Origin of the sequence: Liquorilactobacillus vini DSM 20605 (genome assembly GCF_000255495.1) — a bacterium.
GTDB classification, from domain to species: Bacteria; Bacillota; Bacilli; order Lactobacillales; family Lactobacillaceae; genus Liquorilactobacillus; species Liquorilactobacillus vini.
Map to the genome: position 1 here is coordinate 1 of NZ_AHYZ01000142.1, position 43013 is coordinate 43013.

The 43013-nt window shown below is 38.6% G+C and carries 39 protein-coding genes, 2 pseudogenes and 2 other annotated features; of the genes and pseudogenes, 8 read left to right on the forward strand and 33 right to left on the reverse strand.

The window, feature by feature from the left end; genetic code table 11:
• Window positions 1-1448, forward strand: a 1448-nt coding sequence (locus ON15_RS07930; protein WP_026049542.1) for a peptide ABC transporter substrate-binding protein, incomplete at its 5' end; no start/stop codon positions are given.
• A gap of 125 nt (window positions 1449-1573) precedes the next feature.
• Here the strand turns inward: ON15_RS07930 and ON15_RS12215 are convergent.
• The 28 genes and pseudogenes from ON15_RS12215 to ON15_RS08060 form a co-directional block, all read right to left on the reverse strand.
• Window positions 1574-3681 (reverse strand): annotated as a pseudogene (locus ON15_RS12215) (heavy metal translocating P-type ATPase).
• Between the two features lie 175 nt (window positions 3682-3856).
• The gene (locus ON15_RS11800; RefSeq protein WP_169313785.1) at window positions 3857-4003 is read right to left on the reverse strand and encodes a hypothetical protein; all 147 of its coding nucleotides are present in this window, start codon (window positions 4001-4003) and stop codon (window positions 3857-3859) included.
• Between the two features lie 278 nt (window positions 4004-4281).
• Window positions 4282-5094: a tryptophan synthase subunit alpha gene (trpA, locus tag ON15_RS07940; RefSeq protein WP_010580965.1), complete on the reverse strand. Its 813-nt coding sequence runs from the start codon at window positions 5092-5094 to the stop codon at window positions 4282-4284.
• Window positions 5087-6298, reverse strand: coding sequence for a tryptophan synthase subunit beta (gene trpB / locus ON15_RS07945; protein ID WP_010580966.1), 1212 nt, complete (start codon window positions 6296-6298; stop codon window positions 5087-5089). The genes trpA and trpB overlap by 8 nt, the downstream gene beginning before the upstream one ends.
• Window positions 6279-6869, reverse strand: coding sequence for a phosphoribosylanthranilate isomerase (locus ON15_RS07950; protein ID WP_010580967.1), 591 nt, complete (start codon window positions 6867-6869; stop codon window positions 6279-6281). Before ON15_RS07950 ends, trpB begins: the two co-directional genes overlap by 20 nt.
• Entirely contained in the window at window positions 6862-7656 is a 795-nt protein-coding gene (gene trpC / locus ON15_RS07955) for an indole-3-glycerol phosphate synthase TrpC (protein ID WP_010580968.1), read from the reverse strand. The genes ON15_RS07950 and trpC overlap by 8 nt, the downstream gene beginning before the upstream one ends.
• Entirely contained in the window at window positions 7653-8678 is a 1026-nt protein-coding gene (trpD, locus tag ON15_RS07960) for an anthranilate phosphoribosyltransferase (RefSeq protein ID WP_010580969.1), read from the reverse strand. The genes trpC and trpD overlap by 4 nt, the downstream gene beginning before the upstream one ends.
• Before the next feature lie 478 nt (window positions 8679-9156).
• Window positions 9157-9576 (reverse strand): PLP-dependent transferase, encoded by a 420-nt coding sequence (locus ON15_RS07965; RefSeq protein ID WP_010580970.1) that lies wholly within the window; start codon window positions 9574-9576, stop codon window positions 9157-9159.
• A gap of 39 nt (window positions 9577-9615) precedes the next feature.
• The gene (locus ON15_RS07970) at window positions 9616-10767 is read right to left on the reverse strand and encodes a trans-sulfuration enzyme family protein (protein ID WP_010580971.1); all 1152 of its coding nucleotides are present in this window, start codon (window positions 10765-10767) and stop codon (window positions 9616-9618) included.
• A 309-nt stretch (window positions 10768-11076) separates the two neighbouring features.
• Window positions 11077-11955, reverse strand: a complete 879-nt coding sequence (locus ON15_RS07975; RefSeq protein WP_010580972.1) for a polyphosphate kinase 2 family protein — start codon at window positions 11953-11955, stop codon at window positions 11077-11079.
• Window positions 11956-12087: 132 nt separating this feature from the next.
• Window positions 12088-13236, reverse strand: coding sequence for an ArgE/DapE family deacylase (locus ON15_RS07980; RefSeq protein WP_010580973.1), 1149 nt, complete (start codon window positions 13234-13236; stop codon window positions 12088-12090).
• Between the two features lie 21 nt (window positions 13237-13257).
• Complete coding sequence (locus ON15_RS07985) at window positions 13258-13962, reverse strand: methionine ABC transporter permease (RefSeq protein WP_010580974.1); 705 nt, start codon at window positions 13960-13962, stop codon at window positions 13258-13260.
• Window positions 13955-15046, reverse strand: coding sequence for a methionine ABC transporter ATP-binding protein (locus ON15_RS07990; protein WP_010580975.1), 1092 nt, complete (start codon window positions 15044-15046; stop codon window positions 13955-13957). The genes ON15_RS07985 and ON15_RS07990 overlap by 8 nt, the downstream gene beginning before the upstream one ends.
• A 36-nt stretch (window positions 15047-15082) precedes the next feature.
• On the reverse strand, window positions 15083-15928 hold the full coding sequence (locus tag ON15_RS07995; RefSeq protein ID WP_010580976.1) for a MetQ/NlpA family ABC transporter substrate-binding protein: 846 nt from the start codon (window positions 15926-15928) through the stop codon (window positions 15083-15085).
• A gap of 130 nt (window positions 15929-16058) precedes the next feature.
• Window positions 16059-16294 (reverse strand) — a binding site (T-box leader).
• Window positions 16295-16415: 121 nt separating this feature from the next.
• A complete protein-coding gene (locus ON15_RS08000) occupies window positions 16416-16931 on the reverse strand; it encodes a histidine phosphatase family protein (RefSeq protein WP_010580977.1) in 516 nt (171 codons plus the stop codon).
• 16 nt (window positions 16932-16947) lie between these two features.
• Entirely contained in the window at window positions 16948-19677 is a 2730-nt protein-coding gene (locus ON15_RS08005) for an HAD-IC family P-type ATPase (RefSeq protein WP_010580978.1), read from the reverse strand.
• Between the two features lie 105 nt (window positions 19678-19782).
• Entirely contained in the window at window positions 19783-20442 is a 660-nt protein-coding gene (locus ON15_RS08010; RefSeq protein ID WP_010580979.1) for an ABC transporter permease, read from the reverse strand.
• Window positions 20442-21377 carry an osmoprotectant ABC transporter substrate-binding protein gene (locus ON15_RS08015; RefSeq protein WP_010580980.1) on the reverse strand — a complete coding sequence of 312 codons (936 nt, stop codon included), beginning with the start codon at window positions 21375-21377 and terminating at the stop codon, window positions 20442-20444. The genes ON15_RS08010 and ON15_RS08015 overlap by 1 nt, the downstream gene beginning before the upstream one ends.
• Window positions 21374-22018 (reverse strand): annotated as a pseudogene (locus ON15_RS08020) (ABC transporter permease). Before ON15_RS08020 ends, ON15_RS08015 begins: the two are co-directional and overlap by 4 nt.
• A complete protein-coding gene (locus tag ON15_RS08025; protein WP_010580983.1) occupies window positions 22018-23193 on the reverse strand; it encodes a betaine/proline/choline family ABC transporter ATP-binding protein in 1176 nt (391 codons plus the stop codon). Before ON15_RS08025 ends, ON15_RS08020 begins: the two are co-directional and overlap by 1 nt.
• 231 nt (window positions 23194-23424) lie before the next feature.
• Window positions 23425-24366, reverse strand: coding sequence for a hypothetical protein (locus tag ON15_RS08030; protein WP_010580984.1), 942 nt, complete (start codon window positions 24364-24366; stop codon window positions 23425-23427).
• 184 nt (window positions 24367-24550) lie between these two features.
• Window positions 24551-24706 (reverse strand): hypothetical protein, encoded by a 156-nt coding sequence (locus ON15_RS11805; protein WP_156397563.1) that lies wholly within the window; start codon window positions 24704-24706, stop codon window positions 24551-24553.
• A gap of 142 nt (window positions 24707-24848) precedes the next feature.
• Window positions 24849-25976 (reverse strand): vitamin B12 independent methionine synthase, encoded by a 1128-nt coding sequence (locus tag ON15_RS08035; RefSeq protein ID WP_010580985.1) that lies wholly within the window; start codon window positions 25974-25976, stop codon window positions 24849-24851.
• A gap of 48 nt (window positions 25977-26024) precedes the next feature.
• Window positions 26025-26263 (reverse strand) — a binding site (T-box leader).
• An 81-nt stretch (window positions 26264-26344) separates the two neighbouring features.
• Window positions 26345-26971: a response regulator transcription factor gene (locus ON15_RS08040; RefSeq protein WP_010580986.1), complete on the reverse strand. Its 627-nt coding sequence runs from the start codon at window positions 26969-26971 to the stop codon at window positions 26345-26347.
• Window positions 26958-28151: a sensor histidine kinase gene (locus ON15_RS08045; RefSeq protein ID WP_026049545.1), complete on the reverse strand. Its 1194-nt coding sequence runs from the start codon at window positions 28149-28151 to the stop codon at window positions 26958-26960. The genes ON15_RS08040 and ON15_RS08045 overlap by 14 nt, the downstream gene beginning before the upstream one ends.
• Window positions 28152-28211: 60 nt before the next feature.
• Entirely contained in the window at window positions 28212-30278 is a 2067-nt protein-coding gene (locus ON15_RS08050) for an MMPL family transporter (RefSeq protein WP_010580988.1), read from the reverse strand.
• Between the two features lie 266 nt (window positions 30279-30544).
• Complete coding sequence (locus tag ON15_RS08055) at window positions 30545-31756, reverse strand: NAD(P)/FAD-dependent oxidoreductase (protein WP_010580989.1); 1212 nt, start codon at window positions 31754-31756, stop codon at window positions 30545-30547.
• A 92-nt stretch (window positions 31757-31848) separates the two neighbouring features.
• Entirely contained in the window at window positions 31849-33036 is a 1188-nt protein-coding gene (locus ON15_RS08060; protein WP_010580990.1) for an MFS transporter, read from the reverse strand.
• A gap of 208 nt (window positions 33037-33244) precedes the next feature.
• Between ON15_RS08060 and ON15_RS08065 the strand changes: the two genes are divergently transcribed.
• Window positions 33245-34090, forward strand: a complete 846-nt coding sequence (locus ON15_RS08065) for a DUF72 domain-containing protein (protein WP_010580991.1) — start codon at window positions 33245-33247, stop codon at window positions 34088-34090.
• Between the two features lie 304 nt (window positions 34091-34394).
• On the opposite strand, the gene ON15_RS08070 is transcribed toward ON15_RS08065, so the two are convergent.
• Together ON15_RS08070 and ON15_RS08075 are read right to left on the reverse strand one after the other, a co-directional pair.
• Entirely contained in the window at window positions 34395-35045 is a 651-nt protein-coding gene (locus tag ON15_RS08070; RefSeq protein WP_010580992.1) for an HAD family hydrolase, read from the reverse strand.
• A 1109-nt stretch (window positions 35046-36154) separates the two neighbouring features.
• Complete coding sequence (locus ON15_RS08075) at window positions 36155-37249, reverse strand: DUF1002 domain-containing protein (protein ID WP_010580993.1); 1095 nt, start codon at window positions 37247-37249, stop codon at window positions 36155-36157.
• A gap of 214 nt (window positions 37250-37463) precedes the next feature.
• On the opposite strand from ON15_RS08075, the gene ON15_RS08080 reads away from it, so the two are divergent.
• Together ON15_RS08080 and ON15_RS08085 are read left to right on the forward strand one after the other, a co-directional pair.
• Window positions 37464-38150 (forward strand): TVP38/TMEM64 family protein, encoded by a 687-nt coding sequence (locus ON15_RS08080; RefSeq protein ID WP_010580994.1) that lies wholly within the window; start codon window positions 37464-37466, stop codon window positions 38148-38150.
• 18 nt (window positions 38151-38168) lie between these two features.
• Window positions 38169-38378, forward strand: coding sequence for a hypothetical protein (locus ON15_RS08085; protein ID WP_026049546.1), 210 nt, complete (start codon window positions 38169-38171; stop codon window positions 38376-38378).
• A 26-nt stretch (window positions 38379-38404) separates the two neighbouring features.
• Here the strand turns inward: ON15_RS08085 and ON15_RS08090 are convergent, their stop codons facing one another.
• Complete coding sequence (locus ON15_RS08090; RefSeq protein ID WP_010580996.1) at window positions 38405-38683, reverse strand: hypothetical protein; 279 nt, start codon at window positions 38681-38683, stop codon at window positions 38405-38407.
• A 241-nt stretch (window positions 38684-38924) separates the two neighbouring features.
• On the opposite strand from ON15_RS08090, the gene ON15_RS08095 reads away from it, so the two are divergent.
• Genes ON15_RS08095 through ON15_RS08105 form a run of 3 tightly spaced genes read left to right on the forward strand, consistent with a single transcriptional unit; the run spans window position 38925 to window position 40013 of the window.
• On the forward strand, window positions 38925-39131 hold the full coding sequence (locus ON15_RS08095; RefSeq protein ID WP_010580997.1) for a hypothetical protein: 207 nt from the start codon (window positions 38925-38927) through the stop codon (window positions 39129-39131).
• 19 nt (window positions 39132-39150) lie between these two features.
• A complete protein-coding gene (locus ON15_RS11645) occupies window positions 39151-39681 on the forward strand; it encodes a hypothetical protein (protein WP_141567409.1) in 531 nt (176 codons plus the stop codon).
• Window positions 39657-40013: a helix-turn-helix domain-containing protein gene (locus tag ON15_RS08105; RefSeq protein WP_081580185.1), complete on the forward strand. Its 357-nt coding sequence runs from the start codon at window positions 39657-39659 to the stop codon at window positions 40011-40013. Before ON15_RS11645 ends, ON15_RS08105 begins: the two co-directional genes overlap by 25 nt.
• Window positions 40014-40070: 57 nt before the next feature.
• Here ON15_RS08105 and ON15_RS08110 read toward each other — a convergent pair whose 3' ends face one another.
• Both ON15_RS08110 and ON15_RS08115 read right to left on the reverse strand, forming a co-directional pair.
• Window positions 40071-40253, reverse strand: coding sequence for a PspC domain-containing protein (locus ON15_RS08110; RefSeq protein ID WP_010581000.1), 183 nt, complete (start codon window positions 40251-40253; stop codon window positions 40071-40073).
• A 558-nt stretch (window positions 40254-40811) separates the two neighbouring features.
• On the reverse strand, window positions 40812-41672 hold the full coding sequence (locus ON15_RS08115) for a helix-turn-helix domain-containing protein (protein WP_010581001.1): 861 nt from the start codon (window positions 41670-41672) through the stop codon (window positions 40812-40814).
• A 113-nt stretch (window positions 41673-41785) separates the two neighbouring features.
• Here ON15_RS08115 and gap point away from each other — a divergent pair, with 113 nt between their 5' ends.
• Window positions 41786-42787, forward strand: coding sequence for a type I glyceraldehyde-3-phosphate dehydrogenase (gap, locus tag ON15_RS08120; RefSeq protein WP_010581002.1), 1002 nt, complete (start codon window positions 41786-41788; stop codon window positions 42785-42787).
• Window positions 42788-43013: the final 226 nt, after the last annotated feature.

The following is a 43013-nucleotide window of genomic DNA, read 5'->3' on the forward strand; positions in this document are numbered from 1 at the left end:
CCATTAGCAACAGTACTGAAGGTTTATATCGGCTTGGCAAAGACAGCCAAGTTCAGCCAGGTTTAGCGACTAAAACTCAGGTCAGTGACCATGGACTAAAATATACTTTTACGCTACGCAAAAACAGTAAATGGTCTAATGGTGATCCGGTAACGGCGAAAGATTTTGTTTACTCTTGGCAACGGACAGTTAATCCGAAAACCGCTTCTGAATATGCCTATTTATTCGATGGAATTAAGAATGCCACTGCTATTACCGCTGGCAAAAAACCCGTTTCAGCACTGGGAATCAAAGCAAATGGCAAATATAAGTTAACGGTTACTCTAGATAAAAACATCCCATATTTTAAATTGTTGATGGGCTTCACTGTCTTTTTCCCACAAGATCAAAAAGCCGTTAAACAATTTGGTTCAAAATATGGTACAGCCGCTAAATATATGGTTTATAACGGGCCTTACAAAGTTGTCGGTTGGAATGGTTCAAATTTGAACTGGAAATTAGTTAAAAATAATAGTTACTGGGATCATAAAGCTGTCAAATTAAGCAAAATAACCTTCCAAGTTACTAAGAGCAATTCAACAGCTTATAATCTTTATCAAAATAAAAAGTTGGATGAAGTTTATTTAGATGCTGAACAAGCTAAGCAACTGAAAAATAATCAAGATTACGTTTCTTTGAAACAATCGCGAACTAATTATCTTGAATTTAATCAAACTCAAAAATTATTTAAAAACAAAAAGATTCGCCAAGCGCTTTCATATGCTGTTAATCGTCAACAACTAGTTACTAAAGTTTTAGGCAATGGATCAGTTCCTTCTAAGAGCATTGTTTCAACTGGTTTAGCTAAGTATCAAGGAAAGGATTTTGCTACAGCGGCTGCAACCACTGCTGGTGTCAGTTATAATCAACAAAAGGCTAAACAGCTCTGGCAGGCTGGTCTCAAAGAATTAGGCCTCAAGAAAGTCAGTTTTACTTTAATGGGTGACGATGATGATGTCAGTAAAGCTGTTACCACTTATCTGCAAAGTCAGTTTGAAACACATTTACCAGGATTAAAAGTCAATGTTGAAAATCTGCCGAAGAAAACTCGTATTACCCGAGCAAGCAATGGCCAGTTTGACGTCGTTTTATCGGGCTGGGCAGCTGACTTTTCTGATCCAATCAGTTTTTTAGATTTATTCACCAAAAATAATCCTTACAACGATGGCAAATGGAATAATTCAACTTACAACAAATTGATCGCCGCTTCTAAGACAACTGATGTTAATAATCAAAGCAAACGCTGGAATGATCTAGTACAAGCTTCAAAAATTTTAAGTGAAGATCAAGGCGTTGCTCCACTGTATCAATTATCGCAAGCTCAATTATTGCGCAGTGATGTCAAAGGGATTATTTACAATACCGCTGGTGTTCAGTTCAACTTTAAGAATGCTTATATTGCTAAATAATAAAAATTTTTTAATAACAAAAAAGGAGTTTAATCTTTGATGCGTCCACTAAGGATTGCTTTAAAAGCTAATCTTTAGTACTTGATTCATCGAAAGAATCAGCTCCTTTTTTCATGCTCAAAAACTTAATTGTTTACTACCGCATAGTCAGTTATCATCATTCTAGCGGCATTTGCGACCGCTAAGAAGGTAACACCCACATCTGCAAAAACTGCTTGCCACATGGTTGCCAAGCCCAATGCTCCGAGTAATAAGAAAATCGCCTTGACTCCTAAAGCTAACGCAATATTCTGCATAGCAATTTGGCGAGTTTTTTTAGCAATTTTAATTGCTGAAGTCACTTTAGTTGGCTCATCTGTCATAATGACAAGATCTGCCGCTTCGATGGCCGCATCCGTTGCTTTGGCACCCATAGCAATCCCCAAATCAGCCTGCGCTAAAACTGGTGCATCATTGATCCCATCACCGACAAAAGCCAAATTCTTTTTAGACGACTTTTGTTGATTAAATTCTTGCATTTTAGCAACTTTTTGTGCTGGCAGCAGCTCAGCGAAAACCTGCTCAATTCCTAAAAACTTTCCAACTTGGTCAGCAACTTGGTGCTTATCACCTGTCAGCAAAGCTGTCTTCAAGCCGAACCTTTTGAGTGATTTGATTGCCTGCTGACTATCAGGTTTAATTTCGTCAGCAATCAAAATCGAGCCAGCAAAACTACGATCAATCGCCACATAAATTATGGTACCAACACCGGATTGCTGGGAGAACTTAATCCCTTGACTTACTAGCAATTTTTCATTACCAACTAATACTTGATGGTCATTTAGCTGAGCCCTAATTCCTTGACCAGAAATTTCCTGATAGTCAACTACTTTAATCGGCCAATCAGGTTGACCATTAGCTACCCGTAATGAAACTGCAGCTGGATGATTTGAAAAGCTCTCAGCTGTGGCCGCCAATTTTAATACTTCTGAGGCAGTAAAACCATTGCTAGTTTTTATTTCCGTTACTTTAAAGTTTCCTTTTGTCAAAGTTCCGGTTTTATCAAAAACGACCATTTGTAAGTCATTTAATGCCTCCAAATAATTACTGCCCTTAATGAGAATGCCAGCTTGGGCAGCCGCTTTGATTCCGCCAAAAAAAGTTAGTGGAATTGAAACAACTAACGCACATGGACAAGCAATTACCAAAAAAACAGGCCACGATTGATCCATTCTGCCCACGATGCGTCTGATCCAATTAATGGCGGGATAAACGCTAAAGCTACCGCTGTTAAAACAACGATTGGCGTATAAACTTTGGCAAACTTCGTAATAAATTTTTCAGTTGGGGCTTTTTGACGACTGGCATTTTGAACCAAGTCTAAAATCCTAGTCATGGTTCCCTCAGCAAATTTTTTGGTAACTTTAACTGTCAACAAACCATTTTTATTGATTGAACCCGACAAAATTTGATCACCTTTACTGACTTTCTGTGGTAAAGCTTCACCTGTCAAGGCAGTGGTATCTAATAAAGACTCCCCACTAATAACTTTTCCATCCAGCGGAACTCTTTCTCCCGGCTTTACCATAATCAAGTCGCCAATTTGAACTTCTTCAGGTTTGACCTGTTTGATACTGGTTGATTTTTTCAAATTAGCATAATCTGGCCGGATCGCCATTAATGCTGATATTGAAGCTTGCGATTTTTTAACCGCTGTTTCCTGTAAGAATTCACCTAACTGATAAAAGACAATGACTGCTACTGCTTCTGGATATTCACCCAACATCCAAGCACCAATTGTTGCCAAGGTCATTAAAAAATTTTCGTCAAAAAATTCCCCCCGCAAAATATTTTTCCCCGTCGCTAACCAGATTTGCCAGCCTGTCAGCAAATAAGCTGTTAAAAATACCACCAATTTAATCTCGGCTGAAAAATTCGAGTTAATACCAATTAAAAAAATAATTGTTCCCAAAAATAAGGTAGCTTGGGAAAACTTTTCAATTGAGAGATGCTGGAATCGAAATTTTGGCGACAAAGCAAGTTTTGAATTGTATTTTTGCACAATTTTGCTGACTCGAGTAATTATTTTCCCCGGCTTGCTTGAACTTTTAATCAGCAGTAATTTATTAGCAAAGTCAATTTTCACCAAATCAAGTTCGTTTAACTGTTTAAGTTCCGTCTCAATTGCTTGAGCACAAGTAACACAGCATAATTTTTTAAATTTAAATTGATTTTGTTTGCTTGCTGTAGTCATTGTTAATTGCCTCCCATCAAGGTAGCTGCTCAGATTTAAAATTAATATTTGCTCATATGTTCATTTATATTATAAAGTTTGTTGAATTAATGGTCAATCTAATTATTGTTCCACTAAAAAAACTGAGACAAAATTCAACTTTGTCCCAGCTTCAAAAATATCACCTTTAGACCGGTTAATTTTTATGATGCAAAACTGATTGTAGCTTATCACCCCAATGGTCGATCTGTTTGGATGCAAAAATTGTTGTCCCAATTAAAATTCCGCCAACGATCAAGCCACCAGCCAGTAAAATTTTTAAAATTTGTTTAATTGCCTCCACTTGCAGCATTCCTTTCTATTCAGTTATCCTTTACTCTGCCGTTTCTTTTGCCATTCACGATAAAGAGCAAAGATAAACTGGCTAAGAGTCAGTAGCAACGATAATTTTGACCAAAAACTAAATTTGTTGATTTTTTTCAACTAATTCACCACCTAATTCCGGTTAAACCTGCTCTAAGTTCCCACTATATGTTTATTATATAGGAAACCAGCAATCAGATGCTACTGACAAGGCTTAGCCGTAAAAAAAAGCCTGGTCAATCTTTCAACCAGACTTAACTATTTTGATTTGTTTAATCTCGAGCTGAGGGCCTTTTTCATAGCAGTTGCATATTTCTTTAGTTCAGTTAATGTTTGCTGCTTATTTTGAGCAATAATTTTAACAATTGCTGAGCCCACAATTACACCATCAGCCACTTGGGCTACTCGCGCCGCTTGTTGAGGTGTGTGAATACCAAAGCCAATAGCCACCGGAACATCAGTTGCTTGGTGAATCTCAGCAACCATTTTTGCCAAATCAGTGTTGATCTGATCGCGCACTCCAGTTACCCCCATCGATGATACTGCATAAACAAAACCAGTTGCATCTTTGACAACCGATGGGATCCGCTGACCAGAAGTCGGTGCCACCAAAGGAATCAATGCAACACCATATTTTTGGGCAAAGGGCAAAACCTCAGCCCGCTCTTCAAAAGGCAAGTCGGGAATAATCAAGCCGCCAACTTGTAATTTGGCACAACGTTTAAAGAATTTTTCATAACCGTACTTAAATACATTATTTAAATAAACCAAAAAAGCTAAGGGAACTTGACTTTTTTGCCGCACAGCTGCTACCAATTCGAAAACTTTATCCGTAGTTATTTCAGCAGCAAATGCCCGCAAATCGGCAGCCTGAATTACTGGGCCATCAGCTACCGGATCACTAAATGGAATACCAATTTCGATAATATCTGTTCCTGCTTCTGCTAAGGCCAAGATTTGCTTAACTGATTTTTCAAAGGTCGGATCGCCAGCTGTTAAAAAACCAATGAACGTTTTTGACGATTTTTTAAAAGCATTGGTTAAAGTTGTTGCTGGTTTGTTATTAGTCATAGATTTCTTTCCCCCTATAACGTGCAATTGCTGCTACATCTTTATCACCACGACCAGATAAATTGCAAACAATGATTTGATCAGGGTTCAACTTGGGAGCTAATTTTCTAACATAAGCTACGGCATGGCAGCTTTCAATGGCTGCTACGATTCCTTCTGTCCGAGCTAAATATTCAAAAGCTGCCACCGCTTCATCATCAGTAATTCCAACATACTCTGCTCGTTTAGTTTCAGCCAAAGCTGCATGTTGTGGACCAATCCCCGGATAATCAAGTCCAGCAGAGATCGAATAAACCGGTGTGATCTGCCCATCATCATCTTGCAGAAAGATTGATTTCATTCCATGAAAAACTCCAGTACTGCCGCGCTCAATCGTTGCAGCATGTTGATTTGTATTAATACCTTTGCCGGCTGCCTCACAACCGATCAGCTTGACAGTCGGTTCATCAATAAAATGGTAAAAGGCCCCAATTGCATTGCTGCCACCGCCAACACAAGCGACAACTGCATCTGGGAGTTTCCCAGTTTCAGCTAAAAGCTGCTGCTTGATTTCTTGGCTAATCACTGACTGAAAATCAGCAACCATCTCTGGAAAAGGATGCGGTCCCATGACTGAACCGATTACGTAATGAGTATCTTCTGTTCGCCGACTCCATTCACGCATTGCTGCATTAACTGCGTCTTTGAGGGTCCCTGTCCCAGTTTTAATTGAATTGACTTTTGCACCTAGCAATTCCATGCGGTAGACATTTAAAGCTTGGCGTTTAGTATCCAGCTCTCCCATAAAGATTTCACATTCCATCCCCATCAAAGCCGCCACCGTTGCCGTAGCAACTCCATGCTGACCAGCACCAGTTTCAGCTATCACCCGTGTTTTGCCCATTTTTTTGGCTAACAGAATCTGGCCTAAGACATTATTGATTTTATGTGAACCAGTTTGATTTAGGTCTTCACGTTTTAGGTAAATCTGAGCACCCTTTAAATCAGCGGTCATCTTTTTGGCATGGTAGAGCAATGACGGCCGATTAGCGTATTTCTGCAGTAAAGTCCGCAGTTCAGTTTGAAACTCGGGGTCATTTTTATAGTGCTCATATGCAGTCGTTAGATTTTTGACTTCATGCATCAAAGTCTCAGGAATATACTGTCCGCCGAACTCACCATAACGACCTGCCTGCTGAGTTATTCTAGTTTGTTTTGTTGGCATTTCTGACTCTCCTTATAAATTCGCTTATTTTTTGTACATCCTTTTTTCCATCAGTTTCAACCCCAGAACTAACATCAACCATGTCAGGGTTGACCGTGGCTATCGCTGCCACTATGTTTTTAGGATTCAACCCGCCAGCCAAAATCAAGGGATGTCCTTGATTATTAATTTGCTGCCAGTCAGCTAAACGGCCTGACCCTGGCTGCGGTGCATCAAACAGCCAGTATTCGGCCGCAAAATGTCGTGGCCATTGCGGTTGAATAACTTGAAAAACTTTCAATCCCAGCCGATGCAGCCAAGTTAGCTGATCTTTCGTCAAAGCTAAATGCAATTGAACCGCCTGAATAATTTGTGATTCAGCTAAGCTGCGAATTAATGCTGGCTCGAAAGTTGTTAAAACAGCAACTGTTTGAATCTTTGTATTCAATAAATGTCTTAAACGAACTGCTTGTGAAAAATTGACTTGACGTGAACTCTTGGCCAAGACTAAGCCAACATATTCAGGCTGTAAAGCATTCAAAACGGCAGTCGTAGCAGGATCTTTAATCCCACAAATTTTTATTTTAGTCATTGCTAGCAGTTCTCAACTCCTTAATCACGGTTGGCTTATCCGATGCCCGCATCAAATACTCGCCAACCAAGATACCGTTAATTCGTGCTCGGGCTTTTAGGTCAGCGACATCAGCGGCTGAATGGATCCCACTTTCAGAAATTACTAAACGGTCCTGAGGAATCAATGAACTTAGCCTGATCGTTGTTTTTAAATCAACTTTAAAATTAGTCAAATCACGATTATTGATACCAATAATTTTGGCAGGAGTTGCTAAAGCCCGTGTTAATTCAGTTCGATTATGAACCTCAACAATCGCCGCTAACTGCAGCTTCTTTGCCAAAGCCAAATAATCTGCGAGCTGCTGATCCGATAAGAGTGCTGTAATCAACAAAATAATTGCTGCACCAGCTGCTTTAGCTTCATAAATCATATATCGATCAATCGTGAAATCTTTTCGCAACAGCGGGACTTGGCTGTGAGCGGCAACTGCAGTCAAGTATTCCAAGTTCCCCTTAAAATGTTTCTCCTCAGTTAAAATTGAAATTGCACTGACCTTTGCCCGCTCATAAGCTTGCGCGATCTGCATATAAGGCAGCTGGTTAACGATCAAGCCTTTCGAGGGCGAAGCTTGCTTAATTTCTGCAATGATACTTAGTGCTGGTTGACGTAAGTCTGTTTCAAATTGCTGTTGACCGTTAGTTAGCGGTAGTTGGGCACAAATTTGCTGCAATTTTTGCAGTGGAAGCTTTTTTTCCCGTTCATGAAGCTTTTGCGTAGTAGACGCCGCTAATTCAGTTAAAATCATGCAACGTTCACATCACTATTCGTTAATTTGACAAATTCAGTTAACTTAGCAAGTGCTTGTCCACTATCCAAGATTCTTTGTGCCTTTTCAAAGGCTGGCATTAAAGCTAGCTCGGGTTGGGCAACGTGAATTGCAGCAGCTGAATTCAACAAAACCACGTCACGTTTAGGTCCAAGTTTACCACTTAAGATTTCGCGTGTAATTTGGGCATTTTCTTGTGGAGTACCACCAATTAGCTCAGCTGGCTGACAGCGGTGCAAGCCAAATTCTTCTGGCGTCAGTTGATATTGCTGTTGGTGGTTGCCTCTGAACTCAACTACATTAGTTGGACCAGTTAAAGTAATTTCATCCAAACCATCCGTTCCATGAAAAACCATCCCTGCTGTCACTCCAAGTTTTTGCAGCACTGTCGGTAAAGTTTCCAACAGTTGGTCATCATAAACTCCGAGCAATTGCATTTTGGCCGCCGCTGGATTTGCCAACGGCCCTAAAATATTGAAAATCGTTCTAAAAGCCAGTTCTTTGCGAGCTGGTGCAACATAGCGCATCGCCTGATGATATTCTTGTGCAAAAAGAAAACAGATGCCAATTTCATCTAGTATACGAGCTGAATTTTCCGGAGAAGTGTTGATGTTAGCTCCCAATGCCTCTAAAACATCAGCTGCTCCGCTTAACGATGATGCTGCCCGATTACCATGTTTAGTAACTGGAATACCAGCGGCTGCAATAATAAAAGCACTCGTTGTTGAAATGTTAAAAGTATGTGCCTGGTCACCACCAGTTCCAACAATTTCTAAGGTAGATTGGTGCTTAGTGGCAAACGGCAAAGCATGTTGACGCATAGCCGCTGCGGCACCGGCAATTTCATCAATTGTTTCACCCTTAGCTGTTAGTGCGGTCAAAAAGGCAGCGATTTGAATATCCGATGCTTTTCCGGACATAATTTCATTGATTGCTTTAGCAACAGTTTCATAACTTAAATTTTTTCCAGTGACAGCTTGTTGAATGGCTTCTTTGATCATTATCTTGTTCCTCCTTAATTTGAACATCTTGTAGTCTCAACTATTTATAATTTTTTAATTACCATCGAAATTTTTCCATTATTAACCTCCATAAAAAAATCCGCCCATAACAACCAAATGTTAAGGACGGATCCCCCCGCGGTGCCACCTTAGTTTGTCGCCTAAACAAGCCTGCTTCAAAAATTGAAGCCTGCTAATATAAACGACACTCTTTTCAGGATGCTAACACATCCCTGATAACTGACGTATATCTCACGTTGCGGAGTACTAACAAATTCTGATTTGCGTTGACCGCACCCTCCGTGGTCCATTTAATAATCTGTGTTCAGCCGGATTCTCAGCAACGCCGGCTCTCTGAATAAGCATAATTATCTTGATCTCCACTTCAACGGTTTGTCTGGACGAATATTAAGTTAAACTTAGGTTAAACCTTGATTATAAAATTGTCAACCTTAAAAATAGTTGTTGAGTCTTAAAGTTATCGGCTAAATTGTTTTTTAAATTTGTCGTCAAAATTTATGCCATAATTTGAGAAAAAATTGCGAAATTCATCCAGTGTTGATCCATAAAGATTGACAGGAGCAATGATTTGACCGCCACATTCCGTTACATTTAAAATTGTAAAAGAAATTGCCAACATTCCCGAAGCAACAGCAACCACTCCCACTCCTCGTTCCAAAGCTGCAATTCGCTTTTCCAGCACTTGCCCAGTCGGATCGCCATCGCGTGAATAATCAAAGCGGTCAGTAGCTTGACCAGTTACGATTTGCTCAGCAACTTCAGTATTTGTTAACCCAAAAGCAGCTGTTTGATAAATTGGAACTGACGAAGCATAATGGTGTTCTTCTGGACGATAACCAGCATGAACTCTTTTAGTATTAAATTTACAATCAGGCAAAGTTTCCACGCTCTTAATTTGTAGATAAATTTGTTGAATTTAATCATTAATCGCAACAACTAATGCTTGTTTTAAATCAGCTTTTAAATCAGCTGCCTCCTCAATCCCGACTGCCAAGCGAATCAGCTGCGGGGTTATTCCGGCCGCCAAGCGTTCTGCAACTGGCAATTCGGCGTGGCTCATTTCATAAGGTAATTCAGCTAAACTTTCCACGGCCCCTAAACTAACTGCCAGTTTGAATAGCTGCAAATGATTAACAAATTCAGCCGCATCAACATTTGGTGCTAACTCGAAAGAAAATACCCCACCAAAGCCATGACACTCAGCAACAGCAACTTGATAGTCCTCACTATTCGGCAGGCCTGGATAGTGAAGACAGGCAATTTGCGGTAATGGTTGTAAGAACTTGATCAAAGCTGCAACGTTTTCCATTTGTCGATCAAGTCGCAGTGCTAAAGTTTGAATTCCACGACGTACTAAACTGGCATCTTGTGGCGATAAAACTCCACCCAAAGCATTTTGAATAAAATAAATTTTTTTGCCTAATTCGGCGGTTTTGGTAACTACCAAACCAGCAATTACATCTGAATGGCCGCTTAAATACTTAGTTGCTGAATGCACCACAATGTCTGCTCCAAGCATTAGCGGTTTTTGCAAATATGGAGTCAAAAAAGTATTGTCAACAATCGTGAGCAGACCAGCTTGACGAGCTAGCTGTGAAACTTGCTTAACACTTGTTACCCGTAAGAGTGGATTAGAGATTGGCTCAAAGTAAATTGCCTTAGTATTAGGCTGAATGGCCGCTTTGATCGCCGTTAAGTCGCGAGGATCAACCGAGGTAAAAGAAATTTCTCGTTCTTTAAAATATTGATCCAATAAACGATAAGTTCCACCATAAATCTGATCACCAACAATCAGATGATCACCTGGCTTAAAAATTGCTAAAACAGCGTGAATTGCGGCCATTCCAGATGAAAAGGCAAATCCACAAGCCCCTTGCTCTAACTGCGCGATTTGTTTTTCTAAAAATTCACGGGTCGGATTTCCTGAACGAGCATAATCCCATCGCACCGATGCCTGTAATGAACGATACTGATAAGTTGAAGAATTATAAATGGGAACATTTATCGCACCGGTCTGATTATCATTAATTGCTTGACCATGAACTACCTGGGTATTAAAGCCTGTCATAATTAACCTCCTTTACTTAAACCTATCAAAAAAGCATTTTCGCCCATCACTAAAAACTAGCTAAGGACGAAAATGTTTTCGTGTTACCACCTTAATTTGAATAGTCTTTACAAACTATTCCTCAGTAGGTACTTTGACCATACCCTGACTTGTTATCGGAAGTACCCGCGACTACTTAATTGTTTTACTGCAACTCAGTAATCGAATTACTCAGTAAGACCATCTTCAACTGCTTATGATTATTGCCTTTCAGCGACTCAGTAACTCTCTAGAAATCAATTTGCCAATTTACTCATCTTACCGTTTGAACTAATTTTCACTATTTAAAATATTCAAAGCTTCTCGGAGCTTTTCTTGCTGTTCTGGCAACAATTTTGGATAACTTAATGGTAATTCCTTCATTCGCTCAACAATTATATTTGAGACACACATTCTTGAATACCATTTATCATCTGATGGGATCACATACCAAGGATTATTTTCAGTAGCAGTTTGATTGATTGCATCCTGATAAGCTTTTTGATAATTTTTCCAATACTTGCGTTCTTTAATATCAGCTTCTGAGAACTTCCAATTATGACTAGGCAACTCAATTCGCCGTAAGAACCGCTTGCGCTGCTCTTCCTTAGAAATATGCAAGAAAAACTTCAAAATCAAAAAACCATTGCGGGATAAATATTTTTCAAAGTAGCGAATATCCTCATAACGCTGCTTAAAAAAATGCTGGTCAACTTGAGCTGGTTTATCAATTGAACCCAAATGAGCATTTAAAACTATTTCTGGATGAACGCGACTAATCAGAACATCTTCATAATATGATCGGTTAAAAATCCCAATCATTCCTCTGGCTGGAACATGTTGATGGATCCGCCATAAATAATCGTGATCCAACTCCAGGTTTGTTGGCTGTTTAAAACTTGTTACCTGACAACCTGCTGGATTAATCCCACTCATGACATGCCGAATCATACTGTCCTTACCAGCCGCATCCATCGCCTGAAAAACGATAAGAACACCATATCGGTTCTGAGCTGACAACATTCCCTGTAATTCAGTCAATTTATCGATATTTTCAGCAATTTGGGCTTTGATCTGATTCTTTTCGATCTTTGCAGTTGCTGCGGTCAAAGCCTTCTTCAAGTTACAAGTATCAAATTTATCATAACGATAACTATCAGCCAACGTCATTTTGTTTCCTCCTCTAAACTTCAACACTTCTTGGTTTATAAACTTTTAATATAGATTTATCATACCACTAAGTTGAGCGGGGTTAACGATAAAAGAATTCAAGCTCAAAGCTGCCGCTAGCTGCCAAATTATTTAAACTGCAAAGTAAGCTTTAACTAAGTCACGATAGGTCTTAATCGTTGCCAAAAAGCTTGGCAACGTTGTAAACTCATTGTTCTGATGAGCATTTTCCCAAGCGTCCGGTCCTAAAATAATGGCTTTGATTTGAGGATTACGTTCAACAAAAACACTGGCATCAGTAGCTCCGTTGATTGTTGTCAATCCGATTACTTGATTAGCAAAATGTTTAGCTGAGATCGCTGCTGCTGTTTGAACAAACAAATCATCGGCAGCTGTCTTAACTGGATAAAAATTATGCAACAATTTAAACTGCAATTGAAAGCGGCTTAGCTCATTGATGGCTGAAACTTGATTTTTGATCATCTGGATAACTTTCTGATTAGGAAAAGCTGGCGTTGGTCGCAAATTTCCGAACAAGACAGCTTGATCAGGAATAATATTAATCTGGTTGCCACCAGAAGTTCTGGTAATGCTGTGTTTGAATGCACCCAAGTCTGGATCACGTGGCGCCTGATCAAATAAGTGTTCCTCAGCTGTCAAATAAGCATTCAAACCGCTAATTGCATTAATGCCTGCTTCCGGTCGTGAGCTGTGAACTGATTTGCCAAAACTTTGAATTTGATAATTGATTGTCCCTGCATGTGCATAAACAATTTGGCCACTGGTTGGCTCACCGACAACCAGTGCATTAACATCATCGACCAAGCCCTGTTTGGCCAAACGGTAAGCCCCAGGGGTCCCATATTCTTCACCAGCTGTTGCCAACAAGCGCAAGGTTCCCGGTGGATTCCAACCAGACGCTGCCAATTCAGCCAATACAATTGCTTCAGCTGCCAGCCCACTTTTCATATCTGCTGAACCACGACCATAAATCCGCTCACCAATAATTGTTGCTTTGAAAGGATCAGTTTTCCATTTATCCTGAGTCCCGACTGCAACCGTATCTTGATGACCCGTTAGGCAAAAAATTTGATCTGTCTTTTTTTTGCCGATTTCCGCAATCAAATTAGCACGTTGACCGTCAAAACGATCAATTTTAGTTTTGATGCCAAACCTTCCCAAAAAAGTTGCTAAATATTCTGCAACTTCAAGTTCATGATCATTCACCGATTCGATCGCGATCAAATCTTCTAATACTTTGATTTTTTCCTGTTGCCGCATCTACTCATCCCTTTTAATTGATTAACCAGCTGTTTTATGATTAAAGGCCTTGGCTAAAACATCACCAACCAACTGAACAATCATTACCAAAACTAAGACTAATAAAGTAGCCATAAAAGTCGTATCATTAGCAAAACGATTATAGCCATAAGCAATTGCCATATTTCCTAGGCCGCCCGCACCAATTGCCCCAGCCATCGCAGTTAAGCCAATTAAACTGATCAAGGTAACGGTTGTCACCCGGATCAACTCGGAGCGTGATTCACGCAGATAAACATCAAAAACCAAATCAAAAAAAGTTGCTCCAACGGATTGAGCTGCTTCAATAATTCCATGATCAACGCTTTTTAAAGCTACTTGAACCTGCCGTGCATAAAAAGGAAATACCCCCAATGATAAAGGTACCAAAGCTGCCGTGGTTCCAATTTGCGTTCCAACCAGTAATTTAGTGAACGGCGCAATAAACGCTAACAGAATGATAAATGGAATTGCTCTAAAAAGCGAAACGACTTTATCGAAAATGCTGAATAGGGTGTGATTAGGAGCAATCCCATCTTCATCAGTCAAAACTAGTCCAATTCCAAAAATCAAACCAAGAACTCCGCCAAAGATGGCTGACCAAAATGTCATATAAAGTGTTTCGCCAATTGCCGGTAGCCAACCACCATCGCCAGTCCACCCTTGATAAACAACATTTGGAAAATATTTTGCAAATAAATCAGCCATTATCAGTTTCTCCTTCCTGCAATTCGTCCTCAGCAATTTCCGTAATGATGACCTCTTGCTTTTGCAAATAATCTAAAGCTTGAATACGACCTGCTGATGTACCTTTAATGATCACAAACAAGGTGCCGACTGGCGTACCACGTAAAACTTCAATATTACTGTAAATAATATTGGCCTCAACATTAAAGTCACGATACAGTTTGACCAAAATCGGCTCACTGACCGAATTGCCCACATAGGTCAACTGAATGATTCTTTCGTCAGCACTTAGTTTGCCCAATTGGTATTTTTTCAAAATTGAAATAGCCTTTAGAGAACCACCGCCAATAAATTCACGAGTCAACTGCTGCTTAGCGTGAGTGAAAATATCCAGCAAATTCCCCCGTTCGATAATCCGACCGCCATCCATCACGGCTACTTTGTTAGCAATTCGTTTGACAGCATCCATTTCATGAGTGATCAGAACCACTGTCAAACCCAACTTCTGATTCAAGTCTTTTAACAGATCCAAGATTTGAATCGTATTCTTAGGATCTAAAGCAGAAGTTCCTTCATCAGAAATCAAGATTTCCGGATCATTGGCTAAAGCTCTAGCAATTGCCACTCTTTGCTGTTGACCGCCAGAAAGCTGTGAGGGATAAGAAGTTGCCCGACTATCGAGGCCAACTAGCTTCAGTAATTTATGCGACTTTTCTTCAATTTGTTTTTCCTTCAGGCCGCTATGCTTTAAGGCAAAGGCAACATTATCGATGATTGTTTGTTCATTGAGCAGATTAAAATGCTGGAAAATCATTCCAATTTTACGCCGTTCACTTCTTAAACTTTTAGCAGCAATAAGTTTTTTTTGCTGACCATCAGCTTGGTATAAAAGTTTGCCATTAACTTCCACACGACCAGCAGTTGGGATTTGCAACAGGTTGATAACCCGTACTAGCGTTGACTTGCCAGCTCCAGAATAACCAACGATTCCATATATGTCTCCCTGTTCAACATGCAGCGTCACTTGTTTAACAGCTGCAACCTGTTTATCCTTTTGCTGAAACGTCACACTAACATCATCTAATTTAATAATTTCCTCGGCCATAATGACACCTCACATCTTCCTTCACGCATGTTGCTATTATTTTAACTTGATATTCCAAGCGGGAATTTCAGCTGTTCCATATTCTTTTTTCATCATCTGTTTGGTTTTAGCTGTTTGGTAAGCTTTAACGACCTCTTGGTACTCTTTTTTGTTTTTATCCTTCTTGTTTGCGGCAATCAGATTGATCCATTGCTCAGAATCTTTATTAACTGGTTCAACATAAATCGCTGATTTGTAATTCAAGCCAGCAGCTTGTGCATAGTTGGTATTGATAACCGCTGCATCAACATCTGACAACGAACGAGCGGTCTGACTGGCATCAAGTTCTTTGATCTTCAAATTTTTAGGATTTTTGGCAATTGATTTTACCGTAGCTAAAGCAGTATTAGTTTTCAAGCTGATCAAGTCTGCATTCTTTAGTAAGAAGAGCGCCCGTGATTCATTGGTTGCATCATTTGGAACAGCAATGGTTGCTCCATCAGGAATATCTTTGACTTGTTTATACTGCTTCGAATATAATCTGATCGGTGTAATAAAAGTTTTACCAATTGAAACAATATTGGTTTTGTTAGCCTTATTCCAAGCATCTAAAAAGGCTTGATGTTGGAAGGCATTTAAATCAACGTCTCCTTCAGCTAAGGCTTTGTTAGGTTGAGAGTAATCAGTAAACTTTTTAAATTTCAGTTTAATGTTATATTTTTTCTTCGCTGTTTGAGCGACTGTCTTCCAAATTGCATCTTCTTGTTTAACCCCGGACATAATCCCAATCGTCACTGTCTTTGAAGCAGCTTTTTTCTGATTGCCGCCAAAACTGAAGTAAGCTGCCACGATTACTACAACTGCAACGATTAACCAAATAAATAAACTTTTCTTTTTTTTCATTTTTTTCACTCCTAATTTTTTGCCCTTAACTAAATAATTAATCTGCTAGTTACAAGCAACACATTCGTCTCATCATCATTAGTTCCCCCATTTTTGAATTTTTGACCGAAAAAAAAGTTCGTCCTTAAAAATTAAGGACGAACTTTATCGTGGTACCACCTTGGTTTGCAGCTATTCTAACTGCCTCAGTAGACTACACTTTTTCAAGTATAATCTTGCGGTTATAACGTTCGCAACCACGTCAACGGCTAAACAATCACCGTCACCATTCCGAGTCCATCTTCCAAAATTTCATTTCACTCCATCACACCAACCTGAAGCTCTCTTAGAAAATTCATTTTGTACTCTACTCTTCAAAATGTTTTATTTCGATCAAAAGTTTATAACTTGTATTATATGGGATTTTAAAAAATTGTCAAGGTTTAAATTAACTTTCTTAAGCCAACCACTACTGGCTAAAATCACGGGATGGATCGGTTAATCAGCATTAAAAACTGATTTTTTGGATTTGGCAAAAATCAGTTTGGTCATTGCCCGTAAATTGGTGAATCAATTCACCATGTGTAACGCAAGCAATGGTCGTATAATCGGTCGCATATTTTTGAAAAACATTAACAGCCCGTTTTTTTAATTCCCCGACGGTTTCATAATCCCATGGTGCTTGGCAAAATTCAGGTTGCTGCCGATATGCCTGATAAGCCGCCGCAGCTTGATCATCCGTTACTAATCCATGTTTAGCCGGCAACCATTCATGTAAACCCAGTTCAACTTTTACCGGAAAAGCTTGGTGGCGTGAAAGTTCCAAAGCCGTCTGCAAAGCACGCGGATATGGTGATGAAAGCAGCAGCTCAATTTGATCAAAAATTGGATCTTGGGCCGCCTGTTGAGCTTGCCATCTGCCGCGTTTGCTTAAACCCGCTAATTCACGACCAAAGCCTAAATAGCCAGCTGCTTTAACAGCAGCATAATCTGGTTCACCATGACGAATTAAGTAAATAATCACCTTATCATCTCATTGTCTAATTAATTTTTAAAATCTTTTTATTTAAAATTTTCTTGAATAATTTAACAATTTCCGTCACCATTAAAACGACCATTCCCAATAACGCAGGTAAGATCCAACCCCAAAACAGGCCAATTGAAGTCGTATGGAAAATATCCTGCATAAATGGCGCATAAATAATTAACAGCTGCAAGGCCAGCAAAACACCAATGATCCAAAACGCCATTTTATTTTGAAAGAAAGTTTTTGAAAAAGCGAATTCATGAGTTCGTAAATTAAACAAGTAGAAAATCTTACCAAAAATGATAATATTCAAAGTCATCGTACTGCCAATCGCTGCGGGCAGGCCATGGCCAACCAACCAATCAAAGGCACCAATTCCCAAACCAGCAATTAGCAAGGCGACATAAGCAATTTCAAAGCTATCAGCTTTAGTCAAGATTCCCCTGCCAATTTGCCGCGGGCCACGAGCCATGATCCTTTTTTCAATTGGTTCAAAAATGAAAGCAAACTGAATCGTCAAAGCAGAAACCATATTAATCCATAACAACTGCGTCGGATAAAGCGGCAATTGCTGATCAAGCAAGATACTTAGAACAACGATCAAACCTTCAGCAAAACTAGTTGGCAGCAAAAAGCGGATTGATTTGCGAATATTATCGAAAACATGCCGTCCTTCACGCACAGCTGTCTGAATTGTCGCAAAATTATCATCTGCCAAAACTATATCCGCTGCTCCCTTGGCAACATCGGTACCTTTAATTCCCATTGCAACACCGATATCAGCCTGCTTTAATGCGGGTGCATCGTTGACGCCATCGCCTGTCATTGCTACAATATGGCCGCGTGTTTGCTGAGCCTTAACGATGCGTAGCTTGTCTTTAGGCGTCGTCCGAGCAAAAACTGTATAACGATCAACTTCTTTAGCCAACTGGGTATCTGAAAGCTCATCCATTTCCGGGCCAGTGATTACTTCAATTGCTTCAGCCAAGCCTAATTTATGAGCAATTGTTGCTGCTGTATCAGGATCATCACCAGTGATCATTTTAACTTTCACCCCAGCATACAACAACTTTTTGACCGAATCTGTCGCTTCTGTCCGCGGCGGATCAATAATTCCAACTAACCCGACCAAATGCAGGCCAGCCCCGATTTTAAGCTGATCGATCGCAGCTTCACTAACAGCAACTTTTTGATAAGCTAAAGCGACTACCCGTTTACCCTGTTTGGTCAGCTGCTGCATTTTTTGCTGCCATGATTGACTGACAAAATCAGGCTGATAGCGACTAATCAGTTGAAAAATGGTTTCTGGAGCTCCCTTAACAAATAAGATTCGTTGCTGATCAATTGTGGCCAAGCGAGCTGAAAAGCGCAAGGCAGAATCAAATGGCAGCGAATCAATTTCATTAACGATCGGCATTTTTTGCACAACACTTTGATAAAGAGCAGTTAACGCACCATCTGTTGGTTCACCGACTAACTGCCAACGACCAGCTTTGAGATTGAAAACAGCATCAGTTGTCTGACCGGCGATTTGCAGGAGTCGTTTAATTGCTGGTAAAGTTTCCCAATCAACTTGCTGATTTTGTTGATCAGTTAAAATTGCCCGTTGTCCATAGCTGCTATTTTCAACCTGCAGCTGGTCAGTGGCTGTCATAATATCCGTCACTAGCATTTCATTTTTAGTTAGTGTACCGGTCTTATCGGAATTAACAATATCAACTGCTCCTAAAGTTTCAACCGCCGGCAGACTTTTAACGATCGCATGTTTTTGGGCGAGCTGTCTAGTTCCCATGGCTAAAACAACTGAAACACTAGCTGGCATTCCTTCAGGCATTGAACCAACGACCATTGTAACGACGGCAATCAATAAAACCGGCAGGCTATAGATTTTCATCCAAGCTCCAATTATAAACATGATCACTGCTACTAGGACAATTGCTAATGACAATTGCCAGCCAAGTCGATTAAGGTTTTGCATTAATGGCGTTAACTTAGGCTTAGCGGTCGTAACTGCCTGTTGGATTTGCCCTAATTGGGTATCCTGACCAGTTGCCGTAACTAAACCAACTCCTGAACCATTAATAACTGAAGTTCCGGCAAAGGCTAAATTAGTCCGTTCAGCCAAAGGTAACTTAGCAACTGACAGTGGTCCCTCAGTTTTGGTCACACTCCGGGTTTCGCCGGTTAGAATTGATTCCTGAAGCGTCAAATTGTCAGCTGACAACAAGCGTAAATCAGCTGGCACTTGGTCACCCGCTTCAAGAATCACCAAATCCCCGCGCACCAAATTCTTGGCCGGGACTAAGGTTTTATGACCATTACGAATCACATAAGTCTGAGCAACTAATAATGAACGCAACTTGGATAAAGCATCAGCAGCTGAAGCTTCTTGAAAATAACCAATCAAAGCATTGGCAACGATCACAATTCCAATTACAATTGCATCTGGATAATGCTGCAAAAGTAAAGAAATCAACGCCGTTACCAGTAAAACATAGCTGATTGTATTATTAAACTGCTTCAACAGCCGCCGCAGCCAACTTTTTTTGACCGGTTGCAGCTGATTCAAACCATCTTTTACAAGCCGCTGGTCGCTAACAGTGGTTTGTAAGCCAGTTTGCAAATCTGTTTTGAATTTTTGGGCCAGCTGCTGATCACCAAGTTGCCACAACGCCTGACTGGGGGCTGAAGGATCATCCCCATTATCATCTAAAGATTGTTGCTCTTCACGAAATTCATTCATTCAAATTCCTCCTAAAGTTATTAAGATACTTTAATCTTAACATATTTTGTTGTCAGTGATAATAAATAGCTTTAGGTAAAGCAAAGATTAAATAAAACAATTTATTTAATTAAGTCCTTGCTTTGGAGTAATAATCTTTTGCAGCAAACCTAACATAAAATCAGAAATGATTGCCATCAAGGCTGTTGGCAATGCGCCAGCTAAAATAATCGCCCCGCCATTCGTAGCATTTGTCCCACGAATAATAATATCACCTAAACCACCAGCTCCCACAAATGAACCAATCGCTGTAATACCGATCGCAATCACCAAAGCATTCCGAATGCCGCCCATAATTACCGACAACGACAAAGGCAGTTCGATCAGATAAAGGATCTGAAAGCGTGTCATCCCCATTCCTTTGCCAGTATCTAAAATTGTTGGATCAATTCCCTGCATTCCAGCATAAGTATTTTTAATGATTGGCAAAAGCGAATACAAAAAGACCGTCGTAATTACTGTATTAACGCCTAAACCCAAGACCAACATGATCATCGATAATAACGCCAAAGAAGGAATCGTTTGAATTACATTGGCAAAACTGATCACTACTCCGCTCAAACGGCGATGACGGGCTATTAAAATTCCAATTGGGATTCCAATCACTGCTGCAAATAAAACCCCATAAACTGAAATTAGAAAATGCCGCAAAAACTGAGCTAAAACATAGCTGCCATTATGACTTAGATAATACCAAAACTGGTCCCATAAATTCATTTTAGCCATTATTGATCTCCTCCTCGAAAATAATGATGCTTTACCAAAAAATTATGTGCAACGACTGCCGGCTCCAACAAATCATTATCAGCTTGATAGTTCAAAGCTTGCATCGTTTGCAAATTAATTTTGCCGTCTAAACGATGCAGCAGCGGACCAAGTTTCGGATATTTTTTCAACAATGAATCATTGACCACCATTGAACAATTATACGGAGGAAAGAAATGTCGATCATCTTTTAAAAGCTTCAGATTGTAGCTTTTGATGCGTCCATCTGTCGAGTAGCCTAAAACGACTTGCATTTTTCCCGCTTCAACCGCATCATAAACTAATCCAATCTGCATCGGCGAAACGTGTTTAAAGGCGAAACCATAGTATTTTTCAAAATCACGATAACCATCGCCTTGACGGTTCATCCAGGAAGAATCGACCCCAGCATTCAATTGATCAGCAACTTTTTTTAAATCTGAAACATTTTTCAGTTGATTTTGGCGAGCAAATTTCTGAGTCGTCATAAAAGCATAGGTATCCGCAAAACCATACGAGGGAAACCAAGTTTGATGATATCTTTTTTGAAATTCATGGGTTACAATCCGCGTTGCTTTTTGGGGATCCTTGACATTATCCATTTGCAGCGTACCAGTCAAATCAGTTCCAGTATACCGGGTAGCTGAAATATCTGCATCCCCGCGCAAAAGTGCTTGGTGAGCAACCGTTGAGGAACCTAAATTACTGATAAGCGTTGTTTGATAGCCGAGTTCATGGTGAATCAATTCCGCAATAATATTCGCCACAATCTGCGACTCAGTTGAACTTTGTGAAGCAATGCGGATGGTTCCTTGATTAGTTGATCCGCTAACCCCTGGTAGACTGCAGCTGCTGAGAATTAATAAACTGCTAAAGATTAATAGCCAGCCGCAAAACTGTTTGATTTTTATTTTCATTTTGGCACCTCCTCAGAGTTTTTTTTCTTTGGAGTCAGGTGCTTTTCTAATAATCCCAGCAAATAATCAACAATAACTGCCATGATTGTAACTGGGATCGTGCCGCCAATAATGAGATCCGGCTGAAAAAGGTTTAGGCCATTAAAGATAAAGTCACCTAATCCACCACCACCAATAAATGAAGCTAAAGTCGCCCAAGAGATCACATAAACGGCAGATAAGCGAATGCCAGCCATAATTACCGGCATGGCAATCGGAATTTCCACTTGAATGATTGACTGTAAACTTGTCATGCCCATTCCTTTGACACTATCCTTTAACTGTGGATCAACACTCTACATTCCTAAATACGTATTGCGCAAAATTGGCAGCAACGAGTAAATAAATAAGGCAACGATGGCCGGTAATTTTCCAATTCCCAAGATTGGAATCATCAAAGCTAACAAAGCGAGTGAAGGGATTGTCTGCAACATGCTAGCCAAACCGATGACCACTTTGGCAGTTTTCAAAAAACGTGTCAAAATGATTCCTAACGGCACTGCCACCAACATCCCCAAAGCCAAAGAAATTGCTGAAATATATAACTGTTCCCAAGTTTTTAGCAATAATTGACTGCCATATTGTTGTAAAAACGCTATCATTACTGTTCACCGCCTTTATTGTCTGAAACCTGCTCCTCCTTATTGCCCCAAATAATGTCATAAACTAAATCAATGAGCGATGAACGCGTAACAATTCCTTGCAGCTTTCCTTGATGATCAACGACCGGGACATATTTAACATCTTCTTTTAAAATCCGATCAACGCTATTGCGGATCAAAGTATCAGTGTAAACGGTAAAGAGATCTGTTGATATTAAATCGGCCAAGCTTTTAGCTCGATTATATTTGCTATCAAGATCAGCTAAATCAAGATAACCCCGTAAATGTCTCCGGTTGTCAATAACCAATAAAGTATCGACCCGGCGCTTTCGCATCAACTCCACAGCCTGTTTTAATGATTGATCAAGGGTGATCGCCACTGGATCCGGCAACATGATCTGGCGAGCGGTAGTAATATCAGCTTTAGCTTGCAGCAAACGTTCTTCCCCGATGATTTTTTTCACAAATTGATTAGCTGGGTGCCGGAGCAGTTCAGTCGGTGAAGCAGCTTGCATTATTTTTCCCTGATCCATCACCACAATCTTGGTTGCCAGTTTTAAAGCTTCATCCATATCATGCGTTACGAAGATAACTGTTTTGCCTAATTTTTCTTGCAGCTGTTTGACTAGATCTTGTAAACTCTCTCGAGTAATTGGATCAAGTGCTCCAAACGGTTCGTCCATTAAAATCAGATCTTGCTCAGCTGCTAAAGCGCGAATAACGCCAATTCGCTGTTGCTGTCCACCAGATAACTCTCCCGGATAACGCTCCAAAAACTCGACTGGCAATTCAACTAGTTTGATCAATTCATGTGCCTGCTGGCGTTTTTTTTCCGCTGGCCATTTCAAAAGCCTTGGTACCAAAGTAATATTCTCATAAATGGTCATATGAGGAATCAAACCAATATTTTGAATTACATAGCCAATTTTGCGGCGCAATTTAACTGGATCATATTTTTTTAAATTTTGGCCTTTAAAAAAAATTTCACCGGATGTTGGTTCCAGCATTCGGTTGATCATTCGCATCGTAGTCGTTTTCCCCGATCCTGATGTTCCAATCAAACAAACAAAATCTCCCTGATCAATCGTCAAATTAATATTTTGAATTGCAGCTTGCTTACCATGATAAATTTTTGAAACGTTTTTAAACTCCAAAATTGGACTTACTTGACCCATCCTTATGCCTCCTTAAAGATTTTCTTACTGCTAGTATAATAAAACTCCTATAAACATTTTAACATAAATGTAAATTTTTTGCTAAAAATCAGATTTACATCTGGAAATCAAAGGTTTTTAAAAATCTAATTGCGTAAAATAACAATTAGGTCGTCAAAAAAATTTATAAAAAAAACACCCAAGCAACTTAAATTACTCAGGTGTTAAGCTTATATTTGAATCATTTTCAGTTTATTTAGCCGATCGAACTGGATGGTCGGCACCAGTTAATTTGGCAACCGGCTTGAATAATGTATGAAAAGCAGCCGCCACCGTTTCTGGAGTCCGGTACTGCTCATAAAAATCTGCTAAGATCAGCATCACAATTGGTAAGTAAAAACAAATTCCCAATACTTCAATGATTGGAGCACCATAAATCATGACTGGTTCCCAGAAATAAAAGCCATAATACCAAATCACTCCCCAAATGCCTGACCAAATCGCCACTGGAATTGCCAACAAGATCACTACTTTCAGTAGATTCTTACGTGAACCCTCTAAAAAGCGGCGACTTGCTGTCAAGGCTAATCGTTGTGATTGGCCTAAAAATTTGGGCTGCTGTTCGCGATAAAGAAAAATTGCCTGTGAATATTCAAGCTGTTTCCAAATTAAAATAACAATGGCTGCAACTGCTAAAATATCTGCCACAATTTGATGGCTACCAAAGAAATAATTTAAAACTAAGATTGGCAGTTGCCATAACATGATAAACAAGTTTGTATACAAATATAGCCGTAACTGTTGATTTTTGTTCAAGCGCCGAAACTCTTGCCAAATACTTTGCCAGCTAATCTTTTTATCCGGCTGAATCAAAGTTGTCTGCATTTGATATTGTAGCGAAATATTTACGTAATAAATCAAAATCGTTAATCCAAAACTCAATAAGATTGACGCAATAATTTCAAGCAAACCAATTAAAATCATAGCTGACGATGAGCCATACATCAAAACCATCGTCAGATACGATAATGATGTGATGCCAACTTTAAACAGTTCAACGATCAACCAACTGAGCAGCGCCGTGATGACGGTCGCAATGGTTAAGACGACTCCCGGGATAATTCCATTTTGACGATATTTTTGCCAAAGAGTGGTTAAATATTGCTGAACTTGCTTTTGTTTTTTTGCTTTCAAAATATGACCTCGCTTTATAATTTTTAACAATGGCTTAATCATAACATAAAAATTAATTATCTAAAGTGAAAATCATAAATGTTCATCTGCTGTTCACAAAAATTTCTTAAAACCAAAAAACATTTCATGGTGTAAATCATTAAAGCCCTTAATAACTTACAGCAAGAAATGTCTTAAAAATGAATTATTTAGCTAAAGTCTGACGATCAGCAGCATTCAATTCCAACTTGGCAGCTTTTTCATAAGCGTACTGATACAAATACAGCTTAGCATCAAGTGAAAGATCGGCTGAGGAAGAGTTAATAATGGCGAGAGCAAATTTTTCGGGATCAATTTTCATCAAAATCACCTACTTTCTTTTAAATATTATATGCTATCTTTAAAAATAAATTAAGGCGTGCCAAAAAAACATTTGTAAAAATAAAAACTGTGGCCGAAAATCTTTCGTAATCACAGTTTTTACTAGGCAAGACTTAAATTTGTTATTTCCAAACTTCTGTAGCAATTTCTTTGACAAGCTCAATTTTGGCCCATTGCTGATCCTCGGTCAAAGTATTACCTTCTTCGGTCGAAGCAAAACCACACTGCGTTGAAACAGCCAGATTTTCTAAAGGTACATATTCGCTAGCTTCTTTAATTCGGGCAATGACCTCATTTTTGTCTTCCAACTGCCCATCTTTAGAAGTTATTAGCCCCAAGACAATTCGTTTTTCTAAGCGATGATTGAAAATTGTCTTCAAAGGTGCAAAATCACCAGAACGTTCATTGTCATATTCCAAAAAGAAACCATCATAATTCAGCTGTGCCAAATATTTTGCAACTGCTCCATAGCCGCCCGCAAATAAGAAAGTTGAGCGAAAATTGCCACGACAAATATGAGTCGTAACCGTTAGATCACTTGGCAAGCCAATTAGCAATTCATTGATTACCGAAACTGCCTCTTTGGCTAACGTCTCATACTTGGCATGTTCAGCCGGTCGATCTTGCGTTTCATTCAATTTGCTAATCAAAAAAGCCCAGGTTGTATCATCAATTTGAACATAGCGTGCTCCCAATTCATAGAAATGCTGGATTGTTTGGTGATAGGCGGTTGCCAAATCGTGTAAGTAGTCCTCACGCTGATCATAAAATTTTGACCAGTTATCAGAGCGGTTATCCCGAAAGAGCATTGTTGGTGACGGAATCGTCTGCTTAGGAACGATCCCAGCTGGAGTAATTGCCTTTAAATATTCAAAAGCTGCAAAGAAGGGATGGTCCGGATTATAAGCAACTTTACCGCAAAGTTTAGCATTGTCGGTTCGGGTCTTGGCACCTTTAAATTTGTAGCTTTGCTGATAATCATAATGAGCGACTCCCTTTAGACCCCAGAGAAAATCTAAGTGCCACCAGCTGCGGCTGAATTCGCCGTCCGTCACATCTTGCAAGCCGTGTTTAACTTCTTTAGTCACCAAGTTTTTAATTTCTGCTTGGCGAAGTGCCAGAAATTCTTGCTGACTAATTTTTTGAGCACGTTGTTGAGCGAGTGCTGTTTTTAAAGCTGGCGTCCGTAAAAAACTGCCAACGATATCGTAACGAAATGGTCCAATCTTTGCTTCATTTTGTGCAGTCATTAAAATTCCTCCCTAAAAAATAAGCGCCCCAATTCTGCAAAAGTGCAAAATCAGGGCGAAAATCCGCTTTACCACCTAAAATTTGAAATTTGACTCACATCAAATTTCCTCAATAGGTACCCGTTCAGATACCTCATGCTATAATGGGCACTCCCAGAACTGTTGAAATTAATTCAACAATTCATTGCTCCAAAACCATCTTCAGCTGATTCAAACTGATTGCTTCTCAGCATATAGCAACTCTCTGGCCAGGCGAATCAACTTACTCATTTCTTCAATGCAATAATAATAGAATTATCTTAAATCTTCAAAATTAAAATGTCAACTACTCTTTGCCGTTAACAAAATTGCTGGCTGCCGGCTGCAAATTATAATTTGATCCAATGTTTACTAATTGCAATTGCCACAGCTTGAGCCCGATTAACCGCTCCGAGCTGGTTATAAATCTCCGTCAAATGGTACTTGATTGTCCTTTCACTAAAAGACATTTGCTGAGCGATTTCCTTAACATGCTTCCCTTCAGCAATCAAAGTTAATATTTGACTATCCAGTTCTACTAAAGGATTTTCCCTTGCTTTCGTCAAATTTTTTACTTCGGTTCCAACGTCGGTGCTTTGCGGATTTTCAATTAGAAATTTTGCTGTACTTAAAATCTCTGCAACTGGTGCTGTTTTAAGCACAATCCCATCCAGACCTGAGTGTAACATTTTCTCAAAAATTGCTGGCTCTTCAACCGTTGTCAACAACATTTTTCGAAAAGTATAATTCCGCCGATTTAACTCGTTCAAAAATTCATTACCATCCATCTGCGGCATACTATAATCAAAAATCAGTAAATCTAACTGATCAGTTAGATTCATCAATTGCTTTAAGGCAGTTTGTCCGTTGCTGGCGGTTGCGATAACTTCAAAATCTGACGTTTTCTGGGCAATATTGACAATCCCCGCAACAATCAATGGGTGGTCATCAACCAACATAATGCTATATTTGTTCATTAATTGCCACCCCCTTGGGAAGTGAAAGCACGACAGTTGTCCCCTCACCTTTAGCACTGCTAATTTTAAAAGTACCTTCCATATCACGAACGTTATTTTTGATTGCAGTTAACCCAAAATGTCCAACATGGTCTTGAGAATTCCAAGCCTTTTGACTCATCCCACGTCCAAAATCTGTAATTGTCAGTTGGTACCGTTTTTCAATAACCTTACTAATAATAATTACTTCGTCACTTTGTGCATGACGGACCACATTATTCAGCAGCTCCGTTACAATTTTTGATAACTCAACGGCTGCTTTCAAGCGTAAATTATAATTTGCCGTTGAATAAATGACTTTTAAGTGAAATTTTTGTTTAAAACTTTCAATAATTGGTAAGAAAATCTGTTTTTCTTGTCTTTTAATCTTAGTTTCTAATGATTTCAATTTATTGATCTGCTGGCGCAATTTTTTTTGCGACTGATCAGTAAATGCACGCAGTTTATTTAATTTTGTGCTAATTTCTGGCAATGACATTTCTGGTAATTGATTTTCGATCCCTTCTAAATTAACCCCGATAGCAATCAAATCTTGAGTCACGGTATCGTGCAATGTTTGCGCAAAATTGTTACGTTCACGACTAATTACCATTTTTTCCAAGCCGTGATAAGCTTGACCTAACTGCTGATTCAAAATCAAGTTTTTTTTGCGCTCACTAATTAACTTGGCAATTAAATGGGTATAATAACTTAAAATACCAGTCAGTAGAAAAATACCATCAAAGCTGATTAAGGTACTAATCAAATGATAAAAATGATTCAAAAAGACGAACGTGTACCCTCCTAATATACTTAATAAAGCAACGGCTAAGGTACTACTATACAGCCTTGATAATAAAAAATCAGTCAAAATAATTGGAAAAAAGCCAATCATTAAGATAATTGCTGCCATTTGATATAGCTGGCAAACGGCAATATAAAAAAGACTGATCAATCCCCAAAACCACAAGCTTGCATTTGGCATACTCAGGCGATAAAAATAAAGTAAACTGCTTAATAATATTTCAGCGAAAGTTACTAACCAAAGATATGAAAATTTTTGAGAATAAAGATAGCCATGCAAATAAAAAGTCGTTAAAAATAATAAAAACAACCAAATAAATAATGGCAACGAGATTTTGAATTTTTTAATAAGCTGCAATTTCATAACTCCTTAATAAAAAGAACTAGGTTAAAAATAACATAGTTCTTTCTTTTAAGCTCATTTAATGTTTAATCGCGGCAAAATTTGATCAAGCCATTTTGGCAAATACCAATTTGCTTTACCAAATATTCGAATGCAGGCCGGAACCAACAACAATCTGATCAGCAATGCATCAAAGAAGACTCCAAAAGCTAACGACAGCCCCATCATTTGAATAATAATTTCATCGGTAAAAGAAAAGCTAGCAAAAACAGCAATCATGATCAAGGCCGCAGCTAAAATTGGCCCACCATTTGCTTGCAATCCCCAATTAACAGCCTGTCGATTATTGTTGGTTTTAAAATACTCCTCATGGATTCGACTAACCAAAAAGACTTCATAATCCATTGCTAAACCAAATAAAATCCCAACAACCAAAACTGGCAAAAAGTTTAAAATTGCTGTTTTTCCTGGCAAATGCAAAAGGCCAGCAAAATGCCCCTGTTGAACCGTGTAGACGATCAATCCCAGCGTTGCTAATAACGAACCAATAAAACCTCCGACAGCGACTAATGGAATCAGCAATGAACGGAAAGCCAGCAATAACAAGCCAAATGAAAAAAGCACGATTATCGTTAAAAAGACTGGCAAGGCAGCCATTAATTTAGCTGAAATATCTATATTCATCGCTGTTGTTCCAGTCACCATTACTTTTTTTAGTTGCTCAGTTTGAATTTTTCGAACTTGCTGAACAATTTTTTGAGTTCTAGGTGAATTAGCTGCTGACTTAGGAATAATGCTTAACATAACATATTTTTGATCAGTTGAGAGGGTCGGTTGGCCAATCGAATCAACACCATCAAGCTTTTTTACCTGATCAGCTAATTTTTCTGCGGTTTGTGAATCTTTGTTTTTGGTTACCGCCACTAAGACTGCATCACTACCAGCTCCATAGGCTTTTTGCTTAATATCATAAGCTTTTCTCTCTGTTGTATTCGGCTGTTTTGACCCATCATTTGGCAAACCAAGATTTAATTCTTTGACTGGAATAGCTGCAGTAAATAAGATAAGAAGCACCATTATTATTACGATTAGTGGTCTTTTGCTAACTATCCCAGCAAAGAATTTCGCCGGTCTTAACTTGGTAGTTGCCCTTTTTGGTGCCAAACTAATCGGCAGCAGCAGCAACAAGCTAGGTACGATAATCAAAGTTAGGAGCACCACGAGAGCTACACTAAGAGCTGAAACAGCACCCATAATGCCCAAAAAACCAATTTTTAAAGCTGACATGCTCAAAAGCGCTACAATGATCGTCGTTGCGGCAAATAAAACTGCTGGCGCCGTGGTTATCAAAGTCTGCTTAATCGCAGCATTCTTAGACTGCTTAGTTAGCTCTTCACGGTAACGAGCTACTAAGAAAAGTGCATAGTCAATTCCAACTGCTAAAGAAATCATCGCAGCTAACGCTAGATCGTAGCTTTCCACATTCCAAAACTTAGCTGCATAAAAAATCCCTCCTAAACCAGTCACTAGTCCTAAAATAGCCGAAATTATTGGTAATCCAGCTAAAGCAAATGAGGCAAAAGTTATTGTTAAAATTATGAACGCAATGGCAACGCCGATTATTTCTGGTAGTTCGCTAACTTCAATCTTACTTGAAATACCAGATAATTCGACTTCTAATTGCTGATTGCGAAATTTATCCGCTAAACGTTTTAATTGATTTGTTTGCTTGGTAGTAATTGTTTTATTTTTAAAAATCAGCGTAAAATAAGCTACTCGATTTTTTTGTGCATAATTCCGCAAGACAGCTGGTGATAAAACTGTTTTGACATTAGCGACTTTGGCTGCTTTCTTTTGAATTTGCATCAGTTGAGCTTGATTTTGCTGACTTGTTAGCTCTGTTTTTGAGCGTAATACAATTTGGGCTTGTGCTCCACTTGTTGAATTGCCAAAATGTTTTTTTACAATTTTAGCAGCCTCATCAGCTGGTGTTGAACCAATACTTAAAGATTTTGTTGATAATTTACCACCCAACAAAAATCCAAGCGCAATTATCAACACAGCTGCTGTCAGCCCACTGACTAAAAAAGTCTTTGGATGAGCAGTGATCTTTTTACTATACCAATTAAAAAATTTTTTCATCAATTCAATTTTCTCCTTAAATTTTAAAATGTATTTCTAGTATAGTGAAGTTACCTACCGTTAGTCTGTCATCAATGTGCAGTTCTAATTGCCCAAAAGGGAAAATTTTAAAAATCAGGATTAAAAAAACCGAAGAAAAATGAATTTCTTCGGTTTAAAAAATCACAATTTTAGCTTAATCATTAGCAATTGTTTAGAAAACTTACAAGTTTTGTAATTAGTTTCCAGCTGTCTGCACCAAAACCGTCAGCCGTATTTGATTTTTGTTAATCGACTTGTGTTAATGGCAAAACTTTTTTAAGTTCTGTCAATTGTGGATGTTGACTAAGTAAATTGCGTAAATGATTCAAGTTAACTTTAGCGTTCCACTTTAAGATGCCCTGTAAAGTGTCGTTTTGATCAAAGTAATATGTTAAATTACCTTTGACACCAAGTTTTTCTTGATACATGGTCAAATCAGTTCTGATCGTCCCAATTGCTTCCCAAGAAACATCAAAAACCCAGCTGTAAAAATACGGCGTATAATTATAAGCTGTCGTTTGTCCGGCCATATTTTGTCCAGCGGCAAAGCCAGACTTAGTAGCATGCATAACATGTTCAGATTTGGTCTGTCCGAGAATTGGATCTGGATAAGAAATCAAATCCCCCGCGGCATAAATATCAGGATCAGATGTTTGCAAATTTTTATTGACAATCACACCATTTTTATCAAGTTTTAGACTTGCAGTTTGAGCTAAACGATAGTCACTATGACTGCCTAATCCTAAAACTAAACCATCCCCCGCTAATTCAGTCCCATCATCAAGCGTTAATATTACCCGGTGATCGGGAATCTTGACGGCAGTTGCCCGCTTGCTAGGATAAAACTTAACGCCAGCCTGTTGATATTTTTCCTCAAGTTGCTGGCTTAAATTAGCCGGAAACTTTTTATCAAACAAATGTGGCGTATCAATCACGTATGAAACTTGAGTATCAGATTGAATCAAACCCGCCGCAATTTCACTGCCAATATAACCATTGCCAACTACCAGAACCTGTTTTTGTTGTCCACTAAAAGCTCGGATTTTACGATAATCAGCTTTTGAGCGTAAGGCAACAATCAAATCACTGTTCGGCAGATTCGGCAAAGTATTAGCTTTAACACCAGTCGCTAGCAAGAGCTTATCATATGCATAAGTTGTTCCTGCTGCAGTTTCAACTTGATGAGCAGCAGGGTCAATTTTAGTGACTGTTGTTTGCAAATGGATCTCGACATTTTGCTTTTCAGCGGTCTTAAAATCCGTGTCGCTTTCCTGAAAAGTTTCATCAACCCACAGCTTTTTGCTTAAAGCCGGACGAGCATAGGGCTCATCAACATCAGCCGACAAGATCGCAATTGTTCCGTTTTGATCAATCGACCGGATCCCGGCAGCTGCTTGATCTGCAGCCATGCCGCCGCCAATCAATAAATAATTGAAGTGTTTAGCTTGTGTAGCCATTTTTTTAATTACCTACTTTCTGTTTAATTTATTAATAGTAAGTTAATTATAAATTAAATTGTAGTCAATTTAAAAAAATTTGCCTAGTTTGTTCATCCTTTTGCAGGTACCGCTGACCTCAAGATTGTTAGCAAGATCAGCAGCAAGCAACCGCCATAAAGACCAAAAGTTGCTGCAAAACTGAATTTTTCAAGCAGCCAGCCTGTCAACGGAAACAACATGATCATAATTAATGAGAACAGCAGATTAGCCACACTCAAGAGAGTTGCTCGCTGCGTCGAATCAATCAAATCATTATAGTAACTGCTGAAAATTGGTTCATTCAATGAAGTCAGACCAGTTGTTAACAAAAACACTAACAGGTAGATGGTCAATTGACCCAGCCAGTTCAGCAATAATAAGCCAGTTAAAGCTAAACTGAGCCCTAAAACCAGCTGGCGCTTAGAAACTTTTCGCTGCAACCAAGGAGCAGCTTTCATGACCGCAATATTAATCATTGCTGAGATAGCCAGCAAAGTAGAAATCAACCAGCCAGCAAAATGCTGGTTATCCATCAACGACTGAAAATAAAAATAATAAGTTGTGCAAAAACCATCAAATAAAGCTTGAAAAATCATTAAGTTGCGTAAAAGCGGCACATCACGCAAGGTCCGCCATGAAAGCTGGAGCAATTGCCAGAGGCTTTGATCAGCAGGCTGAGCTGATTGCTCTTCAGTCGCTCTTTTGCTAGGCTCCTTTAGCAAGCTAACGGATATTAAAGCTAGCAAGCTGACTAAAATCTCAATAACATACACTAAGCCAAAATGCCAGTGCACAAACAAACCAGCTAAAATTACTCCACTAGCATCAGCGAATTCAATGATCACATTTGTCCAGCTAATGACCTGCGGATAACGGTTACTCTGCTGATCAAGTTTCAACGAATCGTATAATAAAGCCTCCAGTGTCCCGGATTGAAGATTATAGGAAAGAGCACTGATCACAAAACTAATCACATCCAGCCAGAAGTCATGACTGATCAGCAGTAAAACCGCTGACAGAATTGCCATTAAACGACTGACAAAAAGATTGGCTCGATAAGAAAAGCGATCAGCTAATAAACCACTGGGAACTTCAAACAAGAAACTTGTCAAGTGAAAAATACTCTCACACCAGCCAATTTCAACTAAGCTTAAACCTTGCTGCTGCAAATAAATTACCCACAAACTGGTAATTCCAAAAAAGGCCAGTAGACTGTAGCTATAGCCGCAACTAATATTTCTTCGATATTTAATTTTCAAAATCAACACTCCAGTGAAGGGAAAATAATTTCCCAGATTTTTATGCATCCACTAGAGTGCTAAAACTGTTATGATACTATGCTGCATTGTGATCCACCCCTGCAAGCCACTCACCTCAAATTAAGATTATTAGTTAGATTTTATCATATTTTGAATTCAAACTGAAAACTAAATTATGTTAAAATCAACAAAGAAAGGACGAAAAACTATGATCACACTTGGCTTAACGACTTGGAGTGAACATCAAACGCTGATCAATCAGCCACGACCAACAACCTTGGCTGAATATGCTGCTTATTTTCCAACGGTTGAAGTCGATACCTTTTTTTATGGCATTCCAAAGGCTGCAACAATCCTAAATTGGCAAAAACAAGTCCCAGTGACTTTTCAATTTGTCATCAAAGCTAACCAAGCATTAACTGGTCAGGGGCAAGAACAGCTAACTGGCCAACAATTAAAAGAACGTTTCAAATTATTTGCCCAAGCGCTGCAGCCCATCAAAGCTGCCGGACAGCTTAAAACAATTCTCTGTCAGTTTCCGGCGACCTTTCAAGCGACCAGCCGCGATGTTGCTTATCTGCGCTTTTTCAGACTGATGCTGCAAGATTTTCCACTGACGCTGGAGTTGCGGCATCAAAGCTGGTATCAAGGAAAAAATGCTGCTGGACTAGTCAAATTCTGCCAAGAACAGCAGTATACGCTAGCGGCCGTTGATGAACCAACTGGTCAGCTGGAGTCAGTTCCATTTTATCCGGCAGTCACCACTAAATCATTGATGTTTTGGCGCCTGCATGGCAGAAATCAACTCGGCTGGCAGGCTAAAGGCAAAGACTGGCGCAAAAAACGGACGCTTTACCGCTATAGTCCGGCAGAACTAGCCGGCTTCAAACAAAAGCTGCTGCCATTTACAAAACAAGTCAAAGAGATTTGTGTGATCTTCAATAACAATTCAGCCGGGGATGCTGCCCCGAATGCCTTGCAGTTTCAAAAACTCCTAGGAATCACATTTACCGGATTGAACACTAAATCCCCCCGACAGATCGATCTGTTTTGAAACCCACACTTTAAAAAATAAGCAATTGTGGTTGATGGATCATTTTTTGCGGTTTTTCGCCTAAAATCGTGATCTGCTGGTCATTGAAGATAAACATTTAAATCCAATATACAATAAAACAAATAGCAGCCACTCAAACAGGATTTTTCACAGTTCACGTGGATTGCCTTCACTAAAACTTGGGACAAAAAGTAACCAACCAGCATGATCAAGCCACTAAAAATTTCCATGATAATCACGGTATTTTGTTTATTTTTTTGATTTGCTCAAATAACATATTTTTGCACTTTCAATTAAACTAAAATTAAGCTGTCAAAATCTGGCTTAATTGATGAACATTGCTGACCAAATGATCTGCTCCAGCAGATGTCAGTTCTCGCTGACTTCCATAGCCGTATAAGACGCCAATTGCCGTTAAATGGTTTTTCTTTGCACCTTGAATATCATATGATCGATCTCCAACCATCGCTATCTGCTGATTTGGAATTAATTTAGTCTGCTGCAGTCCATAGGTGATCACTTCAGATTTTTGCGCACGGGTACCATCTAAATTACTGCCGAAAATGTCATCAAAATATTGGCTTAAATTAAAATGATCCAAAATTTTAATGGCAAAGGGTGTTGGCTTGGCTGTGGCAACAAAAATTTGCTGATGCTGGCGTCTTAATTTTTTTAATAGCTCGGTAATTCCTGGAATCAGCCGAATATCATACATTCCCTGACGACTGTAGTATTCTCGATATTTTTTAATTCCTTTGACAGCATCTGCTTCGCTGAAATTATAAAACTTCATTAGTGAATCCTTGAGTGCCGGGCCAATAAATTTAGTCAAACTATTTAAATCCTGCACCTCAATTCCGAAAGCTTGCAGCGCATAGGCAACCGATTTAGTGATTCCAGCTTTGGGATCTGTCAATGTTCCATCTAAATCAAAAAAAATACTTTGATAAGTCAATTTTTTATTCCTCCTCTTTTTTTTATTTCAATTGTTGCTAGAGTTTAAAATTCAAGCGACTACTAGCTCGAATTAATGTCGGACACCGCCTGTCGAACCTTTTCTATCAAACACCATGCTCGAAAATACTTCGAAGATTAGTAAACAAAGCTGACTAGCGTGAACCATACTAAATCCTGCTTTCAGCAAAATTAATCGCTGTTTTCTTCATTATTTCTATTATACTAAAACATCCACGACAACATTGCCAGCTTTGAAAAATATTTGGTATAAAAAAAGACTGGAAATTAATTCAGTCTTTTTAGTAATTATGCTAATCCAATAATCATCCTAACCAGCAAAGTATTTAGCATCATTTTCGAAGCTGCGGCTTTTGAGCAATTAAAACATCAGCAGCTAATAAAGCATCCGTTCCATTAATTCCTGTTTTGAAAACTGAAAGCTTTTCTACCCTAACTGTTCTAAAAAACTTTTATACTCTGTTAAATGTTCAATATCAGTTATAACTAATTTGCCACCGCCTTGTAACTCTAATCATAATCTTGCACAGAAGAGCTTCCAGTGCACCGCACTAGCTAATTTTTGATTTTATTCTAGCAGCTGCAATCCCCTGCAAAGTTTCGTCCACTTTTATCACGGCTTTCTTTTGATCCCTTCTCAATCACATTAAATCTTGATTCTGTCGTAAAAAACAGCCCGCACAAGATGAATTTTACAAGTTTCAAATACCTTCATTTAGAACGGCTAAGCAATTCAAGTTTTCTGTTAGCCCTGTTCTTGTTTTCCCGCTTCATCTTGCCGGACTGTTATTAGGATAAGGGATTCTCAAACTCTAACCTCTTTTCTGCTACCTTAGAGATAGCTTTTTATGATCACAGCGTTTGCTATAATCCCTTACATCTTAAATTATATCTTATCTTGGCAACGATTGCAATCGCTTACAGTGAAGCGATAATCAACTTTTAAATTTACCCCTTCATAAACAAAAACTCTTAAACCAGTATCAACTGACTGATTTCAAGAGTTTTAATCTTCACTTGCTATTAATTTTATTTTAAACAATTCCTTTGCAGTAGCCAAAGTTAATTTGCACAACTGCCATTGAAACTTTAAAACAGGTTTTGCAAATCGGTTACGATATTGCTAAAGAATTGTTTAACTTTAGTCCATAAGCCTTTGTCATTTTTTAATTTATTAAAAATATTTTTAGCGTTGGCTTGAATGTTTTTAGATAGTTTGCCGGCTTGGTCTTTAAATGATTGATGATCCATTACTCCAGAAGCCGCAATTTTTTGCAGTAAACTGATAATTTGATTGGCCTGGCTTTGCGTAACAACGTTGTTCAAACCATTTTTCTTAAGTTCTTTATTAACGATATCAGCAATTTCCTGCCGACTTAAACTTGCTGGATTCTTCGTATTCGCAATTTCCTGCTTAGCACCGGCAACTGCATTATTTAATTGACTATCAGTATAGCCATCTTTATCCTTATTGGCTTGCGTAATGCTGCTTAGTAAATTCTGTTCGTTCTGGGCATTATTGATGTTTTTTTGACTCAGTGAATTCCCCGCGGCACTGTACGCGGCATAAACTCCAGCCAAAGCTCCGGAACCATCAATTGCACGTGGGCTGGTGACATAAATATTAGCATTCGTGATTCCAGCAGTTAACGCAGCATTTCGATACTGATTCTGGGTAATAGTCGTAATATTATTGGCGCCATTGTAGTCGACAATCTGCACATTTATTCCGCCATTATTAGTTTTTTGAATTAAAGCCGACGACCAGACCCCAGAATTGTCAGTAAAACTGGAGCCACTAGGATTTAAATACTGAACTAAATCAGCCCCATCAATAGTAATTGCTTGAACATTGCTGCTATCAACATTTGCAGCATTTTCCAAAGTCTGGGCAACTTCACTTCTCTCAGAACTAGTTAACGAGGTTCCTAGGGTCAAAACCGGTTGACTTAAAGTAACTTCACTTGAGCTTGATGAATCGACATTGTCGTCACTTGAACTTGCTGAATCAGCCGTATCGCTACTCGAGTTAGCTGCTGAAGAACTGCTGTTATTATTATTGATATTGACATTGATATTCGCATTTGTATTATTATCAGCAAAAGAGCGGTTTCCCTTAACTAAAACCGCGCTGCCAATTATTAGACCTAGCGATAACGCAAAAATCATTCTTTTGAAGTTCATTCGAATTACTCCTTTTTTATTCCTCAATAAAAACTTAAAAGATTTATTTTTATCAAAAGACCTTTTTTCCCTTATATCTTAAAAAAGTTTTACTGTCAAGCTTTACCAACTGCTTTTTAATCAAGCTTTAAGGAAATTGTTCAAAATTAGTCAAGAACTTTAAACAGTGTATAATAAACACATGAAAATTGTCCACTAAAAAGAGGAAAAATTTATGCAATTTAAAAGTCTTAAGGGTCCTTTAATATTAATTAGCGGATTGCTGCTCTTAATTATTTTTCTAGCTGTTTTCTCGCAAAACGTCAATCTTAATTTACCACAAATTTTTGATTCAACCAGCGATCGGAAGTTTTTGATTAATCAATTTCGAACAATCGGTCCATTAAGTTCGTTTGCTTTTATTATTATTCTGGCAATCGTCTCAGCGATCCCTGGCTTTCCTAGCTCCATTGTCGCCGTCACCGCCGGAATTTACTTTGGGCCTTGGCTGGGCTCTTGCTTAAATCTAATTGGCTTGGTGGTTGGTGTCGTCTTATCAGTATCAGTTATTCAACTGACTGATGATTTCAAAAAAAAGCGCACCATCAAACACAATCGCGTTTTAAATGATCTGCTGCAAATGAAGCACCAGAAAATTGGCTTAATAATTGGCTACGCTGTTCCGTTCATTCCGACAGTTTTAACCAATATTGCTGCTGTCAAATTGAAGACTAAGCTGTCAATTATTTTCACCTGTGCTTTAATCGGCAATCTTCCCGCAGCAGTGATTTATGCATTTTGCGGTAACTCACTACTCAGTGGAGATTACCAGCAAAGCTTAGCCATTGTTTCGCTTATTTTGATTTTGGCTTTACTATTGATCTTCATTCGCTACGACCGGAAAAAAATAACAAGCGGTTGAACAGATCTCAGCCGCTTATTGATTACCATTTTATTTTCAACCAGCTACCGGCAAAGAATAGCAATTGTTAAAACAACGCCCAACTCAAATCCCGGCAGAATAAAGGTCAAGCGGACATGGTTGGCACCGGCTTTCAATGGAAAAGCCAAGAAGATTTCCGCGACTGATCGAGTTTCGATCAACTGGTCAGCCACAAAAGAACTGGCAGCAATTGAAGTTACCTGTTGAATGTAACTAACATCTTGCTTAACCAGTCATTCGTGAACATTAATCCCAAAGTTCACTTGATCAACTAAATTTTGAACTGCTAAGTTACCATTAGTGTGCGTATTTAGATCTGCTTTCTCAGCAAAAATATGAAAAGCGGAAGCAATATCTAATGGATTGTTCTGAACCCCTGGAAAATCTTTGGCTGCTGTTCCCCCACTGGAAAAATCAGTACTGCTAGTACTAATTGCTTTGTTATTAAAAATAAACAAACTTGAAAATAAACAGATTAACCCAACTAAAAATTCATGTCTTAATTTTTTCATTTTTCTCCCCCAAAAGAATAAAAACATTTACATTATACAGGAAAATATATGTCGTGTTATTAGTGAACTAAGGCTTTTGAATAGTTATTGAAATCCTTATATATTGCTAAATAACTATTTGCGTATACGTTTTAAATGTTCTACAATAATACTTGCTTAATAATAAAATACACGGTAATTATAAAATATTGCTTAATATTGGACATTGTGATTTCTTGCAACTTTTTGAGAGGAAAAGCAGATGATAAAATTAAATCAGAACATTACTTTATTATCCCAAATAATTTCGAGTGACATTTTTATCTATCAACAAAGAATAATCCAAAGCACTGTCAAAGAAAAATCTTTTAATTTACAGCGAATCGTTGAAAAGTCCGTCAAGTTAGATCTAAAGGAAAATGTTCTTTTAATTTCAAAAAATGACAATTTTTTTCGTAATCGAATTTAGAATCGCGGAATATCTAATTTTGGTTGTGCCACACTTAAATACCACTAATATTCCACTTGATTTTCACGGATTACTTGATTTTGGCATCAAAATTAGCGAATCTTGTTCACTTTTATACCAATTGCTCTATAAGCTGCCAGCTCCAAAATGGAAATATGAATTTCAAACAAACAATTCTCCTACCAGAATGGAATTTCTTGGCAAAGCCAAAATAGAAAAGCTTTACAGTAACGAGCAAAAAATTTTTTCCGCTATGTCACATTTAGATGAAGCAGAGTTTACGCGAGCTTTACATTTGCCGACTTATACGGGCTATATTGGCAGCGCTTTTGAGGAAAAAGATTATGAACGGGGAATGCAGGATTCATTGATTCATTTCATGTCGATCTTGTTTTATGAAGGAATGAAGAGTAACAAGTTAGCTGTTGATCTAGTACTAAAAGTCCAAAATGATTTACTGGGGCGCATTGAATTTCGCACATCACTCAAACCTTTCATTCAAACTATGCAGGAACTGGCAACTGAATGTTTTATCGCTTTAAAAAAATAAAAAATATGACTAGTTTATCAATTGTTGAGCAGTGTGCACTCTATATTAAAAATTGCATTTATCGAAAAGTTACCCTGCAAAGTATTTCGAATTATTTAGGATATTCGCCAAGTACGATCAGCCATAAATTCAAACGTGAATATAATATGAGCATCAAATCATACATTAATTCACAAAAAATTGAAGCTGCTAAACATATGCTAGCAACTAATGCTTTAAGTCCTAGTGAAATTGCTAATTCCTTACACTTTAGTAATCAAAGCTATTTTAATTATGTTTTTAAAAATTTAGTGGGGATTTCGCCAACTGAATATCGTAATCAAATTCATTAAAAAAGCTCTTAAGCTGCTACAGAAGCAACTTAAAAGCTTTTTTACTAAACAAGAAATTTAATCATTTTCCATCAATAACCAAAACAGCAAGTAAACAATCAAACCAGGAAATGGTGTCAAAGTTAAAATTACCCAAATAACTCGCAGAACAGTTGGATCCCAATCATACTTCTCAGCAATGCCGCCTAGAACCCCAGCAAAAACTCGATTGGTTTTGGAACGTTTAATTGGTATATGCATCAAATCCCCCCCTTTTATTTCAGAATAAGCTATTTACGATTATAACGCACGGTTATAAGCTTCTAAATTTAACTGAAAATTCAAAAAAGCAAAAAAAATAGCCTTCATAAAATGGATTTCTAGCTCTAAATTGCTTGGTTTTAAATTGGCTAGTCAACTGCTAGCTCAATTTCTATTTAATGCACCATTTTATCAGGCTATTATCGCGATAAGGGATCTTCAAACTCTAACCTCTTTTCTATTACAGAAATAGTTTTTGATCACAGCGTTTGCTATAACCCCTTACACTTCGTATTATAATGGATCGAGTTGGTTTTTGCAAGCGGTTACAGTGTACATTACCCAAAAAGCTCCCAAACCTGCTATCAGTTTGAAAACTTAGTTATTCTTCACGACAATTTTTTAATAAACTGACTCTGATTTGCTAGCCACGGGGATACAATTTTCTCCTTGTATTTGTACCCTGTCTACCTGTTAATTCTTTTCTTTGATAGTTCAGTTGCATTTAATTAAATCTCTTTAAATTTCATTTTTAAATTATACCTTTTACAAAAAATTCTATTGATACAACGCAATTTTTCGTGTGCGGTTGCGGTAAGCAGTTGGCTTTTCGCCGGTTGCTTTTTTAAATTGCTTAATAAAGTAAGTGTCATAAGCAAAACCCGTTGCATCAGCGATCTCGTTTAAATTTAATCCGGTATGCGTCAACAACTCTTTGGCAATTTTTAACCGATATAACAACAAATACTTCATCGCTGTACATCCGTATCTTTTCTTAAATTCACCGTTTAATGTTTCACGATTCAAGAAAGACTGCTTAAGCAGCTCTTCTAAGGTAATTTTTTCAGCATAATTAGTCTGAATAAAATTCAAAGCTGCATTTAGCGGACGATTCTGATCGGCTTGCTGCTGTTCTTCAACTAAGGACAGCATTTCGATCAGATTTTTTTTGATTCGACAAACCCATTGCTCATCACTTTGGACCAAGATTTCAGCTCCGGCGGCTAAAAAATTATCGACAATTTTGCTATAGCTTTTATTATCTAGCTGATAAAAGCCAGCCCGATTAAAAGCCGAATGACGGGCAAACAACTTCATTCCAGCCTTGATGCTCGGACTTTTAGAAGTTAAATATTTACTATCACTGATGCGTAAAGTGCACAAAAATTCAGCAGAAAAACGAATTGTCGGTGTGGTAACTTTTTTTGCTTGTTTAATTTGCACTTGATCTTGATCAGTCAGGCATAAAAGGCACGGTGCTTGACAGCTAACATTGATTCCATTGATCACGGCCGAAAAAAATCCAGTTGAAATTAATGTTAATGTGTAGCCGGCAGAAAAAGGCAGCGTAGCTAATTTGCTCTGCGGGAAAAAATCGACATCAACGATTCGCTTTTTAAAATGATCGGCTTGCGGCATTATTAGTCCTCCTACAAAAAGTATAGTTAATTTCTTCATAAAACACATTATCAACCTGGTTGGTAATAACTATACTTTTATTGTAATTCAAATTAATCATTGGAGGTAATCAAATGACAGTTAAAGTGGCAATCAATGGTTTTGGGCGAATCGGCCGGCTGGCGTTGCGGCGGATCCAGGATGTCAAAGGAATCGACGTTGTAGCCATCAACGATCTGACCAACATCGAGATGCTGGCAAATCTGTTAAAATTCGACACGACGCAAGGAAAGTTCAACGGGACAGTTGCAACTGATGATCAGGACCTAGTGATCAACGGAAAATCAATCAAAGTTTTGGCTAATCCTGATCCAGCACAGCTTCCTTGGAAAGACTTAGGAATTGATATCGTCTTGGAATGTACCGGCTTTTTTACTTCGAAACAAAGGGCAGCCGCACATTTGACGGCCGGTGCTAAAAAAGTTTTAATCTCAGCTTTTGCCGGCAAAAATGTTCCAACAATCGTTTTCAATACTAATCAGCAGCAACTAACGGCTGACGAAAAAATTATTTCCGGAGCTTCTTGCACGACCAACTCATTAGCACCAATGGCCAAAGTTTTACATGATCAATTTGGGATCATTGAAGGTTTGATGACGACGATTCATGCCTATACTGGTGATCAAATGACCCTGGATGGACCGCACCGCAAAGGTGACTTCCGCCGAGCTAGAGCTGCCGCAGAAAATATCGTGCCAACTTCGACCGGCGCCGCCAAAGCGATCGGTCAAGTTATCCCTGAACTCAGCGGCAAATTAGACGGTGTTTCTCAGCGTGTCCCGGTCAAAGCCGGTTCGCTGACAGAATTATATACGGTGCTGCAAAAGCCGACCTCAATTACTGAAGTCAATCAAGCGATGAAAGCCGCAGCCAACGAATCATTCGGTTACAACACCGACCCGATTGTTTCTTCTGATATCATCGGCACCACTTATGGCTCACTGTTCGATGCAACCCAAACTAAAATCATGGAAGTTGCCGGCCGCCAGTTAGTAAAAACTGTTGCCTGGTACGATAATGAGATGTCATATACTTCGCAACTGGTCAGAACTTTGAAGTACGTGGCAGAACTGTAAAGATTTTGGATATTACAGAAAAATAATTCCTAAAAGAGTGGCAAAAGCTGCTCTTTTTTGGTTAAATTAAGGTAAATGGATTTATACTTTAGTTCAGGTGCAGGCTCAAATGCAGATTGGGGAAATAAATAATGGGTTATCTTCATTTTCAAAATGACTAGCCACTGCGATTTATGAATTTATAAAATATATATTAAAGTTAAGATTTACTTGGGAACAGCGTAAG

Bases quoted from the DNA above. Each gene is read 5' to 3' on its own strand.
- ON15_RS08035 (WP_010580985.1), bottom strand. From the start codon at position 25,976: ATGACTGCACAAAATGAAGCAAAGATTGGACCATTTCGTTACGATATC.
- trpC (WP_010580968.1), bottom strand. From the start codon at position 7,656: ATGATTTTAACTGAATTAGCGGCGTCTACTACGCAAAAGCTTCATGAA.
- ON15_RS08040 (WP_010580986.1), bottom strand. From the start codon at position 26,971: ATGAACAAATATAGCATTATGTTGGTTGATGACCACCCATTGATTGTT.
- ON15_RS08090 (WP_010580996.1), bottom strand. From the start codon at position 38,683: ATGAAAAAATTAAGACATGAATTTTTAGTTGGGTTAATCTGTTTATTT.
- ON15_RS08095 (WP_010580997.1), top strand. From the start codon at position 38,925: ATGATAAAATTAAATCAGAACATTACTTTATTATCCCAAATAATTTCG.
- ON15_RS08010 (WP_010580979.1), bottom strand. From the start codon at position 20,442: ATGGCTAAAATGAATTTATGGGACCAGTTTTGGTATTATCTAAGTCAT.
- trpA (WP_010580965.1), bottom strand. From the start codon at position 5,094: ATGACTAATAACAAACCAGCAACAACTTTAACCAATGCTTTTAAAAAA.
- trpD (WP_010580969.1), bottom strand. From the start codon at position 8,678: ATGATCAAAGAAGCCATTCAACAAGCTGTCACTGGAAAAAATTTAAGT.
- ON15_RS08055 (WP_010580989.1), bottom strand. From the start codon at position 31,756: ATGGCTACACAAGCTAAACACTTCAATTATTTATTGATTGGCGGCGGC.
- gap (WP_010581002.1), top strand. From the start codon at position 41,786: ATGACAGTTAAAGTGGCAATCAATGGTTTTGGGCGAATCGGCCGGCTG.
- ON15_RS07950 (WP_010580967.1), bottom strand. From the start codon at position 6,869: ATGACTAAAATAAAAATTTGTGGGATTAAAGATCCTGCTACGACTGCC.
- ON15_RS08115 (WP_010581001.1), bottom strand. From the start codon at position 41,672: ATGCCGCAAGCCGATCATTTTAAAAAGCGAATCGTTGATGTCGATTTT.
- ON15_RS07970 (WP_010580971.1), bottom strand. From the start codon at position 10,767: ATGACAGGCTTTAATACCCAGGTAGTTCATGGTCAAGCAATTAATGAT.
- ON15_RS08005 (WP_010580978.1), bottom strand. From the start codon at position 19,677: ATGAATGAATTTCGTGAAGAGCAACAATCTTTAGATGATAATGGGGAT.
- ON15_RS08105 (WP_081580185.1), top strand. From the start codon at position 39,657: ATGTTTTATCGCTTTAAAAAAATAAAAAATATGACTAGTTTATCAATT.
- trpB (WP_010580966.1), bottom strand. From the start codon at position 6,298: ATGCCAACAAAACAAACTAGAATAACTCAGCAGGCAGGTCGTTATGGT.
- ON15_RS07995 (WP_010580976.1), bottom strand. From the start codon at position 15,928: ATGAAAAAAAAGAAAAGTTTATTTATTTGGTTAATCGTTGCAGTTGTA.
- ON15_RS08015 (WP_010580980.1), bottom strand. From the start codon at position 21,377: ATGAAAATAAAAATCAAACAGTTTTGCGGCTGGCTATTAATCTTTAGC.
- ON15_RS07990 (WP_010580975.1), bottom strand. From the start codon at position 15,046: ATGGCCGAGGAAATTATTAAATTAGATGATGTTAGTGTGACGTTTCAG.
- ON15_RS08080 (WP_010580994.1), top strand. From the start codon at position 37,464: ATGCAATTTAAAAGTCTTAAGGGTCCTTTAATATTAATTAGCGGATTG.
- ON15_RS08065 (WP_010580991.1), top strand. From the start codon at position 33,245: ATGATCACACTTGGCTTAACGACTTGGAGTGAACATCAAACGCTGATC.
- ON15_RS07980 (WP_010580973.1), bottom strand. From the start codon at position 13,236: ATGCGGCAACAGGAAAAAATCAAAGTATTAGAAGATTTGATCGCGATC.
- ON15_RS08050 (WP_010580988.1), bottom strand. From the start codon at position 30,278: ATGAAAAAATTTTTTAATTGGTATAGTAAAAAGATCACTGCTCATCCA.
- ON15_RS08075 (WP_010580993.1), bottom strand. From the start codon at position 37,249: ATGAACTTCAAAAGAATGATTTTTGCGTTATCGCTAGGTCTAATAATT.
- ON15_RS07975 (WP_010580972.1), bottom strand. From the start codon at position 11,955: ATGACGTTGGCTGATAGTTATCGTTATGATAAATTTGATACTTGTAAC.
- ON15_RS08110 (WP_010581000.1), bottom strand. From the start codon at position 40,253: ATGCATATACCAATTAAACGTTCCAAAACCAATCGAGTTTTTGCTGGG.
- ON15_RS11805 (WP_156397563.1), bottom strand. From the start codon at position 24,706: ATGAAAATTGATCCCGAAAAATTTGCTCTCGCCATTATTAACTCTTCC.
- ON15_RS08025 (WP_010580983.1), bottom strand. From the start codon at position 23,193: ATGGGTCAAGTAAGTCCAATTTTGGAGTTTAAAAACGTTTCAAAAATT.
- ON15_RS07985 (WP_010580974.1), bottom strand. From the start codon at position 13,962: ATGGCTGATTTATTTGCAAAATATTTTCCAAATGTTGTTTATCAAGGG.